Consider the following 57671-nt stretch of genomic DNA (forward strand, 5'->3'; position numbering starts at 1 on the left):
CTATTCGGCGGGGACGTCCTGGACCGGGCGCGGACTGTGCTCCGGCAGTCGGAGTATCTTTCCACCCGGTATCACGTCGTCGTCGCCAACCCCCCCTACATGGATGCCCGCAACATGACCGCAGGACTCGTCGACTTTCTGCAGCTGTATTTTCCGAGGGCAGCCTCGGGAATGGATATCGCGTTTCTTGGCCGGTCAATGCATTCAGTTGTTGCCGGAGGGCGTATTGCCCTTGTCACCATGGATAGCTGGCTGGGCAATGCTGAAGGTGCCGGGACCCGGGAGATGCTCCGTGCGGGGGCAAGGATACATGCCTGCCTCCACTTGGGGCCCCGGGCATTCCCGGAAATTGACGGTGAAGTAGTTCGAGTAGCCGCTGTCATCATTGAACCTGGGGAAAGGAACACCAGTGGTCCTTCCGTCTTCATCGATGCGACGGGCGGAGTGTCCGAGGTGGAAAAACAGGAAGTAGTCCGGCGAGGACTGAACCGATACATACGGAACCCAGATTGGTTCGATGCTTTTCCTAGCCGTGTCCTAACGGCTTATGGAGCCACAGCAGACGTTCGTCGGATGTATGTAAGCGGACGGCGGATGGCAGAAGTCGTCGATGTGAGAACTGGCCTCCAAACCGGAGACAACGAGCAATTCTTGCGACTTTGGACGGAGGTGTCAGCAGCAACCATCCGGAGAACGGCGTCTGGACAGGGAAGGTGGGTGCCATACGTCAAGAGCCGAATCCCGCGCCGATGGTATAGCGATAACGACTTTGTTGTGGACTGGCAGGATAACGGTACCCGCATCAGGCGGCACACCAGCGCAGTTCTCCGAAACGAAGCCTACTATGGGCGCCAGGGTATTTCATTTAACGGCCTTTCGAAAAAACTTGCAGCTCGTTTTGTGGATAAAGGAGCAATCTTTGACCAGAAAAATTCGATGGTTTTCGCTCCTTCCGATATTGATGATTACGTATTTCTCGCAATGCTCAACTCTAGTGCCGCAGAAGAATTAATCAACGCCATATCGCCATCGGGATTCGGAGTTGGGGCAATGCAGAAGATGCCGCTTCCTGACGTCGATGACTCTGTTCGTCAAGATATCCTTTCTGATGCCAAGCTTTTGGTTGAGATGGTCCAGGAAAGCAGTGCTGAGGAAGAAACTTCGCTGCGATTCGAAAGCCTGCCCCTAGCTACCCAGCAGTCGAATATGTCGCTCCGCGAGGCCGCCGGCGCGCTCTTCTTGGGCACTGCCAATGCCAAGAAAAAAATTGTAGAAACAGAGGTCCGGCTGGATAAGCGCTTTTCCGAGATTTTCGGTATCAGTGCCTTTGCCGACGAACCCCTTGGCCGGGAGGAAATGGCTGAGGAGGCTTCACAGGCGATTCGAGCGCTAGTGTCCTATTCTGTTGGTTGCATGTTTGGCCGTTACAGCCTCGATACTCCTGGTCTGGTGTTGGCGGATCAGGGTGACACGTTGGCGGAGTATTTGGCGAAGGTGCCGTCGCCGTCGTTCGTGCCGGATGAGGATAACGTGTTGCCGGTGCTGTCTGATGCCTGGTTTGAGGATGACATTGTCGAGCGGTTCCGCGAGTTCTTGAAGGTGTCTTTCGGGGTGGAGCATTTTGAGGGGAACCTTCGCTTCGTCGAGGAGTCTCTGGGCAAGGACATCCGGAGGTATTTTGTGCAGGACTTCTACAAAGACCACGTCCAGCGGTACAAGAAGCGTCCGATTTACTGGATGTTTTCCTCTCCGAAGGGTTCCTTCAATGCACTGATCTACATGCACCGGTACCGGCCGGACACGGCGAGTGTGGTACTCAACGACTATTTGCGTGAGTTCCAAGCGAAGCTGCGTGCACGCCGCGTGCACCTGGACCAGGTGTCGGCTTCGACTGTCTCTTCAGTGAAGGAGCAGACTAAAGCACGTAAAGAGTCGGAGTTAGTTGGGAGAACACTGCTCGAGTTGGAGGAGTGGGAGCAGAGCGTGCTTTACCCGCTGGCAACGGAACAGATCGAGATTGACCTGGACGACGGGGTCAAAACCAATTACCCCAAGTTCGGTGCAGCTCTAAACAACAAATACACGGGATTCTAAATGACGGCGCTTTCAGATGACGAACAGCGCGAGGATAAGGGCGACGCCATGGATGATCTTGATCAAAAGATCAACAACGTTTTTGCTGGTTCTGTTGTGCGCAAGGACCTGGTGAAGACCGTCAAAGGCAACGCAATCGTCCCGTCGTACGTTTTGGAGTACCTGCTCGGACAGTACTGTGCGACTGACGACGAGGCCACAATCCAGGCCGGAATCGATTCAGTCCGCCGAATTCTTGCTGACCACTACGTACACCGCAATGAGTCGGAGCTTGTTCGTTCGACGATCCGGGAACGCGGCCGTCACAAGGTCATCGACAAGATTAGCGTGACACTGAATGACAGGGACGACGTTTATGAAGCGTCGTTCGCCAACCTCGGGATATCTCGGGTGCTGGTTGACTCGTCCACCGTCAAGCAACATCCGAAGCTCCTAGTCAGTGGCGTCTGGTGTCTAGCTGACGTTGAGTACGACCATCCCCTGGATAGTAAACAAATTCCTTGGATCCTTGGTTCGTTGAAGCCGATCCAGCTGTCTAACTTCAACGTGAATCAGTACCTCGCGGCACGCGCTGAGTTCACCACGGAGGAGTGGGTGGACCTCTTGATACAGTCCATTGGCTTCAGCCCCGAGTTGTTCAATCGGCGCGCCAAGCTGACTCAGCTGGTGCGGCTCATCCCATATTGCGAACGTAACTACAACCTCGTGGAGCTGGGGCCGAAAGGCACCGGCAAGTCCCACATATACTCCGAATTTTCACCTCATGGCATGCTCATCTCGGGCGGTGAGATCACGGTGCCCAAGCTGTTCGTGAATAACGCCAACGGACGACTCGGCCTCGTTGGCTACTGGGACACCGTCGCGTTCGATGAGTTTGCCGGCAAGACAAAGAAGACGGACAAAGCGCTCGTCGACATCATGAAGAACTATATGGCCAACAAAACGTTCTCGCGAGGAGTTGAAACTCTTGGTGCTGAAGCATCCATGGTCTTTGTTGGGAACACTCAGCACACGGTCCCGCACATGCTCAAGCACGCTGACCTCTTTGACGAGCTGCCGCCGTCGTACCATGACGCCGCGTTTCTCGACAGGCTGCACCACTACATCCCTGGATGGGAAGTAGACATCATCCGCGGCGAGATGTTCTCCTCTGGCTATGGTTTCGTGGTCGATTACATTGCCGAAATCCTGAAGTCGCAGCGGGTGTATGACTATTCAGACCGGTATAAAGAGCACTTCGTGCTGTCGTCCGACATCTCGACACGGGACCGCGACGGGATCCACAAAACGTTCTCTGGTCTAATGAAAATTCTCTACCCCCATGGGCAGGCGACAGCAGAGGAGATTGAGGAGATCCTGCAGCTCGCCATAGAAGGCCGCAAACGGGTGAAAGACCAAATTCTCCGCATCGATAAGACGATGTCCCCCGTCAGGTTTGGATACGAGACGCTCGAAGGGGAGTGGCGTGATGTAGCCACGGCAGAAGAGCTGCTGTATCCAACAATCTACTACCGAGGGACTGACGGGCGAGCACCTGGAGGAAATGCCGCTGGGCAGGGCACGGACGCCGGTTCAAGCACTGAAACCCAGAATAAGCAGGGATTGGCTGGAGAACCGGCCCGGGAAGACGGGTCTCGAAACCCCGAGCTGGGAAAGATGCTGACGTTCCAAAATGGCCAAACCGGCGCGAGCTACGAGGCGATCTTCGGCCCTTATCTCGACGGCGCGACCAGCGTCGTTATTGAGGACCCGTACCTCAGAGCGAGTCATCAGATGCGGAACCTGATTGATTTCGTAGCAACATGGGCAAAAAGAATTCAGCCGGGCGACGAGGTGACTTTGTTAGTAAAGACTGTTCAAGATGGGGATCCAGGCTATGCGCAAAAACAACTTGGAGACCTCCTTCAAATCAAAGGGTCCGTCGAGGCTGCAGGCATCAAAATGGACGTCCAACTCGTTGAGGCGGCCGCTCTCCATGACCGTTGGGTGAGGATAGACACCGGCTGGGACATTTCTCTGGGCCGAGGACTTGACATCTTCGAGAAGCCGGAAAAGTCCTTTGAACTTGGACAGAGCGTCCAAGAGTTCCGCAAAGTTCGATCATTCAACGTGATCTATCAGCGCACTTCCGTTTCCAAGCGCACCAGCTAGCCGAGGAGATTCATGCCCATCTCTTATCGTTCCATCCTCGGGGTCGAGCCCACCGACTCACTCGTCGACGAGGTGGAGCGCGTTGTCAACGAGTGGCTCACGAGCAAAGGTCTGCCCGTAGTCACGGAAGCGGGAACGCTATTTAACAACGGCAGGGAGATTTCTCGCGCGGACTGGGTCAACGGTCACGTAATGAGTCGTCGGTGGCAGCTCCGGGAACACTGGGATGAGCCCAGGTGGTTTACCGGCGTGCGCGCAGAGAACAGGATTGCGGTGACTTCAATCACCGTAGTCCGTGGTGAGGATCAGGCTCGACTGTGGGTGGACATCGACAGTCCAACTTTGCGTTACACAAACCGGCACGGCGACGAGGTCCTCGAGACCCAGCAGTCTGGAACGCCCCGTGTCATCAAAGCTCTCATCGAGGCAGTGGAGACCAGTGATGGATCTGCATTACCTTTCTCCGATCCCCTGATCATCGCAAGCCGAACGCATCTGGAAGAATTACTGACCATCCTGCAGGATGAAAGGCGGATCGGCGCCGCGTTTGTCACCACCCCTCCGGACGGCGTCACATCTGCCGAGTGGGCACAATCCACAAAAGAAATGATTCACGGCACTGAAGGCATGGCAACGAGCTACATCCTGGACCCAGGACTGCTCTCCTCGTTCAACGCCGTTGCGAAGACGCATTGGCTCCGCGCTGGATCCCTGCGCACGTTTTTGCCAGCTGCAAAGCTTGGCGATCTGTCGGATGCATATCGCCACAAGTTCTTATCACAGCACCGCATCGTTACCGCTAACGCCCGCGGTCTGTCTCGAATGCTCCGCAACTCAGAGGTACGTCGCCTCTCACAGCTTCGGTTGCCGGCGACACTTCGGGAGGTTGACTACGGGCTGCTTCGCAGCCAGCGCTTCCAGCCGCTCGCCGACTTTCAGGAGCTGGAACGCGAAAACGAGAATGCTCAGGCCTCTGGAAATGTAGAAGATCTTATCGCGCTCAATGCAAAGCTGGCCGCGCAACTCCAAGGCCAACAACATGACGCTTTGGTGGCTTTGGAGGAAGCTGTCCGGCTAATGGAAGAAGTCGACGATCTAAAGGAAACCATCCAGGTGATGGAGCTCGAGTCGGCAGAACTGGCCGCCCGAGCAGAGACCTCTCAAGACCTGGTTGATGCTCTACGCCGCCGACTGATAAACCTGCAGGCGGTAGGGGACGCGTACGCGCCTCTGGATGAGTCGGAAAGGACGGCCTACCCCGATTCGTTCTATGACCTTTTGGAAAGGATTGGCGAGTTCGACCGCATTCGCTTCGTGGGCCGAAAGGATCCGGCCCTTGCTTTGGACGAGCATCCCAACATAGCCATTGCTGTCCATAAGGCCTGGGATGCCCTCGCTGCATTCCACGATTATGCAAACCTGACGGCCAATGGCACGTGGACTGGAGGAGGCCTTTATCAGTACATCAACGACGGCGGCCACCGCGGCCGTTCTCGCGTCTTAGGGTACAGGCCCACGGAAAGTGAAACCGTGCAGAGCAATCCCAGGATGATGGCCGAGAGGACCGTGAGTGTGCCTCCGGCTGCTTCGCCAAGCGGGACGATTGTTATGACGACGCATATCGCCTTACTAAACGGCCGTGCCGGCGCGCCGCGTATGTACCTCCATGACAGTGCCCAATCGGATGGCTATGTTTACATCGGATATATAGGTGAACATTTGACGACGGCTAGATACTGAGCCTGGAGTCCGATACGCGCACCTGACGACATTCGATCTGAGAGAGGCGCCATTGGAAATTCAGCCGGAGAAACAGAACCTTGACCAGACTTTCTCCAACACGGTGTACCACATCGATTTTTATCAGCGCAGCTACAAATGGGGCGAGGAACCGGTTCAGCGTCTTTTCGATGACATCTTGTATGAGTTCGAAGAGTCCTGGAAAAAGAACCCAGATCTTGACGCCAACCGGGCAAACATTGACTCGCACTACCCTTGGTACTACTTGAACACGTATGTGACCAACACCGTCGGTGGCCGGGTTTATGTAGTCGACGGGCAACAGCGGTTAACGACGCTGACGTTGACGCTTATCAAACTCGCGCATATGGCTCAGGAGTATGAGTCACAGACTCGACCGTGGCTCGAAAACCGGATTGCTGGGCACTCAGGCATGGAGCGATCCTTCTGGATGAATCACGAAGGACATGTCCAGGTAATGAGGGCACTGCTTGAAGGGGAAGAACTGTCCTCGATTGACGTGAGTTCAGGAGTGACTGCGGAGAACCTGGTCAATAACTACCAGACAATTTCCCAAATCTTGGATGCGAAAATCCAGGGCAAGCGCAAGTTTGAGGTCTTCGTCCACTACTTCTTGTTCCGGCTTGTGCTGATCAATCTTTCCGTCGACACGACGCACGTGCCCATGGTTTTCGAAGTCATCAACGATCGAGGTGTGCGGCTCAAACCTCACGAAATTCTCAAGGGAAAGTTGCTAGGACAGATAGACAAAGGCGAGCTAGCCACGGGGCGTTTTAATGAGCTTTGGGATGGGCAGGTAGAGAGCCTTAACCGCTTTGGCGCCGACACCATCGATAGCTTCTTCCGGTCATGGCTCAAAGCCAAGTTCGCTGACACCCGAGGACTGGGAGTCCGCTTTGACGGCGACTACCACCGGGAAATGTTCAAGAAGGACATGAACGATACGCTCCATCTGGATCACAATGCCTCGGCAGTCAAGGCATTCCTCAAAAGTGATTTCCAGTACTTTTCAAGCTTGTATCACCGTATTCGTGCTTTGGCGGAGACTGAGACGGGCGACTTCCCGGCGGTGTTCTTCAACGGCCGCCTTAACGATCTCGACTCACAGATGCAGTTAATCATGTCAGCTTGCACAGTTGATGATCCCGAGGAAGATGAAAAGATCTCTTTGGTCTCAGAGGGATTAGATCGAGCTTTCTCCTTGCTGAGGCTGCAGGGCCAATACGATTCAAACGAATTTGTCGGCCGTATCTACGAGATCAGTGCAGCCATCAGAAACCAGCCTGCGGATAAGATTCGGCACTTGATGGATCAGCAACTTTTGGCCGAGCTCGAGGAGCGTAGGAAGACCGGCACGACCGAGCTTTTCAGTTACCAGCTCTTCCGTTCGATAAGCGTAGACAGGTTGACAAGCCGGTTTGCTCGCTACTTCTTCGGCCGTGTGGAGCGGTACCTGGCTCAGGGTATGGGCCGGGGTATGAAGCATCCTATATACGACCTCGTTTCGAGGACAGGTGCCAAGAGCGGTTTTCACATCGAGCATGTGCTTTCACGCAACGATGCGAACGTCGCACTGTTCGGTGGGAACGAGGAGTTCTTCGAGGTGGAGCGAAACCGTCTGGGAGCCGTGCTCTTGCTTAGAGGGCGGGATAACATCTCAAGCAGTAACGAGCCTTACGATGACAAGCTCAGATCCTACGCCAACACGTTGTATTGGAATGAAACTCTCAGAGATGACACCTATAAGAGCAAACTCGACTTCCACGAGTTTATCCGCCGTGAAGGGCTAAAAGTTCGTCCCCTTGCCGGCTTCGGGCCTGATGAAGTCGAAGAGCGTCACAGGTTGCTTTTTGAGTTGTCTAGGCGCATCTGGGACGTTATGTAGGAAATTGCTGCCGTGGGGGAGCAGGGATTGCTATGCAAAGTGCTTGCTCCGTCCACGGTCATGGAACGGGCCATCGTAGGGCGTCAATTTGCGGGCCTTGCTGCTTCGGCCGGCAAGACCTGGTCAGTAATTGTCCGTGGCAAATATACGGGCACAAACATAAGGATCTGCATTGAAGCGGTACCAGATAACAAGGCTCGGACCGTGGTCATCGACTGGAAACGACGAAATGGTAGAGACTGATCTCTCTTGGCAGCAGGCATTGCAGTTTATGTCGGGTGGTGCCATGAACATCGATTACGCTCTAGCAAGTCTGGATCACTCGCACACGTACACATTTCATGACAAAAACGGCAGTCTGTGTTTGCTCAGGGAGTACACGGTGACCGAGCATGATGACGGGCCATGAACGGTGATGTGCTTCTAGCACCAGCAGGCGTGGACGCTGCGTTGCTGGCGGATCTTTCCCTGGCCGATCTGAAGGAATACGGAAGGACCGCGGACCGCGACGATCTGCTGAGGTGGCGGTGGCTCGCCTACGAGGTGGACCCGCAGCTGCAGTTCGACTATCCCGCTATGTCAGATACATCCCTTCCGGCCACTTCGGCCATGATCAGGGCCGTGCGCGCCGCCGACCACGAGAGACCGCACGTAACCCGGGCGAGTACAAGCTCGCGGTAGACAGGTTTTCCCAGGCCTTGGCGGCGGCGGGAACAGCAGCGGGAGTGGCTCGGAAGTCGGCGAAATCGTGGAGGGGCTGGAAGCTGGTGACAACATCGTCGTCGAACCCTAGTTTGTGGACGGCGACCGCGACTTGTGCCAGGCGGGCAACTACCACCTGTGCCGGCAGATGGGCTTCATCGGGCTGTCCGGCGGCGGGGGAGGGCTGAACGTTGTGGACGCGCGGTGAGTGCACCCCATCGGCGACATCCCGCTGGACGAGGCGGCGCTGATCGAACCGCTGTCCGTGGCGCACCACGCGGTAGAGATGTTCCTATAGACAACAGAGTGTCGAAAATCGTACTCAGTGGTCTGCAGGGGAAGATGGCTGTATGGAATTGCCGGTCACACGACGACATCGATCTCCCCAAGATCAACCAAATCCGGGGCAGATCACTACGAGAGAGGTCCGCGTCTGATGTCGATGGATGATCTGGTCTATCGAGGGCTGAAATCTGGGCTTGCTTGGCTGAAAGAGATCGGAGTCCAGCGGGTCCTCGTTCGAGGTGAACTAGCGAGGCTGGACGTCGAAGTGTTGGAGGCGCTCGATTCCGACGTTCGTCAGCTCCCGCCCGGATATTCCGGCGGCAATCTCTTCAACGGTTTGTACGGGGTCTACCGCAAGGGTCGATGGGAGGCCCTCGTCATTCGTGGAGAGGGCGAAGAAAGGCCGAATGCAACCGCCCGCCATCGATTCACTGCGGACGGAGGGATGCGTCACCTCGCGGAGGCTCGGGAGGACCTGGTTGAGCAGTGGGAGGACGGTCGGCCCTTCATCGGCACAAGTTCGTTTGCGCCCGAGGATGTCGTGAAGGTGCTCGGGTGCGATCGCATTGGTCGGGTGCGGCGGGTTACTCGCACGGTCGCTGGCTACGTGATCGAAGTGAGTGTCGACGGGGAGCTTCAGCACGTTGCGCCAGAGTCCCTCCAGAAGGTGGATGGAGACCCACGCGATCCAGCCTTCTGGGTAACCTCGGCACCCGCTTCGGCGCGAGAGATCGCAATGACTCTGACCTGTACGAAGTTGCGCGAGCCGCTCTCGAACACCTTGTACTCCTACCGAGCGACAAAAACGGTCTTTCGTGCCTACCAGTTCATTCCTGCGCTCAAGATCCTTAACTCTCCGACCGGGCGGCTACTTCTGGCGGACGAGGTGGGTCTCGGAAAGACGATAGAGGCGGGTCTGGTGTGGAGCGAGCTGGAGCAGAGGTCACCGCTTCGTCGCACGCTTGTGGTCACGCCTTCTTCCTTGACGCACAAATGGCGCATGGAGATGAGCCGGCGTTTCGACCGTGACCTCGAGGTTATCAAGCCCGGCAAGCTGGCTGACCTCGGCGAAGATCTCCTCGCCGGCCGAGACCCGGACATCCACGCGATCATTTCGGTGGAGTCCCTCCGCAGTGCGAGCGACGTGCTGGAGCAGCTGACCCGGATCCGACCGAGATTTGATCTGGTCATCGTCGACGAGGCCCATGTTTTGCGCAATACCGGCACTAGGTCGAACCTGCTAGGCGGGTTGCTGTCCGATTGGGCCGATCACTTGTTGTTCCTGTCGGCAACTCCCATCAACCTACGCTCTGACGACCTCTACAACCTGCTGACTCTGCTCGACGACGGTATGTACCAGGACTCCCAGATCTTCCATATGCAGCTCGAACCCAATCAGCACCTCAACGCGATCGAACGCGGCATTTCTCACGGCTCATCCGGCGCAGCACTGCGCCATCACCTGCGGTCGATCAAGACACTACCCTTCGGCCGCGCCGTCTCGAACCGCCCGGACTACGCGCGCCTAGAGGAGCTTCTTGACACCGCTGCACCCCTGGAAGCGGGCCAACGGGCAGAAGTCAAACGCCTCGTTTCCGAGCTGAACACCTTGAGTGGCGTGCTCTCGAGGACCCGGAAGGTGGATGTACCTGACGCCAAGGCAGTGCGCGAACCCCATCAGGTAGTCGTGAACTGGTCGCCGGATGAGAAGGGCTTCTACGACCGCGTCGTTGACCACTTCATGTCCCGGGCTCGCGCGCACGGAACGCCACCCGGCTTCGCCATGCAGATGCCGCTGCGACAGGTTGCGAGCTGCCTGCCGGCCATGCAGGCGCGACTCTCTGCCAACGCAGACCAGTTCGCGCGCTCAGTGGAGGATTACGACGAGGAGTACGACGAAGAGGACCTGGCGGACATGCGCGAGGACCGGACATCCTTCGAGTGGCATGGCGAGGACTCGAAGTTTGAAGCCCTGCTGGAGCAGCTCACGCACTTGCGCGAACAAGGCTTGCGTCAGGCACTGATCTTCTCCACCTTTCGCGGGACCATCGCGTACTTGGCAGAACGCCTGAGTTCAGACTTTCGGGTCCGGCAGCTCCACGGCGGTATCCACATGGTGGATCGCCAGCCCATCATCGATGCCTTTCGCGATGGGAAATTCGACTTCCTCATTGCGAGCGAGGTGGCATCGGAGGGTCTGGACTTCGAGTTCTGCAACGTACTGGTGAACTACGACCTGCCCTGGAACCCCATGCGAGTCGAGCAGCGAATCGGTCGTTTGGACCGATTCGGCCAAAAGCACGAGAAGGTCCTTATCCTCAACATGCATGTGCCGGGGACGATCGAGTCCGACATTTTGGAACGCCTATACACCCGAATCGGCGTATTTCAGAACTCTATTGGAGACCTCGAGCCCATCCTCAGGGACGACTTCCGTGACCTGGCTAACCAAATCCTTGATCCGCGACTGGACGACTCTCAGCGAAGGCAGCGAGCGGAAGAAATCGCAACGGCCATCGAGACAAGGGCAGCGAACCTTCGGCGACTGAATGAGGAGCGAGCCACTCTGTCCACGATTGACGAGATGCAAGTGGAAGGCCTCTCAGAATCAGGGCCAGTGGACGGGCGGTATGTCGGAACGACAGAAGTGCGCACCCTCATTGAGCACATGCTGCGAGCCACTGGGGGCAAGCTGGAGAAGTCGGAGCGTCCGGGCATCCTGCTATTGCGGGGAAGCAATGAGCTCTCCGACCTCATCTATCGCTTTCGAGGCACTCAGGGAGCGAGCCGTCGGTCAGCGATGCTGTTCCAAGGTCGTATCCGCAACGGAGAACCAATCGAAGTGACCTTCGACGCCGACCTGGCAAGCACGCGAGACGTGGAACTCCTATCTCTCCGACATCCCATCGTTGACGTGGCAGTGCACCAGCTGGAACAGGACAGGCTCGGGTTGCATCGTTATGGCATAGGCAGGCTTGCGACGCTGCCGTCCGGCACTCGCTATGCCGTCACGGTGGACTTGGTAGCGTCGACCGGCGTGAGGCCGACCAAGGAATTGTGGTCAACGGCGATCGATATCCAGACCGGGGCCGTTGCACCGGACATCGGCGTTCAGTTGCTGGAGGCCGTGGCGAACGGATCGCTGGAGGAAGCTACTGGTTCCACGCCAACGCCGATGGAGCCCTTCCTCATATCGCTTAAGGAGGTCAGCTGGGCTCGGCACCGTGCGGAGGAGTCACGCAGACGTTTGGACAATGAGGCGTTGGTAAGGGCCCGCCTCGACGCGCGCAAGGCGAGTCTTCAGGTCAAGATCCTTAAGGCGAGAGCCACGTTGGACGTCGTTATGGAGCGGGAACGCGATCCGAGGGTCATCCGGATGGCAGAAGGTCGCATCCGCAACCTCGGTCAAGACCTTGAGCAGCTTGAGGCCGAGCTGGAGGAGCAGCGGGCCTTCTCGATGAGCCGCAGGACGGTCGCAGTGATTGAGCTCGTCGGTCCGGCTACTTGACGTCCCACCAACGGCGCTCCATTGGCTGCCAGTCCGGCTCCTTGACAGGAAGCGCAAGGCGCGCAAACCCTCCCGTGAGCACTGGCCAGCGCGTGACGCGGAATGACTGACTCGTTCCCTGGCCGTCGGTGATGTTGATGCGCCCCTCGGTGGACAGGTCGAAGCGGACAGCACCATAGCCGAAGGCAACCTTTAATCCGGGCACATCGGTCTCCTTGTGCCGCAGATCGACCGGCGTCCCGTCCATCGCATAGACAGCGAGGCGGCCGTAGCCGGTTGATGGCAATGATCGAGCTGAATCGCGATTGACCGCGGTGGCACCGTCTGGCCACTCGTACCTGAGCCGGTCCCGGCTCAGTGCTTGCCACCATTCGTAAAGCTTCGTGTGTGCTCGGTAGAGCGGAACACGGGTCAGGTCCCCGTCTCCCGCTGAGAACTCGAGCACGAAGTCGAAGGCGGGACGATGCAGATTCACCTGCTCGTAGGAAGTGTTCTCGGCAAGCCCAGCAACGATCGCCTCCCGCGCACCGTTCCTGCCGGGGAAGGTGTGAATCTTGGCGGTGGGTAGCTTCCTGCTAAGGAACTTCTCCACCGCGGAGGCGCGGCTCATGCCCCCGGCAAGGAGAACGTGATGAACGTTTGAGGTGAGGCTCTCTTCCGAAATCTGGCGCAGGGCAGATGTGACCGCACCTTCGGCGCGGGTCAGGTATGATCCGCGCAGGGTCGAGAGGATAAGGGACCAGGCGCGTTCCAGTTGCGGACGCATGGCATCCTCCAGCTGCTCGCGGGTGTAGTGCAGGCTGGGCAGGTTGCCTGCCTGATAGCCGACATGCACCTGCGTCACCTGGTATGTCGAGAGGTCAACCTTCGCCTCAGCTGCTGCGCGCATCAGATAAGCTCTCGCTAGATCAACGTCGGGCAACGCCTCGAGCTCGATCCCCTGGTCGCGGAGAGCGATCTCCAAGTCAGCGACGATCGTTCCGTCGAGCACGTCGCCGGCCTCGTTGAGGCCGTCTGAGGCGAGGACGTAGATTTCGGGATCCCTGAGCGGGCCGGTCGTGACGTCAAGGACGGCGACGTCGAGCGTTCCTCCGCCCATGTCGAACACGAGCACGCGCTCTTCGTCGAAGTACTCCCTCTGTTGCGTTCGCTGGCCGATCCAGTTCAGTCCAGCGGCGATCGGCTCATCAATCAGAGTCGAGGGGCCGACGCTGAAGCCCGCCGTCTCGGCGAGGCCGAGCAACCGTTTACGCTGATCCGCATCCCACATTGCAGGGCAGCCGAGTCGCGTCACTCCTTTATCGGAGATGGGGAGCCGATCAGCGCGGGCACGGTTCGCGATCTCGCGAAGGACCGCGCCGATGACCTCGTCGGCGTTGCGTTCGACGGAACCGTCGGCGCTTCGCGCGACTACCGCGCGTCCGGTGATGCAGCGCTTGACCGAAGTGATCAGAGCGGAGGGATTGTGCGTGAGCGCGTCCTCGCCGACCACCAAGGCGTCACCGCTGACCGCAGCAGCGGAGGGCATCCACGATTCGGCGTGACCGATTGGGACCACCGTCGGCCTGCCCGCCGGCATGCTCTCCGCGATCAGTGTCGTGCTCGTGCCAAAGTCGACACCTAAAAACTGCTCTCGAGCCACTTCAAACTCCTAATAAGTTCGTTCGACGAGCGCGCGCACGAGAACGATCTCATCGGCACCCTCGCCCCATGTATATCCGATGCCGGTGACAGTCACGGGTGTGTCGGGCAGTGGCGGCTCCCCGATGACATCGTGACGCTGTGGGTCATAGGGCTCCGTCCGACCTGGTACACCCGACGGAGTCAGTCCCTCACGGGCGGCCATCCGCCGCACGCGCTCCCGGACGCGCTGAGCGGACTGACTGTCGGCAGCTCCGTCGACGTACGCGCAGAGCTCCGCAAAGGCGCGCATGACATCGATCCGGATCTGGCGCGACTGAGATTCGCGAAGTTCCTTGGTGCTCGCGGCGGCCTCGCCAAGTCGTGCCTCCATGCGGTGCAGCCGGTCATCACTCAACCGCGCGGCTTCCTGCGCCTTGCCGAGCAGCTCCGTCTTTTCCCTCGCCTGGCGAGTGAGGGTCTCTACTTGGTGAGCAAGCTCGGATATCCGTGTCTCATTCCTGAGGCGCACAAGCCACGCCCGGCCGACGTTGTCATCCCGTAGGACTCGGTCGAACGCCCGCTGAACGTCACTTTCATCCATGAGGCGAGCGAGTGCAGTGGGGGCAGCGAGCGACGTGAGCAGCTGACGCCTCGTCGTGGCTGACGTGAGCCTCTTGACCACCAAGGGCTTGACTACGGCGGATGCTATGGCATCGCTCTCGAGCGCGCTGGCCAGGGGCGTGGTGGCGACCGCAGCTAGATCGTCAAACTCCACGCCGCGCCACCACATGTCGTCGGCGAGATCTGCTGGATGATTGCGCCAGATCCACCCCAGCACGCGCGCCCTCGAGCCGGTCGCATTCAGCGGAACGGACGTGAGCCGCCGGGCCACCGCGGACCTATCTTGGAGCGCGAGATTCTTCCAAGAGTCCTGATCCATCGCGCCTATGACGGCCGCCAGAACTCCAGCGACCCACTCACCCTTCTTGCCAGCATCTTTCAGCGTTTCCATCTCGCGGGTGGCACGAAGGACAGTGCCCAGGCTGAGGAGACCAACCGAGGGCGAGCTCAACAGCCTCCGAACCAGGAAGTCCTTGGCGTGCCGTAACTCTTGCGCTCTGGCGGTCGCGGGCTCAAGACGGCGCAACTCGGCGTCTGCCGCATCCATCAGAGCGGCCGCAGCCTCGGGTCCCGCCAATTGCACCGGATCAATTGTCTTGACCGCCTTGCTGTCCCTCGGCAGGGCCTGCAGGATCAAAGCAGCTTGACCGAGCGCCGGAACGGCCGCTTGAAGCGCATCGTCGGACAGCGAGTCCACAGCGAGCCCAGCTGCCAAGGGATTCCGCAGGGCACTGCCCAGTAGCCGGGACCAGTTCTCAGGCCGTTGGCCTGAGACCGAAATGGCTTGGACGAGTTCGACAGCCGGGTGGATTTGCCCGCCCTCAGCACTGTGTGCGCTGCCTCGGTCCTCGTTCCGGGTTTCTGAGTCCATTGACCTGCCAACAGCACCATCGGCGACCTGCGGAACAGCGTCACCTCCTCGCTCGGCATTTCCGGCATCGAGTCCCGCCGTCACGGTGCTCTCATTCATGGCGGTCCGTCCGGGCACTTGGGCGGCTACGTCAGCCGAGACTGCATCAAGCGGAGCCTGCCCCACCCAGACGTACTTGAGGCTAGCCCCCTTACCCGATGCCTTGACATTCTTGTTCGTCTCGAAAGTCTGGCGAGCCCGCTTCCACAGGGCGCTGACATCCCCGGTAAAGACCTCCTCGACACGCGCGATGAGGTCTTTGCTCGACAACGGCTTCGATGAGTCGAGAAGGGCGAACGCGAAAGCCTGTGCCGGCGACGACCGCACGAGCTCTGAGGTGGCAACCGGGTCGACGTGCTTTCGGTGGCGTAACCCACCAGCCGCGGTGGCAAACCGTATGCGGTCCCCATCAACACCGAGTCGGACATCATCGGTTGACCCGTCACTCCAAAGAACTGTGACCTCAACACCCTTGCCGTCGACGAGGAGTCCCTCTCGAAGGACCACCCGAGATTTCTTATCGAGGTCCACGACCACCTGAGGCACTTTCACTCGCGTATTCTATCCACAGCACCGGCTTCGACCCGACCTGAAAATGATCAGTTCCACAAGCCTGTGCGCTGGACCGTTTCTCGTCGGGGAACGCGAACTGTGATCACCGGCCTTACCCGAGTCGGCATAGCCTGCTTGTCGAGAGACGCCGTCCGGCCGGGGGAATGGTGGTGAGCGTGGCCATCCGGGGCGCGCCCGTCACAGTGGACATGCAGAAGCTAGTGCTGAAGGAGATCGACCTGCGCGTGACCAGCAGTTCAGGATGATGCAGAAGGCAAGGTGGACCGCAAACCGTTCGTCACTGGCCGGATCGCACTGGAGGACCTGGTGGAGCAGGGCTTCGACACGCTGATCAGCCACAAGGACATGGCGGTGAAGGTGCTGGTGCACCCGTAGGTTCTGGTGGCCGGGCCGTGCCTGCCTGCCCAGGAAATCAGCCGGCCGTGTAAAAGGGCCCAGTTCCTTCTCAGCATTGGCGCAGGAACACAGAAGCATTGGATCAAGACCGGCTTTGCCCGTGAATTCGCGTGAGACGATTCACGTACTACGCGCACAATGCACGATTTGGGGGTCTCCAACAGTGAAGTACAAAAGGTTATTTATTGCCGGCGCTTGCTCTTATAGCGCCCACTGAAGTGGCCATCAGGCACGCGGAGCAACCCCGGCGCGCTCAGACGGGTGAAAGTCACAGCCGTGGAATCCGCATCGAACTCGAGGGACACTGATGACCTTCGACTTCCATTCAGATACTCCGGCCGGCAAGGACCCTGATTCCTTCAGCCCTTCCCTGCGGAAGTTCCACCAGCTGCTGTGGAGCAAGGAGTTGCCCACCGGCCAGCACTTCCACCTGTCTATGGCACCCCGTGCGTACCTTGTGCACCGATCCTCGTCCGGTGCTTTCTTCCTCGCCAGCGACGCCATAACCACCAGGCTGCGAAAGAAGGCTCGGAACGTCATCCGTGACATACCGGAAGACGACCTACCCGAGTACCTCGGTTACACCCCCGGAAGCACGCTCGTGTTTCCAGGCAACAGGATCGGCAGAAAGCCGACGATTAATGGTGCACGCGGACTCCATCCCAGGATCGCCGATCGCTTCGATCTGACTCTTGAGTGCATCCGCCGCCACTATCTTGGTGAGCCGAGCCCCCTCGCAGAGGTTCTGCGCAGATATGCGGAATTCTTCGCACTGTTTGGGGATTTCGCCGGGTACGTCAAATTCTTCTTACTGGAAGACCTCCTGGAGGATGACGGCCAGACCATCCGGTTCTTCCACCCGTTCGCCGACTTCAGCACATCAGCGGTTCCGAAGGACCGTGACGAATACCTCGAGTATTTATGGCTCAGCAACGCTTTCATCTCCGCGCGCAATCGTAGGATCGACGAAGAACTTCAAGGGCGGATCGCACGGTAAGCCGGAAGTCCACGCAGTCCCAGCCCCACCGGCCCTGCGGAACGGCGGCGTCCGCGGTCAAAGCTCGCTGCGTCGGCCGGACGGCTCTTTCTCCGTGTCCGTAGCCTCGGGAGGGCCGAAAGGGCCTCAAACGACGGGTTCAATTGGTCCGGGCCGTAACTTACCGGTTTTCCGAACCGCTGAGCGGCGCCAGAACCAGCAGACATGCAGGATTGTCAGGGCCGGATGCCATGATTGGATGCATAGATTGAATGACGGTGCTGATGCCGGTGCCGTAGATGGGGGAATCCGATGAGTCTGTCCAACCGCGAGTACGTGGGCCGGGCCCTTGAGGTCTTGGCGGTTGGCCTTGAGCCTTACATCACAGGAGTGCTCGCTGAGCTAGCCCCCGGCGTGCCCTGGACCAAGATCATTCAGCACAAGGACGAGAACGCCGGTCGGGCCGCGCAAACCTACGCCCCCACCGATCTCAGCCTGCAGCTGCGCATTATGACTGAATCCATGGGGTCACTCGGCTACCCCTTCAACCTCCCGCACGATGCGCGCAGCCACACCTCCGAGCTGCGCCAGGCACGCAACCTTTGGGCACACAATGAATCCTTTGACGACGCCGATACCTTCCGTGCCCTGGACACCGCCGGTCGGTTGGCAAAAGTGATCGGGCTGGACCAAACTCACAGCGAGTTGGCTGCGCTTCTCACCGAGTACCAGAACCGCTCTTCTCCGAACCCTGAACAGCCGGAAGAAGACCAGGAGGCTCTGCCGGCCGCCGTCGAGCAGTCCGACCACCCGGAGGAAAGCCTTCTAGGTGAGCCCTCGGCCCATGGACCGGCTGCATCCGCTGCCCACGTTGTGGTTGCGGTGACCACAGCAGATGCACTGAGCTACGCGATGGCGCACAACGGCTTCCGCTTCGTCAGGCAGGTCAAGATCACCAACAATGGCGCGGAAATCCGCGGTGCAGTGGTCCAGGTGGAGGCCTCCGCGCAGTCAGGCCGGATCTCCGGCGACTTCCAGCAGTATGTGGACCTTGCCGCAGGCCAAACCATCACGCTCGATGACCTCAACGTTCCTGTTCAGGCCGCCACCATGTATGAACTGGCTGACCGCCAGATGGGAAAGGTGCTGGTCACCGTCCACGCGGCGGGCGCCGATGCCGCCGTGGCGGAGCTGGGCCGCGCGGAGACGGACCTGACGCTCCTGCCCGCCCAGCTGTGGATCGCCGGCCGGGGACTCGTCTCCTACGAGTTCCTGGCCGCGTACGTGCAACCACACCATCCCAGCATCACCAAACTCATGTCGGAAGCCGCCGACATCCTGATGCAAACAACGGGCAGCGGCAGCTTCGACGGGTACCTGGAAGACGGGGACCGGGTTGACCAGATCGTGTTCGCCATCGCCCAGGCCATGAGCGCCCGTGACATCCGCTACAGCATGCCACCCGCCAGCTGGGGACTGGAAGGCCAGCAGATACGGACGCCGGCGCAAGTCCTTGACGATCGTTTGGGCACGTGCCTGGACACCACGCTGGTCCTGGCCGCCGCATTAGAATTCTGCGGCATCAGGCCTCTGCTCTGGCTAGTGGACGGCCACGCATTCCTCGGCTACTGGCGCGAGGAAGGCAGCCTCAGCACTGCGGCGTCCGACGACGTGCCAGAGCTGGTCAGCCTCGTACAGCGGGGCTTCGTCGGCCTCGTGGAAACCACTCTCCTCACGGGCAGTCAGCCGATCTCGGCGGCCGCACTCCGCAGCAGCCCGCTGAACCGCTATGTGGAAAGCGGCAATGACGAGATCAACGCGGTGACTGACATCAGGCGCGCCCGCCTCGATGGCATCTACCCGCTGCCGGCCCGGACCACGTCCGACGCCGGAACCTACACCGTGGTCAACTACGTCCCGGAAACCAAGACTTCGCCGGCTCTGCCCCAGAAGGCACCCTCGAGCGGAGGAGCCTCCCGGACCGCATCCGATGTTCCACCCCGGGTGCTCCAGTGGAAGAACGCCTTGCTGGACCTGAGCCTGCGGAACAGGCTCATCAACTTCACTGACACCGCCCGGTTCCCACTCGCAGTGCCCACCGCATGGATGGGCGCCTTCGAGGACCTCATCAGCAGGGGCACGCCCGTTAGTCTGCTTCCGTCCAACCAGATCAGTGCCATCCACCAGGAGCGCGGCGTCCGCTTCGGCCGGGACCTTCCCCAGGACGAACTCGCCGAGCTGCTCAGCTCCAAAAAGTCGGTGTTCGCCGAGGTCAGCGAAGACGGCTACAACGCCAAGATGCGGGGGCTCGCCTACAAGGCGAAGACCCAGCTGGAGGAAACGGGAGCCAACAACCTTTACCTGGCTATTGGCAGCCTGATGTGGGAACTGGACGGCCGGGCGCTTCGGTCCCCGCTGGTTCTGGTCCCGGTGAAGCTGAGTTCTGCAGGGAAAAACGGTCTGTACCGGGTCACACTCGATGAGACCGGCCAGTCCACGCCAAACTATTGCCTTCTCGAGAAGCTGGCCCAGTCTCACGATCTGCGCATCCCGGGCCTCGCCGAGCCGGTTGAAGACGGATTTGGAATCGATCTGGACGCCGCGTTCGCTGCAGTCCGTGCCGCCGTTTCGGCCAACGCCCTGGCTTTCCGCGTGGAAAACACCGTGGACCTGTCCATGTTGCAGTTCGCAAAGTTCCGCCTGTGGAAGGACCTTGACGAGAACTGGAAGGAATTTACCGCCAACAGCCTGGTCAATCACCTGATCAGCACCCCCACGGAACTCTATTCAGACAGTGTTGCCGTCACGCCCGACGTCGACCTGGACGCCTTGGCTGCCCAGTGTCCAATACCAGCGGACTCGTCGCAGTTGGAGGCAGTCGCGTCTGCGGTCGCCGGCCAGACGTTCGTCCTGGAAGGCCCTCCGGGCACCGGAAAGTCACAGACCATCACCAACCTCCTGACCCGCGCCATTGTTGACGGCAAAAGGGTTTTGTTTGTCGCGGAGAAACGGGCAGCACTCGATGTTGTTCAGAAGCGGCTCGACGACGTCGGGATGGGGCCGTTCTCCCTTGACCTGCATGACAAGGGCAGCAAGCCGGCGGTGGTCAGGGCGCAGATCAAACATGCCCTGGAGCTTCGCCTGTCTGCGAACAAGCAGCAGCTTGAGACTGCCTCCACCGATCTTGCCTCGGCCCGCCGTGGACTGGTCCGGTATGCCCACAACGTCCATGAGGAGAATGGCGCGCAGCTTTCCCTCTACAGCGCGCGGACCAAGGCGCTGACCTATGAACCTGACCATGCGACGGTTCCGCTCAGCCCGGAACTGACAGCGTCTCTGAATGACTCCACCCTGAACTCGATTCGGCAGGTGTTCCGGGAACTTCCGGAGTTCACCGACCCCGTCCGTCCTGGACCTGACCACCCATGGCGGTTCGTCTCTGTTGCGGCGGGCGACCAGCAGGAGCAGCAGCTGCTGGCTGTGGGTCGCCGCCTTAATGAGGCGCTGAACGCCTTGCGGCCAACCCCTGGGCTTCCGTCGGTTCTGGACGCAGCGCAGTCGCCGGCCGACGTCGGAACTCTCGCTAGTCTGCTGCAGGACCGGAACGTCCCACTGGGAACACTGGATGTGGTCCGCTCCGGCGACTGGTCTGTCAACGCTGAACAGCTGGAGAAACTGGTTACGGCCTTTGCGTCCGTCCAGCATCCGGGCCTTGAGCACGTAGCGCCGGGGGCCATGGACCTTCCCCTGCCAGAAATTCTCGGCCGTGCGCAGCAGGCCGCAGCTTCCGGGTTCTGGGGACGCAAGAAGCGGTTGCTGGCAGTGGCCGCCGAACTGTACCCCGTGCTTGTTTCCGGAGCTGAAGTCCGCCACAGGGAGCTTGTGCCGCTGCTGGAGAAACTGGTGGCCGTCCAGCACGAGGTCTCCGGCCTGCGGGCAACGAGGGGCTCGCTGCCGGGGCTTCCTGCGGATCAGCAATGGAACCCGCTGACACCGGACGCCCAAGCCGACCTGCGACACCGCATTTCCTGGCTGCGCTGGGCCGCGCAGGCGGTGCAGCCGTCTCCGGAGCCCGCCGTCGTGAGCTTCCAGAGCGAGCTCCGTACGTTCCTGAAGGACGCCCCGGACGTCCACCAGAACGTTGTCGGCTGGCTGCGGGAGCTTTCCCAGGCCTGGGAAGAATTCCTTCAGATCCAAGGTGTGGGTACCGCTGACCTGCGTACGTGGACCGGTGAGCGAGGCTTCCTGGCCCGCTGGTGGGAAACGTGCGTGGCGCGGCGACTGGATACGGCGGGGTCGGTGCCGCTGACGCGGTGGCTCGAGCTGGTCCGCCATGTCGAGCCGCTGCGTGCTGCGGGGCTAGTGGACGCCCGTAGTGCCATCCTCGACGGCGAGCTGGAGGCCGATGACGCCGCAGCAGCTTTTGAACGCGGTTTGGCTGAAGGGTCGCTGGCCGAACGGCGCATCGCTACCGGGTTGAGCGACTTTGACACCATCGTGCACGAGCGCACCATCGAGCGGTTCACCAGCCGAGCGGAAAGGGTACGCGAGTTGCTCAAAACCAACCTCGCCGCCGGGGTCCTCCGCTCCCGGACGGTCTCGTCGTCGTCGACCTCCGGACGCATGGGCGAGCTGCAGCGGCAACTGACCAGGCAGCGGGGCGGCATGTCCGTCCGCAAACTAATGGAACACTACGCAGACCTCATCACGGGGATCATGCCCTGCACACTGGTCAGCCCGGATTCGGTGGCGCGGTTCTTCCCTGCCAAGGCAGCTCTGTTCGACATCGTGGTGTTCGATGAAGCCTCGCAGATACGGGTGGCCGACGCAGTGGGTGCCATGGGCCGCGGTGCGTCAGTAGTGGTGGTGGGTGACAGCAAGCAGATGCCGCCGACGTCGTTCGCGGAGATTTCCTCCGACGCCGGCAGCGACGGGGACGCCGAGATCTCGGTGGTGGAGGACATGGAGTCGATCCTTTCCGAATGCGTGGAAGCGCGGGTGCCACGGCAGTGGCTGTCCTGGCACTACCGGAGCCAGGACGAATCGCTGATCGCTTTCAGTAACCAGCAGTACTACGACAGTAAGCTTTCCTCGTTCCCGGGCCCGTCCCACGGCGCTGCGAATGCCGGTGTCCGCGGACACGGCGTGAACTTTGTCCGGGTCGACGGCCAGTTCCACCGTTCGGGACCATCCAAGGTCCTTCGTACCAATCCTGTGGAGGCCGCGGCGGTGGTGGCCGAGATCCGCCGCAGGTTTGATGCTGATTCCGCGGGCACTCCCTCCATCGGTGTGGTGACGTTCAACCTGCAGCAACGCGCACTGATCGAAGGTCTGCTGCGCGACACGGAGGAGCCGCGCATCGTCGCTGCTCTTGACGACGACTCAGAAGGGCTGTTCGTCAAAAACCTTGAGAACGTCCAGGGTGATGAGCGGGACGTCATCCTGTTCTCGACCGGGTTTAGCAAGAATGACAAGGGATATCTGCCGCTGAACTTTGGTCCCCTGAACCGGTCCGGTGGTGAACGGCGGCTCAACGTGGCGGTGACCCGTGCACGCCGGCAGGTTGTTGTTTTCTCCAGCTTCAACCCGGCCGACCTGCGCTCCGAAGAAACCAGCTCCGTGGGCATCAAGCACCTGCGGTCGTACCTTGATCTGGCCGAGCAGGGGACCGCTGCCCTGCCTTACGATGGGCGCCGCGCCGCCAGCGTCGACCTGCACCGGGAAGAGATAGCCGACGCGCTGCGAGACCGCGGCTTTGTCATTTCAACAGACGTGGGGCTGTCCGACTTCAAAGTTGATATCAGCGTTGCCGTTCCCGACAACCCCAACCGCCCGTTGATGGCCGTCCTTCTGGACAGCCCCGCGTGGGCTGCCCGCCGGACGGCGGGCGACCGGGACGGGCTTCCCGGGGATGTTCTTACCCGCATGATGCGCTGGCCCTCAGTCCAGCGGGTCTGGCTGCCGGCCTGGCTGGCCGACCGGGACGCCGTGCTGGACAAGCTTGAAGCTGCTCTGGAGGAAGCGTACGAGGCGGCAGCTCCTGCTTCAGAACCTCAGGATGCGATGACTGGCGGAACTCCCGCGGCGACGAGCTCCGGACGACGGGCGGCAGAGGCGGCCGCACCTGAGCAGGAGTTCGTTCTGGTCGCCGGCAAGGACACTTCGCCGCTTGGCCAGGGAACCCTCCTGGAGGCCGTTCAAGCGAACCCTAGGCCAGCCACGCTTGTTACCGCATCCGCCCAGTCCAGCTACGAGCCTTGGACTGTCCGGCGCTTCGGCGGCCTTGAAGTACTGGACACGCTTCACTCCCGCAGCTCCGTAACAGCCGTACGCGAAGCTATCCAAGATGTGATCGCAGCAGAAGGACCTATCCACCAGGAGCGGCTCGCCAAGCTCGTCTGCGCTGCTTTTGAACTCAACAAGGTGAACTCGCAAAGGGCAAATTCCGTACTCGATGTTTTGGACGAATCACTCCACTACTGCGACGCCGACGGTTTTATCTGGGACGCCTCGGTTGACCGGGAGATGTGGGAGCAGTTCCGCCCGAACAGCGCTGACACCACCAGGAAGCCTGAGCACATCAGCGTTGTCGAAATTCGGAACGCGATGGTCGACATCGTGCGGCTCTCCGGTGGCATCGCAGTGGACGAGCTCCACCGAGAAACCATCAAAACTTTCGGGGGCAAGCGTTTGACGGCAGGTGTGACAGCCCGCCTGAACGAAGGACTGCAGTATGGCGTCGACACGAAGAGGCTTGAGCTTCGAGGTGCATTCGCGCAGCTGGCTAGCTAGGCGAATAAGGCATTTAGGCACTCATCGATTTTTCCCAGAAGCATAGCAAGCGGGCCTGCAGATGCCGTTAGCTAGCTGGCGCCCGCACCCAAAACAAATTGATTCAAATTTTGATCGGAGTTCCCATGTCCCAAGAACCCACACTGCTCTTTCTGCACGGCGTCGGAGACGGAAACAGAGACCGTGCCTGGCTGACTGGCCTTGAGGCGGCGTTATCGCGCCTGGGGTATCCGGGCATAAACCCTGAATGCATACTTGCACCCAGGTATGCCCACGCACTCAGGGACAGTGATGAATCCTTCCCTCTGCCGAAGATCAACGTCAAGCAGCCTGCGAGGGACAAGCTCCGCCAGAATCGCCGGGATTTTGAGCGACGCACAGCTGCGCTGGAGTTTCGGTTAGGAAGACATGACCACGGAAGCGGCTGGGGTGGCGCCGAACTAGTGGTTAACGGGGCGGCGAACCTTCCCGGTTTCGCGCAAGTCCGAAAGTACCTCGGTGACGCTGACGTCAGAGCACAGGTTCTGCGGCTCATCCTTAGCAAAGTGCCCGCAGCTGGCCGGATAGTAATCGTTGGTCATAGCCTAGGGTCAGTAATTGCTGCAGACCTGATTCAGCGGTTACCAAAAGAGCTCGAGGTGGTCGGCTTGGTCACCATCGGCAGCCCACTGGCGAGCGGCAGATTCAATGTCGACAAACTGCGCGAAAATATGCAGGAGCCACCCACCAACTTGGCTTGGTGGGCAAATTTTTGGAACGTGCTGGACCCAGTAGCGGCCCACAGGGGCCTGTCGTCGGTGTACAACTGGATGCTTGACTTCCGAATTGGAACTGGATTCAACCACCACGTACACGACGCCGAAACGTACCTTTCACACGATGCCGTCGCCGAAGCCGTGGGGTTTGGGCTCTTCGGATCCAAGTCCAAGGAAATCGTCCTCGCGGAACGAGGTCTCGATATTCCACTGGATGCGTCTGAACTGACTGCCTTGGTGGCACTGCGTTATGCCCATCTGCTCAAGGAACGGCTGGACGGCGAACAGGGTATTCGATTTGCTGGAGCGTTGCGGCAAGTGCAGGCCACAGTCGTCGACGAAATTCGTCAAAGGAATAAGGAAGCGGGGAGGCCGCTGCCCTCTCAAGTTGCAAGGCTGGCCTTCGACGCATCAGACTCGAATGCGAACGTCCCTAAGCCCCTGCCGAGCCGTCATCTCGCTAAGGAGGACGCGGTAACGCTACTGACAGTTCTGGCATCCGAAAATGTGATCAGGCCGTTTGATATCAATGTAGACCGCGGTAATTGGCTCGGCGCAATGCGGGAGCTTACCTCCGAGATGGGGTTGGGTAGCCAGTACGGTACTCACGTTTTTGAGGCTGCCAAAGAGGCCCAAGATGTGCTCAGTGGAGCGCTCGTAATTGATTGGAAGAAATGGGGAGCACTCGGCGCGGGTGCCGTTGCACTAGTCGTTGCTACCGGCGGTCTGGCCTTGGCTGCGGCACCTGGGGTAGTCGGGGCCGCAGTCATCACGAGTGCCCTGGCCGGATTCGGTCCTGGAGGAATGATTGGTGGACTTCTAACTGCGGGGACGCTGGTGGGTGCGGGTGGTGGTGGCATCGCCTTTAGCCTTGCCAGCCCCGGCACTTCAGCCGAAACCGTCGAAGCAGTGATTCAGCGCCGCTTGGCGGCCGCGATACTGCGCCAGCGGCAAAACCTTGAACCGGACTACACGCTGTGGAGCATCCTAACTTCAAATGAGATAACAGTCCGCCGCGAATATGAGCGGCTGGACGAGTTCTCCGATGAGTCCGCTCAGGCACTGAAAGAGCTGAAGAAGAAGCTTGAGACAATTGGAAGGGCAATGAAGTACTTGTCCGAGAACGGCCTTGAGCCGAAGCTGGTTGAAGATCTAGCGGAAGATGCAGAGGACCTGGCGGAGAGCCAGGACACTGCTGCGCGCCAGCCCTCACCACTTAGCTAGACGTACTGTTCACCGAGGTTGGGAACGCACGGGTCGCAGCCTTATGTCCAGGGCCGGTGGGCGCGTCATAGTCGCCCAGTTCTTGCTCTTGTATATGGTCTGAGGAAACCTGACTCGGCGATCCGCTGCGGCCGTCCAATACTGTGGAATTCCGAGAGGGTCTCGAGGACGAACAAAAATGGAGTCTCAACGATCATGAAGTTTTTGAAAGCAATAATGAATTTTTTCAAAGTCCGCGTTCTGCTTTGGCTTGTCCTGCTGGTCGTCGTGCTAGTTGTTGCAGGAACGGGCGTCGCATTTGCAACCGGGGGACTCAACGCGCTCGCACTCAGATCGCTATTCACCAGCAGCTCGCACGAACGTGATTCGCAGGTGGTTCAGTCTGTTACGCGCTTGCAAGAGGTCGCCCTGCTCAGCCTTCACATGGAGGGTATCTCGAGGCACGAAAGCAATGGAGAGGTTCTCGGTGTGGCCATACCCGCGAGCGAGAAAACGACCCTGATCCAGTATCAGTTCGACGCAAAATTAGGCATCGATGGGTCACAGGTAAAGATCGAACCCACCGGTCCAAAGTCCTTTCGGTTGACCATTCCTCAATTCATTGGCATCGGCTTCGACAAGCCCACGTTCGAGGACCCCCTCGAGAGCAACAACGCCCTTGGCTGGCTGGCAACGCCAGCAGTTGAAACTCGCATGGTCAACAACATCCTCAGTGACGAGAACAAGCAGAAATACATCTCCCAGAACGAAGTAGCGCTGAAGGAGCAGGCCAAGGTTTTCTACTCCGGACTCATCGAAAGTGTTGATTCCGAAATTACCGTCGACTTTGAATTTGCGGGGTAGACGCCGGCAGCGCTCCGTCCTCGCCGCATGAGCCCGAGAGTATGCTGCCGCAGTGACGCCTCCGGGTGCGCGCCCAAGGCCTTGGCGCCGCCGTTGTTGCTGGCAATGCCCCTGCTCTTTGGGGTTCGGCGGATCAACCACCGGCCGAGTCGGGCGCCGTTTCGACAAGATCGACCACCGCCAACTCCAACCGGAACACCCACAGCAGCACATCCTCACCCGGCACGTACCAATCGCGGGCCGGGACCCTCCGGAAGCCCAGGGATTCGTAAAGGGCATGCGCCCGTTCCATGAACGTCGCGCTCGTTATGCTGATTCGGCAACGACTCCGCGTGTTCGATGACCCGCCGGACACGGGGCACGCCCAACGCCGCCGCCTTGACGGCAGGATCAACCGCGAGCATCCGGAACTCGAGCTCATTTTCAATTGCGATCTCGCTGTACGGTTGCCCTGCGAAGGTGAGCGTCACTGCTGCCACGACTGCGCCCGATGATTCGGCGACCCACACCTCGGCATGCTTCGCCCGGTGTTCCGCGTCATCCAGCGCACTCATGTATGGGTGGTCGGCGGCTAGGTGCTGGCGTGGAGGTACGCCTCTCGCGTGATTCTCTGGACCTCTGATAGTCGGCGGCCGTTGCCAAGCTAAAAACCACAGTCACGGCGCAGCAACCCCGGCCCCAGCCACTCGCTCAACGTACTCCTCGAGTCGCGCCAGTGCCGGTTGCGACGAAGGATCACTCACCGCGTCCGCTCCGACGGCATTGGCCACCGCCAGGGCTTGCTCATAGGGGTGCCCGGCCCGAATCGAAAGCACCAGAGCCGCGCAGAACGCGTCGCCAGCCCCAATTGTGTTCGCCACCGTCACAGCAGCAGCTGGAGCCTCGGCCACCTTCCGCCCGTGCTCGAACATCGCCGAGCCGTCCTTCCCGTACGTCACCGCTACCAGCTTGGCCTCGGCCAGCGCCGGGATCAGCTCATATTCTGTCTCGTTTACGATCACCAGGTCGCACCGTTTCAGCAGCTCCGTCGGCAGGTCCATCGCCGGTGCGGCATTCAGCACGAAGAAACCGGAGGCGCACCGGGCTGCTTCCAGCACCACGGGCAGGCCCACCTCGAGCTGGCATAGCACCGTCTCTTGGGCAGAGAACTCCACGCCCGCCAAGGAGAAGCCCGCGTTCGCCCCAGGGCACACCACGATCTGGTTTTCGCCGTCGCGGTCCACCACGATCAGCGCGGTGCCGGTCGCATCGCCGTCGAGCACTGCCACGTCAGAAGTGTCCACGCCGGCGCCAGCAAGAGACTCCAGCATCAGACGGCCCTGGGCGTCGTCGCCCACGGCTCCGATCATCCTGGCGCTCCCGCCCAGACGCGCGGCGGCCACGGCCTGGTTGGCACCTTTGCCGCCGGGCTGCTGCTGCAGGACGCCGCCGCCGACGGTTTCCCCGGCGGTGGGCAGCCGATCGGTGGTGGCGATGATGTCGAGGTTGATGCTGCCGACGACGGTGACGGCAGGAAGTCGAGTGCTCATGGGAAGTCCTATCGGGTGAAGCCAAGGCGGCTGGATTAGGAAATAGTGTACGCCATGGTTGTACTTGTTCGTCATACATGGTTGTATAACAACTCGCATCCCAAAGGCAGGACCCCGCCTGCAGAACAAAGGAGTTTGATGTGAACAGCCCAACCCCGGTCACCACCTCGCCGCCAGCCGTCGTCGGTACCGAAGCAAACGCAGACCAGGCACAATTCGCCGGCCGCCGCGCCGCCCTCCTCATTTCCACCCTGCTGCTCGGCGTGCTGTCCTTCCAGCTCAACGCCAGCATGGTCACCCCTGCGCTGCCGCAGATCGCCGCCAGCTTCGGCCAGAGCGCCGACAGCGCCGCCCCCGTGCAGTCCATGTTCTTCCTCGCCGGTGCCATTTCCGGCCCGGTGATCGGACGGTGGAGCGACTTCATCGGACGCCGCGCCGCGCTGCTGCTGGTCCTGGCCATCATGGGCGCCGGGACGCTTCTCTGCATCGCTGCCCCCACGCTGCCCGTGCTCGTCGCCGGCAGGTTCCTGCAGGGCGTGTCCAGCGCCGTCTTCGCCCTTGCGTACATCGTCCTCAGCGAGAACCTGCAGGCCCGACTCTTCGGCACCTCCGTGGGGATCATCGCCGCCATCAACGGGGGAGTGGGCGGCGTGGACGGCTACGTTGGCGGCCTGATGGCCGAGACCCTCGGCTTCCGGTCCATCTTCGTCGTCGTGCTGGTGCTGACCGCCGTCGCCGCCGGCTGCATCCTCAAGATCGTCCCGAAGGGACGGCCCCAGGGAGTCCGCGGCGCCATGGACTGGTGGGGAGCGGGCTCGCTCTCGGTGTTCCTCGTCTTCATCACCTACTTCGTCTCCGGCGGATCGGCCGCCGGCTGGACCGCGCCCAGCACCGTGGCGCTGCTGGCCGGCACCGTCGCGTCCTTCGCCGCCTTCTGGATGATCGAGAAGAAGCGCAGCCACCCGCTCATCGCCGTCCACCACCTGCGCTCCCGTCAGGTCTGGCCCGTCATCGCCACCACCGTCCTGACCCTGGCCGGCATCTTCGCCGTCATCAACTTCACCGTGGTTCTGCTCAGCCAGGACATCCACCACGGCTTCGGATTGAGCGCGTCCGTTTCGGCTCTGCTATTCCTGACCCCGGCCGCGCTCATCGGCGTCTTCGCCGCACCGCTCGCCGGCTGGCTCGCCGACCGCCGCGGCTGGATCAAGACCCTCCGCGCCGGAACCGGGCTGAGCCTGGCCTGCGCCATCGCCGCGGCCACTTTCTCCGACAACCAGGTGGCCGTGATGATCGCCGTCGCAGCCCTCGGCATCTTCTACAACGGCTTCTTCCTCACCGCCATCAACGGACTCTCCGTCCTGCTCTCACCCAAGGAAGCCCCCGCCGCCCTGCCCGGCATCAACGGAGCGTCCTTCGGCATCGGCGCGAGCCTCGGCGTCGTCATCGTGGCGCCGTTCGCCGCGCAGGCCACCTCCGCCGGCTACGCAACAGCGCTCTGGATCTCGGTGGCCATCACGGCGGCGGCGTTCATCGTCAGCCTCTTCGTCGCCGCCCCCAAGGGCGAATCCCTCTAACACCCCTCTCCAAACCAAGCACCAACGAAACGAGTAACACTCCAATGACCACGCCCACCAGCCGCCCCTTCTACCTCGACTGCGACACCGGCATCGACGACGCCCTCGCCCTGGCCTACCTGCTCGCCTCCCCGCAGGCGGACGTGCGAGGGATCGGCACCGTCAGCGGCAACGTCAGTGCCGCCGTCGGCGCCCGGAACACCCTGGACCTGCTCCAGCTCGCCGGCCACGCGCACATCCCCGTCGCCGTCGGTGCCCACGACCCGCAGGGCGGCACGTTCCGCGGCGGGGCGCCGCACGTCCACGGCGCCAACGGCATCGGCGAGGTGTCGCTTTCGACGGCGGCGGTTGAGCTGGCGCCAGAGACCGCTGCGGAGATGCTGGTGCGGCTGGCCCACGAGCACCCCGGCACGCTGCGGGTCCTGGCCATCGGCCCGCTGACCAACATCGCCGAGGCCCTGCGGCTGGAACCGGAGCTTCCCCGGCTGGTGGAGGAGATCACCATCATGGGCGGCGCGGCGCTGGCCCCCGGCAACATCACGGCGGTGGCGGAGGCGAACATCGCCAACGACCCCGAGGCCGCCGCGGACGTCTTCGCCGCCGGCTGGAGCATCACCCTGGTGCCGCTGGACGTGACCATGGCCAACGTGCTGGAGGAAAGCCACCGGCAGGAGCTGCTCGCCGCTGGCCACCCGGTGCCGCAGGCGCTGGGGGAGATGCTCGGCTACTACTTCCGGTTCTACGAGGGCATCTTCGGCCGGGCCTGCTCCGCCATGCACGACCCCCTCGCCGCCGCGCTCGCGGTGGGCGGCGTCCAAGCCGCCGTCGCCCCGGCGGTGCGTGTCGCCGTCGACACCACCGACGGTCCCGGCCGCGGCCAGACCGTCTGCGACCTCCGCGGACTCTACCTGGACTACCCGGAGCAGGCCGGCGCCCGCTGCCGGGTGGTGCTCGCCCTCGACGGCGACTTCGCGCCGCGCCTGGTGGAGGTGCTGCTTTCGCTTTCTGAAGGCACGACGGCGGCGCTCGCCTCCGCGGTCACGTCACCGGCCTGAGCATGTCACCCTGATTCAGGACCACCTGCCGGTCCGCTGCAGGATCCTCCTGCTTTGGTATCAACGCTGACGCTCATGCCGGTGCGCCCACGAGGTGGCCGGCCGTGAGGGGCAGGCGCTGCCCGTTGATCTGTTCTGCCTCCAGGTCGAAGATCCGCTGTACAGCGTCGGCAAGGACACTGACATCGGTGAAGCCCGGAAATATCCGTTCCGGCTGGGCTGCGCGCATCCGGTCATCGACCAGAGCCTTGACGACGAAGACCAGGGCGGCTGAGTGCTGAGCGGAGAGGGGGCTTTCGTTTCCTCCCTGCAGGTGCCGGAATCCGTCGGCCACGGCCAGGGTCCATGCCTCGGCGGCGGACTTGACCGCGGCATAGGCGGCGCCGTCCGCCGTCGGCGAGGAAGCGGACTGTGCGGAAACGATGGCCAGGCGACCCACAGGGGAGGTAGCCAAGTCATCGTAAAAAGCGCGGCTGGTGTTCCTCAGCGTGGTGAGGACGCTGGTGTGCAGGAAGTCCCAGTCTTCATCCGCCTGGCCTTTGATGCCGGTTCCGCCTCGCCACCCTCCTACAAGATGGATAAGGCCGTCCACCGGACCCAGGTCGTTCCGGACGGACGTCGCCAGGTCCTCAACGGCCTGCAGGTCCGCGAGGTTGCAGACATAGCCCGTGACGTTGCCGTACGCTGCCGAGAGCTCCTGCACCCGGTCCTCAAGAATGTCCACGGCGGCCACGCGTGCCCCTGCTTGCGAGAGGGTGCGGACTACCGCGACGCCGGCAGCGCTTGTCGAACCGGCGACGACGACCGTACGCCCCGAGAGGTCCTGGCTCATGCGCCCGCCTCGCCTTCAGTCTTCACAGGGCTCTGACCGGTGATCCCGGCAGTTGATTCAATGACCGCGGACATCTTCTTCTCCAGTGCCTCGTAGAACATCGACAGGGGGAATTCGTCATCAAGGATCTGGTCCGTCAGACCCCGGGGAGGGCCTTCGAGCGGAAGGGCCTCCGGTCCCTTGGCCCACACGGAGGCCGGGTGGGGGGTGAGGGTTTCCGAGACGAGCTCGTAGGCAGCCAGCCAGTGTGCGGTCTTCGGCCGGTCGATTGAACGCCAGTAGAGTTCCTCGATGCGGAGACCCAGCTCGACGACCACGCCGGCGACGTCCTTCCAGTCGATGCTCAACTTTCCATCGGTCCAGTGCAGGACCCGGTGCTGGTGCATCCAGGCGAACAGCAACTGGCCGCCCACGGCGTCGTAGTTGCGGACCCGGTTCCCGGTTATCGCGAAGCGGAAAATCCGGTCGAAGATCACGGCGTACTGGACCAGCTTGGCGTGCTTGCGGGCGTCCTCGGATGCCGTTTCGTCCCGCTCGATGAGGACTGACTCGCGGAAGGCGGTCAGGTCACAGCGGAGCTCCTCCAGGGAGTACAGGAAATACGGCATCCGCTGCTTGATCATGAACGGATCAAAGGGCAGGTCACCGCGCATGTGGGTGCGGTCATGGATCAGGTCCCACATCACGAAGGTCTTCTCGGTGAGGTGCTGGTCATTGATGAGTTCCGCGGCGTCAGCCGGCAGGTCCAGGGACGTGATGTCGGCAGCGGCTTTGAGGACGCGGCGGAACCGGGCAGCTTCGCGGTCCGCGAAGATGCCTCCCCAGGTGAAGGAGGGGGTACTCCGGACCGCCACGCTCTCGGGGAAGAGAACTGCTGAGTTCGTGTCATACCCTGGCGTGAAATCGACGAAGCTGATGGGGACGAACAGCTTGTTGGAGTAGTTTGCTGCCTCCAGTTCAGCGACGAAGGAAGGCCAGATGACCTCGATGAGGACGGCCTCGAAGTAGCGGTTGGTGCTGCCGTTCTGCGTGTACATGGGGAACACCACCAGGTGCGGCAGCCCATCGATGCGCCAGTGCTCGGGGTGGAAAGCTACCAATGAGTCGAGGAAATCCGGCACGGCGAAGCCCTCGGACGCCCACCGCTGGAAGTCCTGCACGAGCAATTCAAGGTAGTCCGAGTCGTGGGGGAGGTGGAGGCGCAGGTGGTTGATTGAGCCCGTAATGATGCCGACATTCTGGCGGGCCTCGTCATGGTCAGCGGGTTCCGGAACGGATCCGTCCTGCACTTGAAGCTGCTGCAGTCCGATGACGGCTGCCTTCAGGGCCTGCCATGCCGGGAGCGCCTTGAGGTCTTGTGCCCGGGTGGTGGTCACTTCCGGGTTTGCGATTACAGACAATGCTCGTTCCTTCCGTTGAGGGGATTCCTGAAGAAGCTAGCAGTGCGTAAGCATCCGTGAAGGGTTATTTGCTTATGCGTAAGGAATACTTTTGCTAGAAACCGTCTCTTCACTGCTATGCCTGCGCTGGACCTTAAGGTCGGGGGCTCTAGGACATCCCAGGAACGGCGCATCTCGAGTGAACAAGCCAGGGGTCCCGGCGTTGTTCGGGCGGCTCGCGGACACCCCTGGCGTCATTCGCCTAACCCGGGCCGCCCGCCATAGCAGATCGTCAGAGCTGCTTACTCGCCGGGCACGATTAAATCAGCAACCCTTACGCTCAAATCGAGTAACCCATGCCCATGCGTAAGGACTTGACCCGTCGGGCGTGCAACATTCGCCACGCCAGAGGTCGCTCCCTTCACCTGTGTTAGCTTGATCACCATCCTTCCCGGCCCGGGGGCTCCGGAAGGCTCAAATCCACCGCAGCTACCTTTTCGGAGGCACCATGGGACTTGGCTCCCACACGCAAATAAGTGACCGGGCTATTGCTCCCGGCACCACCCCTGCAACCGCTCTTTGCTCCGGTTCAGGACTGATTCTTAGCTCGGGGTCCACCACCGCGCAGGCAGGACCACGCGGGAACGCTGTGGCCTACCTGCTCGACACCGCAGTCGCCGAAGCCTGCACCGGTCGAGCCGCTGGTGGCACCGGGAACCCGACCCCGCTCGCACGGATACCCCTTGGCGGTGTTGCATGACGCCAACGAGCGGAACTTCCGTAGACATCAAACCCGATGAAACAGCCCAACAGGTGTCCTCCCTTGCGATAGGCGCAGATCGCGCTTCCGGCGGAACCACCAACGAACTCAAGCGCGGGCTAAGCAGCCGGCACCTGCAGATGATCGCTATCGGCGGTGCGATCGGTACCGGGCTGTTCGTGGCCTCGGGCAGCACCATTTCCCAGGCGGGTCCCGGCGGTGCGTTGGTCGGCTACGCGCTGGTGGGGCTGATGGTATTCCTGTTGATGCAGTCACTGGGCGAGATGTCGGCCAAAATTCCGGTCGCCGGTTCTTTCCAGTCCTTTGCCACCCGTTTCGTTTCCCCGTCCTTTGGGTTCGCGATCGGCTGGAACTATTGGTTCAACTGGGCCATCACGGTGGCCGCCGAGCTGGTCGCGGCCGGAATCATCATGGACTTCTGGTTCCCGGGGGTCCCAGGATGGGTGTGGGCCGGGATCTTCCTGGTGGTGTTGACCGGGCTCAATGCCCTCTCGGCGAAGTCCTTTGGTGAGTCGGAGTTCTGGCTTTCCCTGATCAAGGTCAGCGCAGTGGTGCTCTTCCTGATCGCCGGCGTGCTGATGATTTTCGGCATCCTCGGGGATAACTCTCCGGGACTGAGCAACTGGGAAAACCGCGATGACGTGTTCCACGGGGGTTGGGTCTCGATCATCTCGGTCTTCATGGTTGCCGGGTTCTCCTTCCAAGGCACCGAGCTCGTGGGAGTCGCCGCAGGCGAAGCCAAGAACCCGCGTCGCGAAGTACCGAAGGCCATCCGCACTGTCTTCTGGCGCATCATGCTCTTCTACATTGGTGCCATCTTTATCATCGGCTGCCTGATCCCGTTCACCGATCCGAGCCTGCTGGCCTCCGGCGAGTCCGATATTGCAGCGTCACCGTTTTCCCTGGTCTTCTCGCGCGCCGGAATCGCCTTCGCAGCGGCCTTGATGAACGCCGTGATCCTGACCGCAATCCTGTCGGCGGGCAACTCCGGACTGTATGCCTCCACCCGGATGCTCTACGCCATGGCCCATGACGGCATGGCCCCGAAGGTCTTCGGCCGAACCAATGCGCGAGGTGTGCCGATCCCGGCGTTGCTGGCGACCGCGGCCGTGGGACTCTTCGGGTTCCTCTCCGCGATCGTCGGTCAGGGTGCAGCCTACGCCTGGCTGCTGAACATGTCAGGCCTATGCGGCTTCATCGTCTGGGCGGGAATCGCGGTCTCCCACTACCGTTTCAGGCGCGGCTTCCTGGCCCAGGGAAACAAAGTCAGCGACCTGCCATACAAAGCATCGCTGTTCCCCATTGGCCCACTGCTGGCCTTCGCCCTGCTGATACTGGTAATCGCGGGACAGAACTACGAGGCTGTGATTGCCGGACGGACCATTGAGGTGCTTACCTCCTACATCGGGTTGCCAGTCTTCATCGTTCTATGGCTGGCTCACCGCTTCATCACCAAGTCCAAAGTGGTGCCGCTGCTCGAGATGGATCTCTCGGCACCCAAGGACCTCGAGGACGAACCTAGGGACCGGTAACCATGCGCGGGCTACCCCACGAATTGCGGGGCCCGCGGTAGCCGAGGGCCAGAAGGTCTAGAACGGGGGATCGAGACCAGAAAGGGGGAAGCCGGGTGAGAATTGCTGTGAAGTTTGCCGGTAAATGGCGGTGTTCTGTGATCGCTATATGTCGCATGACTGGATCGCGAGTTGTCTTGTATCGCTGATGTTATGAGGCACTAAGGATACTAGACGTGTCTAGCCGATCGCTGGGTGTCCTGTCACTCGTCTGTGTGCGGCCCGCAGCGGAAGGCCCGCCCTCGGTGAAGGAGGGCGGGCCCGGTCGGGTTGAGACAGTGGTGGGGCCCGCTTCAGCGGACCGTGTACCAGGTTGAAATTCGGGAAGGTGCAAGTTCCGCGGACCAAACAGGAAGACCTTTATGACCCCCCGGGTTCGACCTTGGATAAGGAGATCAAACCCGGGGAGCTTAACGTTATTTTCGGTGCCGGGCTCAAGGTCCTTCCCATTTACCAGGACAACGCCCGCCTGCTCTCCGATTTCACCTACTCACAGGGTTACCAGCATGCAGTGAGGGCACACCAGCTAGCGGCCAGCTATGGATTCAACCGTGGCACTGTAATCTACTTCGCAGTCGACTACGATGCCACCCAGGAGGACATCGACGCGGCGATCATCCCCTACTTTCAGGGAGTCCAAGCTGGGCTGGCATCAAACGGAAAGAAGTATGTCCACGGAGTCTACGGTTCGCGCAACGTCTGCTTGAATGTCACGGCCAAGACCTTTGCCCGTTATTCCTTTGTCTCTGGCATGTCTTGGGGTTTCTCTGGGAATCTGGGGTTCCCGCTGCCCGCTAACTGGTCCTTTAACCAGATCAAGGAGTTCACCGTAACCAACGGCGCAGACGCCTTCGATCTTGACAACGATGTGTGGCTGGATTGCAGGCGGGGCCTTTCCTAGGGCATCAGCAGGATCGAGATCCCGCGGTTCGATACGGTCCATGGCGTGCTAATGGTACGGAGCGTAGTAGAGGTTCTGAGGGCGCCGGGTGCGCACGCCGTCGCTATGCGCTCCGCTGACGACGTCACCTTCATGGGTTAGAAGTTGTGAAAAGCGACGTGTGCTGTGAACAATGCCGCCCCGAACGACTAACTGCTCGATCACTTTCCACCCTTCAGCGACGCCGTCGGACTTGTAATCACCCCCGAAAGTCCACCACCCCAGGTGGTCACTGTCGATGACGAGGAGGTAACCGTTGATGTGGACCTTGAGCGGCATTGCCCCGGAACGCCATGGCCGCACTGTTAGGCTCCGGTCAAACTCAGGCTGATCCGTTGCCACATCCACCTCACCATCGCTGCCCACCAGTGCTCTAAGTCGGGCCGCGAAAATATCCCCGGCACTGGGGGCCAGCAAGAACCTGCCCTGATAACTCTCGAGCACAGCAATCGCCTCATCAAGATCGGAGTCCCAGTCAAACTCCCACCGCCGAGCGTAAACAAACGGATAGGAGCCAGGTGAGATCGCGACCACGAGCCACTGCTCAGCGATCACCGACAGGTCGCCGACCCGGAAGCTGGGTAGTCGATGTGTATCCGGGGCGATCAGTTCCTCCGTAACGGCATCACCGAAGAGTTGCCGTGCCCGGAGCATCAGGCTATTGAATGCTGCAAGGTGGGCATCAGGAATGGGAGCACACGCCCATTCTTACCGACGCCCTGAGTATCTACATCGGAACGCTCTCCTCGTTCGCCACTGTGCATGTAAGCCGATCCTCTGCCGGACGCTACTTACGGTCCTGCACCAATTGCTTAGGGATCGGGTGTTGGATTTGAGAGACACCGTTCATTGAGGAGTTTTAGGCTTGCTTGGCTGGCGGCCAGTTGGAGTGTGGTGTTGTCTGATCTGATCGTCATCACGCGTCCTCCGGGAAAAACAGTCCAGGGGGCCTTAGCAGGCTCCCCGATGACCGTGGGAAATGAGTAGATTTCCAGTGGCCCGGCAAGAGGTCCGTTTTCGCTTGCCCCCAGCTGGAAGATCAGTCGGTTTGGCTCTGCTTTTGCATAACCTCGGGCCCATCTACCCCGAAGTCCCGATCCGGGCTCGCGGTGGGCACATTCGAAAAGGCCTCTTTCCGTGTCCCGAACTGCTCGCTTCTTGCGCAGGGGAGCAATGACAATGAGCTCGATGACAGTGATTAGGACAATGCCAGTCGCAACAACGACGACCAAAGTAGGCCACCAGCCCAAGACGGACTGCAAAGGAACGAAGAGGACGCCGGCCAAGACGACCAGCGGCCAGGAACCGAAGGCGTCGTATGCCCGTTCCAGCCGGCTCCTGGGTGTTGGTTCCAAGTCTGGTTCGCGCATATGTAACCTGCTTCCTGTGATGGGAGTCTAATCAACAGGACGGTCTTTAGACATGGCTCATCGTGACGGGAAGCCGGCATAGTCGACGGACCCAGTCCTGCACGTAAGCCGATCGGTCTGAGGGCAGCAGTGGTCGAGTATGGAAGACTCCCAATGTGACCACTCCTCGCACCGGATCCCTGCACCATATCGAGGTATGGGTCCCTGACATCGATCGCGCCAAGCAGGAATGGGGTTGGATTCTGCCCCGGTTGGGATACTCCACTTACCAAAGCTGGGACTCAGGGATCAGCTGGCGACTTGGCCAGACCTACATCGTGGCTGAACAGTCACCAGCTTTGAGCGGCCGGAAACACGAGCGCACAGCGCCCGGCCTCAACCACCTGGCGTTCCACGCCGGAAGCCAAAAAGAGGTGGATGCGCTTGTCGTGGAAAGCGCTCGTCACGGATGGATGCAGCTGTTCCAGGACAAGTACCCGCACGCTGGCGGCCCTGGTCATTACGCCGCTTACCTCTTCAACTCGGACGGCTTCGAGATCGAGCTCGTAGCCGCCGGGTAAACAGAAAGTGGTGTCCGGTGGAGGATCCCTGCTGCCCGTTGTCTGGGTAGGGCTGGTGTCGGATGCAACTGCTAAGGTCCGTCTAAACCGAGCAGGGAGTGTCGATGTCGGCAAGTGAATAGCCGTTTCCAGTTGCCGTGTCCCAACTGGTCGCTCATGACTCCCGTGAAGCGCAGGCTGCCCGCGCGGTCGCGTGGCTCTCGCAACAACCTGGTGGCCCAATTGCCGTTGTAACGCCGCAGCGACGGTTCGAGGGCGAAACCCTAAAGCGGTTGGTGGGAAGACCTGTTACGGTGCACCTCACCTGGCGCGGTTTCTCTGCCGGGTCCCTTACCCACCGGCGTGTCGTCTACGCATGGCCCGATCGGCGACATTTGAACGATCTGTGGCGCTCACAAGCTGACGCTATCGTCGTCATCGAGTGGGGAACTGCCGAAACAGCCACTTGGCTGGAAGTCGCTCAGCCGGTACGACTCCTTCCGGGACAGACTCCGCAGCCTGCGTCAGGACCACAAGCCGCCCTGGCAGCCGTCGGCGAGCCCCTACCGGAAGACGTGATCCGGATCCTCAAGAGCCTTGCACAGTGGGCGGCTGGATACGACTCCGGACTCAAATGGAATGAAGAAGACAAGCTCAAGGCCGACATGATGAACCGCCCCGAGCGGTGGACCTCGGTCACGGTCGAGCAAGTCAGAGGCAAGTGCCGTGAACTGAAGATGCGGCCAAACGACATCGAGACGATCGTTGGGTTCTTGGAACGCAGGAAGCAGAGCCGGCGGTTCAACGTGAGGAGCACCTATCGCGATTTCCGGTTCTGATCGCGGTTCCATCGCGTTATCTGGTGGCCCAACGGGCGCTCCTGTGTTCGATAGCGGATCTTGCACTGGGACAGCTACGTCACCAGGGCGTGCCCCGAAGATCTATGTCACCGTCCGGCCATTCGCTCGCATCGCGTCTGGCGGAGCAGATGAGGTTTGGCCCACCCTGAGACACGATGACCGATGTCTGGTCTGTGCGGGACAAGCATCGTTCCGTGGCGTGTACCTGAACCCAGCCCGCCGACTCATAGAAGGAGACCACTTCCTTCCGGCATCCGAGGAAACCGAAGTCGGCTTCGGCTTCATCGCGCATCGCCTTTTGACCGTGTCTCATCGCTCGGCCGCCGAGACCAGTACCGCGAAAGCGTTGATCGACCAGCACGCCTCCCGTGCCAGCCACAAGGACGTCGTCGCTACCTACCGAGATCACGCGACGCTGAAAGCCCACATGCGCAGCCAGCACAGACCCTTGGAACGCCAGTACATGGAAATCCGCCGGTGAGTAGCCGTACGGCGCGTCTGGATTCCACCGGCCGTAATCGCTGAGATATTCACTGTTGAAAAGCTGTTCCAGTGCGGCAAGTTCCATCATGTTGAGGTCTTCATGCCGCTGCAGCCTCAGGGCTTCATTCATCTTTCGAGCCTATGCGTTCATACCGAGAACCTGGACACTCGGGCGCGCCCGTAAGTCGGTCGATCACCGTGCCGCGGAAGCCGGCCGACACGCTCCTCGCCGTTGCTGACCCAGACCATGTACGTAAGACCCGCACGATGAAATGCACGATGACGGGAGGATTACTGCAACCATGTTCGTTATGACTGGAATGAAGTGTGACTTTCTACGATAAATGGCGGCGTTTTCACGGCAGTATTTGGCGCCTGGTGCACGCCCCCGAGGGTGTTCATGGGCAGGCGTTTAGATTCCACGTCCGCCAGGCCGGCATCGATGCCGGTCTCCATGAGGGTTTCGCTGAGTTACCGCTCTTCATCCGATGAGGCCATGGCTTCGCCCATGCCCTGGACGGTGGTTGAACATCCAGAACCAACCACACACCTTCCTCAAGCCCTCACGTTCCCGCGGGTGGATCATGCCTGGAGTCTACTGCTGCCGCGTCATCAATCAGCTCGGTTGGATGCGGCGGGCGGCAGCGATTGAATCTCGAAAAAGTTCGGTGTTCATATACGCCATCGGCCCCCGAAGGTAGCTCGCCAGGACCCGTTCGCCGGAGGCGGTGAGCTCGTAGATCTTGCGTTTGGCGCCGGTACCCGCCACTGATTCCTGGCTATGGGTAATGAGGTTTAGTCCTTCCACCCGCCGCAGGGCCCGGTGCAGGCTCTGCTCGTCCACCGCTAAATGCGCTTCGCTGAGGTCAGTGATGAAGTCGCGGATCTGTCCGGACCACCGCGCTTCTTGGGATAAGGCCAGCAAGATGAAGAGCATCAGTGTGCTCTTTTTATGGGTGTCAGTCCACGCGGCGAGGACCTTGCGCTCATAGTCAGAGAGTTCAAAGTCGGGTCCGGCGGCGGCTGCCGGCTCAGACTTCGACATGCTCATAGCCCCTGCTGAGCATGGCGCCGATGGTGTGCACGAGAAGCCCGGCACCCCACAGTACGCTCATCGACATCAGGGGACCGGACCACCCCTGCTGCAACGTCTCATCGCGCCCATTAAGCACTAGGATCCAGGCGTGCAACCAGAAACTGCCGTTGATGATCAAATAGGCGACAGCGTGTGCGAAGTAGGTTCCGTACGCACGTTGGCGCAGTGCGGTTCCATTCCTCACCGTGAACACCACCATATAGAGCGCCACCGCGGCGAGCAGCAGAGCCGTTCCCGCTGTAACTCGTCCTTGCGCCACGTAGGCGGTGTATCCCTGGACAACCAGTACCCCGACAAACAGGGTGCCGGTGTATCGAGCGAGTCCTTGATTAGTGATCGGAGTGACGCCATCCGGCCTGATACCCATAAATAAGCTCCTTAGTAGACTGTTGGTATAGTACCTACGGCTGCTATATCCGTCCAGAGTTGTAGTTCTCAGTTTTTCGCGGCCCGTTGGCCTTGGACGTTCAACGGAAACTCAGCCAACAGTCGGATTCCTACTTATGGAACAAACCTGGCGTTGGACCGCAGCTGACTTTGGATCAAGAGGAGTCCGGGGCATCCTCTGCCGAGGTCGTAACGCACGAAGGTCACCACTCGTTCTGGACGATAACCTTTTGGTTTGACCAAGAGATCACCGGATCCGCCTTATCCATGACTTTCCGACGAGCAGGGTATTGAGTGCGCCTTTGCGGTTGAGCGTGAAGACATCGGCGCAGCATTGGGAGAGGCCACAGAGCTATGGAGCCCGGATCCCGAAGGATACTTCTCCCAATGAGTACCCAGCTCTTTGGTTCGTCCTGAAGCTTCGGTGAGGGTTCCACAGTTGATACGCCCCTTGCTCAGGCGCGGCTGGCTACCACGGACACAAAGTCCGAACTTCACTCGCGTTCGAAGAGCCGTCTATATCCGAAGAGGAATCCAGCCCTGAGCGGGCGAGGACGACGGTCCACCAAGTCAGCTCCCCAACCGTCGTACTCACCGCCGTTTCGATCAACTGCGGCGAAGACAGTTTTGATGAATTGCTCCACAATGTCAGGATCGAGGGCCGTCGTCTTGTCGGCTTCAAGTAGGAACTGGTCGTTGACGGCCGATACTACGGTGCGATATCCCTCGGCCATCAATTCCTTGCCCGCTTCTAGAGCCGCCTCCTTTGTCGGGAAGACACCGTCATGCGCTACCTCGCGAGGTACGTCGAGATGGTCACCCAGTTTCCTGCGCTGCCTCAACTGTTCTACCGAGGAAGAAAGATGGCTGGCTAGCCGGTCAGAAGCACTGGTCATGGGCAAATGTATTGGAAGAATCCGTCGTTACTGCTTCTGGAGCGTGTAGCGGTGGTAGGGCAGTCCCTGCGGCAGCTCAGACCAGTAAAAGGATCACGGCTCGAAAGGCGCGATGAGCGATCCCTTAGCGGGTCATACCGGCTTCGGCCCGCTCCAATGGTTTCGACCTAAGCGCCACTCGAAGCCGTCTGACTCAATGACCAATTTGCGGACAACGCCACGGCCCAGGAGGCTGCGCCGCTCGCTGATACGCCCTCCTCCTTCGAGATACGCATGCATGACGCGGCAAATCCTTTTCAACTCTCCCTCCTTGTAGGCCACTATCGCGTCCTCGTCATCGTCGTCTTCTTCGCCGTCGTCCACCAGAATGCTCGTTTGAACATTCAGTTCCGGAATGAAGGCGTCCATCCACACGTGGCCGGCTCGTATGATCACTGTCCGGTCCTCGTGGTAGCGGCTGCTCACCTGGACACTATGCGACCCGTGGGCTTCGTCAGAGCTGACGCGCATAGTGACGAAGTCTTCGTTGAACACCTCGGTGATGACGCGATCGAGCATGGCCTTGTTGTCGGTGGTCATAATGAAAGTATTTCAAGATTGAGGTGGGCAGGATATGTGCAGCATCGGCGCGACGCGGCGAAAGTCGAGAGAAGTCGCTCGTAGTACCAACCGAGGATCGCCCCCGGTATAGCCGTGGCGGCCCGAAACATCGGGGCGCTTGCGCTGCTCGTGCCGATTGGAATCCCCTCTTCTTGGTCTTCGCCGCCGCCATCCGGGTGATGCTCAGGACGAGGAATCGGCAGTTGAAGGGAAATCCTAAGTCCTCCTTTCGGGAGACCGGGAAAGGTTCCCCGAAGGGAGCGAAGCGCCGGGTTGACCAGCCACTGCTTTGCCCATTGCCTCAGGAGTAGACTCCGCTTACTTACACCTCGTCTTCGTGCACGTCAAAGAAGATGGTAACCAATGAATCCCCGGAACCAAGCAATCCTCATACTCTCGGGAGGCTTTCTATTCCTCGTCTTGGGGATTTGTGGCTTACTATCCCACACCTACAAAGAGGCGCCTATGCCTGGCTGATAGGCGGCGCGGTTTTTGTTATCGGTGGTTTGGCGAAGCTACAGCGAAGCAGCCGGAGATGACCGGATAGGGCGGTGCGTCACAGAACCTCGTCATGTGCCCATCTGCGTCCGTTCCGGGTTCCTCAAAAAACGTGCACCAAAGGGTGCGGTGATCGACCGTTTAACGGGCGGTTCGCAACCTGGGGCCCGGCCCACCGATGTCATTTTCCGAAGTCGTCTGCACGGAACGTCAGGAGTCCTCTGCACTACAGGAACAGCTCATCTGGGGCGGGGCGGGTCGAGCAAGGATCCCGCGGGCCCGCCTGATTGGTGGTGCGGTTTGGCTAATTCGTTGGTGAGGCGTGCATGCCACAATGAGGCCCATGACTCGAATCCTCATGATCGGCATCCACGCGCGAGCCCTCGACTATAGCAAGCTGCCTCCTGGCCTCGACGAGGCCACGATGACCGAACGGATCGAAGCGGGGTTCGGGGCCACCACGGCAGCCGGCTTCGACGCCGTCAACTGCCTGATCGGCACCTCCCCGGACGAGGCCGAAGCAGAGATTCGCTCGGCGTTCGGTCGTGATCGTTTCGGCCTCGTGATGATCGGGGGCGGCATCAGGATGATCCCGGAGTACACCGAGCTCTTCGAACGGATCATCAACGTGTGCAATGCGGAATCGCCTGGAATCACCTTCTGCTTCAACACATCGCCCGAGACGACTCTGGACGCGTTGGAGCGTCACGCCCAGCTGTGAACGTCTGCGACGCGATCCGGTGCGTCGACTAGCCTCGGCGTTTCGTGTCGGCGGTCATGAGATGCGCCTCTGCTCACGTGCGGCTGCCATGTATTGGGAATAGGTGCCCGCCTTACGGGCACTGTTGCGACATGGAGCGACCAAAAAACACCGCCACAGAGCGACCAACTCCACAGAGAATTGCACCCGGCTTCGCTCTTCCCCAGGTCAATAACGACCGTTTCTGACCCGTCCGCGGCTAGCCTCCAAAAATGTCTGTGTGAATTGCAGAGCTATTTGGCGTGGTTTTGGCAGCGCTTTTTGGCGTGCGCCCGAGGTGCTGCGGCTATGACGGGGCGAGGGTGTTGTTGAATTCGGGCGGGCTAGTGCTTGGGCCGACGTGTACGGGATCGCTCGATGATGCTGGTGGTCGCAGCAGCTGCTGTGAGAGCTGTCGCCAGTAGAAGGGGTGCCCAAACCGTGTGTTCGATGGTTGCCCCCGCGATAGCTGTCCCGGCTGATCCTGCAGCGATCTTGAGTGCGCCTACCCAGATGAAGACTTGACCGCGAGCTTCGATGGGTGCGTATTCACTTCGCGCCGCGAGTGTTGCCGCGAAGAACATCGCGTTCGCGACCCCTGCCAGGCAGAAGGCAATGAGGGACGTGGGGAGTGTCGGAGTAAGCATCACCAGTATCAGCGTTGCCGCAACGAGTGCAGCAAGGGAGCTCATGAGAGGGTCTGCGTCGCGGCGAAGCGGCCGAAGCATGAGCCCTGCTGATCCGAGAAGATTCCCTATCCCGTAAGCTGCGACCATTGTTCCGGCGGCTGAGGCACCGCCGAACGCGTGAGCTGTTGCAACGGCGTAGATCGGTAAGGCGGCGACAGAGAATGCGACGGTGACGGTGAGCCCGAGTGTGCGGCGAAGCGGACCACGTTCCCATATCAGGTTGAGTGTTCGCCTGGGCGATGGCACGTCTACTGCCTTGTCGGGTGGCTCCTGCTTGGGGAGTGCGAGGACGGCGCCCGCACCAGCCACGGCGGCTCCGGCCAGAACCAGTGTCGCGGTAAGTGCGTCGGATCCTGCCGCGATCCACGCGACTGCTGCCGGGCCGAGGGTGCCGCTCAGCCCGTAGCTTGCGACGTCCCAGCTTTGTGCTCTGCGTTGGCTGCGCTGCTCGGGGCCGGCTATGGACGGCAAACGGCTGCTGATGCCGCCGGTAAGCATCGGCCCGAAGATGCCGGAGACAAAGAGCAGCATGGCTGGCCAGATCGCCACTGTGACCGGCAGGAGCAGCGCTGCGGCGCCGAGCAGCACCCCGTGGAGGACAGCGGAGAATGCAATCACTTTGCGCCCGTCACGGGCTGTATCGAGGTGTCGAGCGATGAGAGGGCCGAGCAGGTGGGGTGCGGTGATTGATGCTCCCAGGAGTCCGGCCAACCAGCCCGGCATCCCGCTGGCGTGCGCGAGCAGCACGATAGCGACTACTGCGCCTCCGTCTGCGCTGCGAACCAGGGTAGCGGCGAAGACGTAGCGGGCCAGCGGCCCGGCCCTGCGGTCCTTCCTGCGTGGAGCGCCGAGGCCGGCGCTACGGGTTGAGCCCGAGCTCATCGACAATCCTGCCAACATGGGCACGCTGCATCTCGGTCAATCCTTGGAGGGGAAGCGGCAGGCACGATGTAGATGCCAGTCCTAGCTGTTCTGCTATTGCCGCAACGACCCGGATACTCCCGCCAAACTCGGCAAATGACTGCCACAACGGTGCAAGCCGTTCGGACTCGGCCAATGCATCCGGGATTCGCCCTTCCAGGGCGGCCCGGGTGATCCGCATCGCCAGGGCGGGCAGGGTGCCGCCGATGACCGAGTACCAGGCATCGCATCCGGCAGCCAGGCCGGCGGCGGCCTTGGCGTCGCCGGAAACTCCGATGGTCACGTGTTTGGGAACAAGCGCCCGGATTTCTTCGACCCGGTCCCGCGCCTGCTGCGGGTCCGCTGGCACCCCTGGGATTTTGATGGAGGCGATGCCTGGCAGTTCGGCGATGCGTCCGTACAGCTCGGTGCTGAAGGTGAAGTGCGTGGTGCCTGGATTGTCATAGACGACGACGGGCAGTGACGAGTGCGCTGTGACCGTACGGAAGAGTTCGAACACATCATCATCAGTGAGGGGCTGATAAGTCATCGGCGCCAGCAGCAGACCAGAAGCTCCGGCCTGCTCGGCGTTCTCGGCGTTCGTCAGGACGTGTGAGGTCCGCAGCGCCCCGATCCCGATAAACACCGGTGTTTCGCCGGCGTTCTCGACAGCTAGGTGGGCAACACGGCTTCGCTCATCACTGCTCAGGTAGGCGTAGGAACCGGTGGAGCCGAGCGCCGTAATGGAGTCGACCTTGGCCTCGCTGAGCCTTTGTACCAAGCGGACAAACGAGGCCTCGTCTACCGCATCGTGTGCCAGCGGGGTGATGGGAAAAGCGCTCAAGCCAGTGAACATCGTTCTAACTCCTTTATTAGATTCCGAAATGAAAGCAGTGTGTGTGGACGCAGGTCGCCGCGCCCTCTGTGAGCGTGCGCGGGCCGGAACCGGCAGGTCGTTCGAGGAGGTAAGTTGCGCTGCGGGCCGTTAGCCGACGAAGTCGAGATCCGCAGGGCTGGGGTTCTGCTTCGGGTGTGCCGGGCGCCGTCGTCCGCCCCGCTGCGCCGCGGCGCCGGCGAGGACGACGAGCAGGATGCCCAGGATTTGGATGGCCGAAGGCTGCTGGTGCAGGATGAGCAGTCCGAGGAGGACCCCGAGGGCTGGCTCCAGGGCCATCAGGGTGCCGAACGCTGTGGGCGTCATCCTGCGCAGGGCCAGCATTTCCAGCGCGAACGGCAGCACGGGCAGCAGGATGGCGAGCCCGGCCGCTGTGGCCAGGATCCCGAACGTCAGGTGGCCGGCGGCCTGCGGAATGCCGACGACGGCCGCCGTGGCCGCAGCGATCGGCACAGTCATTGAGAGCGCCCCGATTCCGGTGAATCGGTCTCCGATTCTCTGGGTGAGCAGGATGTAGGCGGCCCACCCGATCGCTGCCAGCGCGGCGAAGGTGACGCCGGTCAGGTTGAAGTCGCCCTGCCATGGTTGGGTCAGAAGTACGACGCCGAGCAGTGCCACAGCCGGCCAGATGAGCGCATTTCTGTTGTGGCTGCGTACCGCGGCCACCGTCAGGGGTCCCAGGAACTCGATCGCGACGGCGGTGCCCAGCGGGATGTGCTCGATCGCGGCGAGGAACCCGATAGTCACCAGCCCGGTGGTGATGCCCAGACGGAGCAGCGGCAGCACGTCGCCGCGGCGGACGGAGCGCAGCGGCGGGCGGGCAATCAACAGGAGAATGATGGCTCCCATGCTGAGCCTGAGCCAGGCTGTTCCGGCCGGGCCCACGGCCTCAATCAGATCCACCGACAGGGCAGACCCCAACTGAACTGACAGGATCGCCGTCACGGCCAGCCCCCACGGCGGGACCGGGACGTTCAAAGCGTTTCGCAGGCCCATATCACTTCCCTTCATGGATGGAAGGGGCTGCGGCTATCCGACGGCGGGCAGCCCTGACGTCCGGACCAAGCCCCGTTAATCGTGCCGCCAGGTCGTCGGCGGCGCCGTCGAGTGCCTCATCGGTCATGGGCTGGAGGGCGTCGAGGATGAACAGAGCCGTTGTGGTGTCTTCGCGGAGTTGGGTCCTCCGGCCCTGGCGCCAGTTCCAGCGCCGGCAGGTAACGCCGGCGTCATCGCACCACACCACCTCGCCCGGATCCGGGTGCTCGATCACCTCAATGCCTCCCGCGACGGTGTCAAACGCCTCAGTGCCGGCGGCCCGGACAAGCCGGGGCGCACCGGCATAGCCGGTCAGGTCCTCTCCACCCAGCGGCACCTGATGCAGCACCGAGACGGCGTTGTAGAGGTCGGTAAGCCGGTTCACCCGGGGCAGGCCGGACGCCGCGCGGCGCAGCAAGGCCTCCAGGCTGTTGCGGGTGCGCTGCGGCTTGGCGCCGAACGATTTGTAAGCCTCGCGCCACGCAGCCACGTGGGGCAGATCCTCCACAAGCCGGGCGCTCAGTGTTTCGCGGGCCGAAGCCTCCGCTGCTTGGAGCAGCGTGTCACTGGCCTGATCGCTTGGCCCCGGGACAAGCCCGTCGACGGCCAGCAGGACGGAGCGGTAGTCCGGCCGCAGCGAGAACACTGCGGCATCCACCCCGGCGCCTTTCAGAAACTCCTGAAGCGTTTCCAGATCACGCATCGGTCGCCTCCGGCCGGTGTCCTGATCCCACGCCCGGTTCAAAGACCGCCAGGGAGAACCGGGCCGGTTCCTTGCCCACGGCGCCATACGAGTGCTCCACGTCGCCGGGAAAGGACACAGCGTCTCCGGCCTCGAGGATGAACGCCTCACCGGCAACCACAACGGAGATGGATCCCTCCTGGACCTGCAACAGCTCCTTGGTCCCCGGTGAATGCGCTTCGCTCCCGTGGGTATCCCCGGGAACCATCTTCCAGTCCCAGAGTTCAACCACATCAGGCGTCTCTGTCCCGGCCACCAGCACGCCGCGGCCACCGGCATCCGAACTCCACAAGGCAGCACCCTCACCGCGGCGGGTGACCGTCACTGGCCTGGGGCGCGGGAGTTCAACCAACGCGGGCAGTCCGATCCCAAGAGCGTCACTGATTCTCAGGAGCGTCCCCACGCTGGGATTCGTGGCGCCCTGCTCGACGTTGACCAGCATGCGGCGGCTCACACCCGTGGCCTGCGCCAATTGATCAAGCGTCCACCCCCGCGACTGCCGTTCCTGCCGCACCCGGCTGCCAATTGCTACCGCGAGGGCAGATGTACTCTTATCCATGAGTGCATCATAGTGCACTCGGAGTGCACTATGCACTCCGATGCAAGCCGAAAGGGCAGAGGGCCAGACCTGAAGATGCAAGTTAGCCAACGGCTAACGCATCTCTTTCCGAAAGGAAGTAAAGCAGTTGCCGGTGACCTAGGAACAGCACCTCCCACCACTAGCCTCTGAGTCGGGCCCGCCGAGAGGAAAACTGCCAGTTCAATATCTGTGGGTTCTCTGACTTCCACAGGCATTATCGCCGGCGTCGGTATTCCACCGGACGTGTAATTTGCCGACAGGCACTATCTAGCCAGTGCAGATTGAAGCAAGATGCTCTTTATGAAAAAAGTCGTTCTAGCGAGCTTCGCCGCGGTAGCCATGGCGCTTGGCGCAATCACCCTCGCGGCCCCGAGCGGCGCGGCGCCTCAGACATCCGGCACGGGCCAAATCATCGTCAAATTCCGCGACACCGTTGCTGCATCTGGCGTACTGCGTCAGCATGGCGTCAGCGAGGGCGCCGGAATCGGCAGCACTGGCGCTCGTCTGATTAAGGTGCCGGCCGGTAAGGAATCTCAACTCATCGAAGCCTTAAGCCGGAACCCTGCTGTTGAGTACGCCGAGCCGGACGAGCTGGTTACTGCCACTACTGCTGACCAGTATTTTCCTCGCCAGTACGCTCTGCAAAACAATGGGCAGTCATTCACCAACACCGCCAGCACGCTGACTGTAGCCGGGGGCAAAGCGGATGCTGATGTCGACGCCGTCGAAGCGTGGAGCGTCACGACAGGCAGCGGCATCAGAGTTGCTGTTCTAGATTCGGGTGTCGCAACTGACAACCCGGACATCAGCCCGAAGGTTGTGCTACGGGCCAATTTCAGTAGTTCGGCGACCGATGAAGACAACTACGGCCACGGCACCCATGTGGCCGGTATCGTCGCCGCCACACACAATACTTCCGGTGTAGCCGGCGTATGCCCCGGCTGCACGATCCTGGCTGGCAAGGTCCTCAATGACAGCGGGGTTGGATCTAGCTCAGGCCTTGCGAACGGCATCAACTGGGCGGTTAACAATGGCGCGAAGGTTATCAACATGAGCATCGGAGTGCAGGCGTCCCGCACTCTCGAAACTGCCGTCAAAAACGCCTGGAGTAAGGGTGTCGTGCTGGTTGCAGCAGCGGGCAACGGCGGGAATCAGGCCAAGATCTACCCGGGCGCATACTCAAACGTCATCGCCGTTGCCGCTACCGACAACACCGACGCCAAAGCATCGTTCTCAACGTACGGAGCGAGCTGGGTGGACGTCGCAGCACCCGGGGCCAACGTCTATTCGACCTTCCCGAACCACACGTTCGTCATCGGGACACAGAACAAGCGGTCTTTCGGTTATGACGTCGGCAACGGGACTTCGATGTCCTCACCGATCGTGGCTGCAACGGCCGCGCTTGCCTTCAGCTCCCACCCGGGCGCCACGAACACGTCAGTCCGCGCAAACATCGAATCAACCGCCGACAAGATTCCTGGCACGGGCACCTACTGGACACATGGCCGCGTGAACGCAGACAAAGCCGTCCGGTAGTCATAGCCCCGGCCGGCACCGCACGACCGGCCTGCGCCCGCATGAACGGCCGGGGCCAGGAGCGGTCATGCGGGGAGGGCCGCCCAAGCTGAGCTGGACCAGTCGGCCTAGGACTGAAGGGACTGCATCACCGAGAGGTGGCCCGCCCGGTCCGAAATGAGGCATTTGGCCAGGTAGAAGGGCCGGTTCGCGTGCCTGACGTACTGCGTCAGCACGAGGACCGGATCCGATGCCCGCAGGTCCAGGAGCTTGGCGCGGCTGGGTCCCACCTGGCTCAGGCCGATCTGGCATTCGCCCGGGCCCAATACCCGGCCGCCGCGTTTGTAGAGGGCCGCGAGCAGCGTGGTGCCGCCGTCGTCGTCGAGCTCCAGCGGGGCGGCGGCAGCGGAACCGCTGCCGATGCTGACCGGCCCGGCGGAGATGTTCTCCTGCAGGTGGGCGATGGCCTCGCCGTCGCGGATCAGGACGGATTCCCAGAGCCAGCAGTCGGCGCCGGGTTCGACGCCAATGCCGGGCGCGACGAACTCGGAGGCGGGCTGCCGTTCCCGCTGGACGCGTTTGATCTCGATGTGCTGCCCCGGGCCGCCGAGGACTTCCTCGAAGGGCCGGATCCGCTCGATGCCGATGCGGGGGAGGGTGTCGGAGACGAACCGGCCGACGCCGCGACGGGCGCGGATGAGGCCGTCCTCCTCGAGCAGCATCAGCGCCTCGCGGACCACGGTGCGGCTGACCTTCATGTCCGTGCCGAGCTCGGTTTCGGTGGGAAGCATGGAGCCGGGCGTCAGCATGTTGTTGCGGATGGCTTCGGCGATCCGGGAGTAGACGGCAACCCGGAGCGGTGAGCCGGGCTGGGCCTCCACCGGCTGGGCCAGGAACCGGACGGCGTCCTCGTGCACGTTTGCCTCGCTTGCGTTGTTCGGGAATTCCAGCCTAACAAGTGCTACGTGTTTGTTGGACAAGTCTTACCCGCGCTACGGAGGTGCATACTCGAGCCGTCGTTCGCGCTGAACACCTTTAATTCAAGAACCGGCGGGCCGGGAGTCGCAGGATCAGTGCTGCGCGCCGAGGACTGTATGGGCGATCAGCATATCGAGACGCCGCACATCCACCTTCTTGCCCACCTTGATCTTGATGTGGCCCGCGCGGGTCCACAGTTCCAGCTCAGCATCGAGATCAAATGTTCCGGCGTTCTCCGAGGACCACATGTTGATGGCCGAGTAGGGCAGCGAGTAAACCTCCACCTTCTTTCCAGTAATTCCCTGGGCGTCGCGGACGATCAATCGCTTGGTCGTAAAAATAGCGCTATCGCGAAATGTCTTGTACGCGGCCATCGGCTGCTCGCCTGGGACCATCAGCTCCCCAACATCATTTGGGATCGGACATTCGGCGACGAACATCCACGTGGTTACTGCTGCTGCCTCCAAGGAAGCTCCTTTGATTAGTGCGGGCTTGGGCTACCGCTTAGTCTCTCAAACCCGTACTCGTCGTCTTGACCTCCACAGGGTGTGTCGTATGGTGGTCCCGTTTTGGAAAGGACAGGGCTGTCCACTGGGCGCCAAAGTCCTCGGCGAAATTCGAGTTGGAATGCGGAAGTGGATGGCCGTGACCCTAGGTGCCCGAGGAATTGAAGCCCGGGTCAGTTATGGCGGTTTCGAGGAGTCGGTCGAAGCTGCTGATTCCGTAGTCGGGTGGGGTGGCCGCCAGAACGATTCGCGTCGTGGTCACCGCATCACTGTTCGGCCTAACGTTCTGCTTCGGCTGCGGTGAGGGCTCCGGGAGGACCTGCAAGTGCAAGCCGGACACTCCGTTCACAAGCAGTGGCAGGCTCCCGCCGTCGACGAGCAGTGAGCGGAACTCGTCAACGGAAAGTTGCTTCGCCTTATCCGCGGTGAGCTCAAGAATTACGTCGTTGACGGTTGCAGTCAGCCGCTGCAGGACCGCCCTCTCGCCCGAACTCTCACCCAGGATGCCCACCGCCGTGCAGACGGTGGCAAAGGACGCGACGAACAGCATCGTGGCGCCCACGTCCCTGAGCCAAGGCAAGCCGAGCATCAGGACAAGGCATACGACGAAACCGATGACCGAGAACCTGCCGAAAATGGCCCCCGCGCCGTCGGCAGGCCTGCCGGTCCATTCCTGGGAAGTGAAGCTGCAGATTACCCGGTGCTCAACCCTCGGACTTTGCATGTTCAGTTTCCTTTCACTTCCAGCAGCGCCTCGGCCAGGATGATGGCTTCCCGTGCCTCCCGGAGGCTTTCCCGAAGTCCGGGGTCGGGGAACCCATGGCTGATGTCCTCCGCGGGGACCGAAAGATCCGCGGCGATTTTGCTGAGGTTCTCCCGCTCCTGCGCGAGCATCTTGGATGACGTCAGCTTGACCTTGGACTTCTCCAGGTCAAAAAGTGAGGCGTTGATCTGGTCCCGGCGCGCCCGGATCACGCTGCACACATGCTGCACGCGCTGCGTACGGCTGCTGAACATCCGCTCCATCTTGACGGCGACATCATGAAGCTCACGCAGGGTGGCGTACGCCCGCACATCCTGGCTTCTGGAGTGCCGGTCGAGAAGTTGCCTGATTCGAGACAGCCGCTGTCCCCAAAGCTCGAGCCCTGCACGGTTCTGGTTGAAGAGCAGCTCGGCTGCGGCAAGGGACGTGTTCAGGGCGTCCCGCCTGGGGGTGAGCTTCCCGGCCGCTGCGTCCAGCCGTCCGATGAACTCGGCGTAGTTGTCGAGCGGCGGCACCGACGTTTCGTCCCTGCTCGCCACCTGCATGGCGGGCCCGGCGGAGGGCTCATTTGCCGACGTCGGTTGTTCCTTCGCTGTTCCGATCCGCGGCGGTTTGGCAGGCTTCCGTGGTGGGACGGCGCGGGGTTCTGGACTATCGTCACGTGCCCCGTTGCTCATGATCAGCCATCCCCATTCATGACCCGTCCAGGACAGCTTCATACTGCCCACAAACGGAGCAGGAGCGTCGACGCACCTGCGTGAGAATGCCCATTCTAAAGGTCGGAACGGGCGTTGTCTGCGGGGCGGCGTCAGCGGAGTCCTTGGCTTCCGGTGTCACGGGCGCGTTGCCGGCGACCGGGCACACAGCCCCGGCCGGGCCGGAGCTGCCGCCGACAAGCCTTCGCCGATCTTGCCGGAAACTTTCGCGGATCTTGAATGAACGGGGTGAGCATAAATTCATAGCCGAAAGGAGTGAACATCATGGCTGACGACAACGATGTGCTGGACTGGGTTTCCCCGCGCAAACAGCGCGAAATAGACAACCAGGCGGCATTTCTGCGGTATCTGCTGGAGCGTGAAGAGGCACAAGGCGGTGGGAAATGATGAACGATTACGTTCCCCGTCCCCGTGAACCTTATGATGCGCGTGGGGTCATCAAACGCGACCTGGCGAACATCATCGCCAAATACACCGATAAGGGCGACCAAGAAACCGCCGCTGTCTACATGGAAGCACTTGCCCGTTACAACGGCGACTGACACCGGCAACGCCTACCCGTTTCTTGACGAGGCGACCTGTCTGAACGGCGTCTGGCTGACTCCACCGCCCTGTTCAGCCCCTTATGGAAGTGTCTGTGGGTCCTAAACCTGATGGGGCCGCCGCGGATCCCGCTCCATCTCGGCGTCGATGCCGCGGCGTTGGCGCTGCAGTTCAGCAAGCCGCACTTCGGGATCCGTCTGCGACTGCTGCACCAGCTGTTTGGGGCCGGCGAAGATGCTGGTGAGCCGGGACTGGGTGGCCACGAAGTCCCGGCCGCGCAGGCTCTCCACCCCGCGCACCACGTCCTCCGCCGCGGCCGTCAGGTCGTAGCGGGGCTCGTCCTGGCCGGGAACGTAGTACTTCCGGAGCCACGCTTTTTCCGGGGCGGCACAGTCGTCCAGATACTCCGACGCCTCCTGCGGGAACTTGTCCTCACCTTATGTGTCCCTCAGGCCGAACAGGACGTCGTCCAGGCTGTCGATGAGCTGCTGGCGCCCCAGGTTGCGCTGGTTCGGGCCGGTGAAGGCCACCATGAAAAACGAGACTGCGAGAGGGGCGTTCAGGGTGCGAAGCAGCGACCATCCCGCGTGGTTCTCACGCTTGGGGTGTGCCGAGTCACGTCCTCTCAGTTCACTCTAAGGGCGCCGCTGACATTCTGTGGAGGAAGAGTCGGTGTAATGGCCAACGTCCGACGAAAGGGGCGCAAGACGGCGGGAAGCGGGTTGTTCCTCGAGGCTATTCAGGTTCAGGACCGACTACACTACGTTTCTCCTATGGCCATGGGCAAGCAACGGTGCTCTGACCCCCTATAGGAATTTCTACTCAAAAGGAGTGGGAAAGGTCATGAATCCACGAACCAAAATCTTTTTTGGTGTCATCGTCCTGTTGTTGGTTGTTGGCGGGGCGACATTATTTGTCTTCGACAACAGCAGACGGAGTAGGGCAGCGGAATACAACCCGCAGGTCAACCCCGCCGATTTCAGCACTCAAATCACCAATAAATACTTCGCCCTCCCTGTTGGCAAAAAACTGACGTACGAGACTACCCAGCAAGGAAGAGTCACCGAGAGGATCGAAATCGAAATCCTGCCGGAGACCAAGAACATAGAAGGCGTTGAAACGGTGGTCTATCTGGATAAGGAGTTCAAGAACGGGCAGCTGGTAGAGGAAACCCGGGACTACCTGGCGCAACACAAAAACGGCGATGTGTGGTACTTCGGCGAGGACGTGAACAACTACTGGAATGGGATGTTGATGAACCATTCCGGCAGCTTTCTCCATGGAAAAGACGGGGCAAAAGCCGGTATTTGGATGAAGGCCGAGCAGCGCGTTGGCGACTCCTATAAGCAGGAGTTTTACGTTGGTAATGCGGAAGACATCCGGGACACTCTCGCTACCGGCGAGACCGTCACCACGAAATCCGGCACCTACACCGACTGCGTCAAGGTCTACGACTGGACGCCGCTAGAAAAGAATGCACGGGAGCATAAGTATCACTGCCCCGAGGTCGGTGCCCTGGTGCTTACCGAGGACCTGGAGACAGGCAGCCGGTCAGAACTCGTGAATGTTGTTCAGCCCTAGGCTTTCCACAACACATCTCCTGCCGCCGGCTGACCGCCGAGACGTCAATGTTCGCGATTCTTCACGCGGCCGGTGAAGGCCGCCATGAAAAACGAGACTGCGGTCAGTCGTGGCTTGGAGCTGGCCGCGTCGGAGGGGAGCTTACATCCGCGCGAATTTTGCCTTCACCATCAGGTAGAGACCGTAACAGATCAGACCGGCGCCGACGGCGGTCAGCATGTACACCCCGTACGGCTGCTCGCGCAGCGCCTTCAGCCCGCCATCCAGGCCGGTGGACTCCTGAGGGTTGGCGTTAACGGTGGAAATGATGAACAGCAATCCCACCAGAAACAGTGCGACGCCCTCCGCTATGTAGCCGACCACTCCCAGCCCCGTCACGACAGACCGCGCGGTGCCCGAGGGTGGCAACCGCAGCTCCTTCTTGAACGATCCTTTGACTCCGAGGACCACGAAGACAAGGCCGGCGATGGCGATGGCGGCCCCAATGGCGATCAGCAGGAACGCACCCCCGGGCGCTGCGATGATGGAGACCGTGAAATCGCTGGTGGACTGTCCACCGGTCTGGCTGTTTCCGCTGGCGGAGGCGGCGAACGTCAGGGCGATGACGGCGAACACCACCGCCTTGCCGGCTGCGGAAAGCTTCTTTGCCACTTTCTTCCGGGCCTCCAGCTGACCGTAATCGAACACGGCGTTGCTGGTTTGCCAGAGTGCCAGAGCAACGCAGGCGGCAAATCCGGCCCACAGCAGCAGCAGCCCCTGCGGTTGGGAGGCGAGTTGGGCGACGGCACCGGCCTGATCCGCCGGTCCTGCCGGTCCTGCCTTGACTAATGCCAGCTGGATGGCGACGGATCCGATCAGAAGGTGCAACAAGCCGCTGACGGCAAAACCTGCCCTGGCCGCAATGACAAGAGCCTTGGAGTTCGATGCATCCTCGACCGCATTAGCGGCGTCCTTCAACTCTTTCTTCATTGCCGATCCTCAGTGCAAGCGCATGCGCAGTTGCGGCGGTGCAACACGTCTATTTTGTCACGCTAGTCCGCGCTCTTACAGGCGTGGTCGAAGTCAGCGGACGCGGGCATGCCGGAGTGCCGGCGCTGATGTGAGCGTGGCAGATCAGCTGTTTCCGGGATCGACGAGGCTGTGCTCGTTCTCGTCCTGTGCAGGGGCATCCTTGAGTCCCAGAGGTGAAAGATCCATGTCCTCCACCGCGGCGCCAGTTTCGTTCCCCTCGGCGTCCTTGTCCGCAGCCCCACTTTCCGGTGCCGCTCCCTTATTCATTGCCCGTGACTCGGACGCTCCATGTGTGTCAGCGCCGGGATTTACAGACTTGCCAATGGTTTCTTCTTCACCGGCAGTTGTATCGGGGGTTTCTGCGGCGGGGACGGGATTCTGTGTCATGAAGTGTCCTTATCTTTCCGGGTAGTAAAGATCTAGTGGTGATACGCCACCCCGACCAGACTTACCCTTAGCCCGCCCATTCTGCGCCTGCCAATTCCCCGTATCATCACTGTTCTTCCGTCGTGGGGTGGACAAACAAATTGAAGTAGGGCCAAGGCATCCGAGGAGCCCAAAGCTCCTTCTCATTCTATTCTTCGGAGGGCCGTCGCGGCCGCCGTCGCGGGCGATGGTTTTGGCCAAAACCTTCTCATCTCCGCGTCAGGCCGACGATGAACAAGCCAAGAAAGGCGATGGTGGTCAGAACGTCGTCGAACATGTGCCCCCCAGGATCTCAGTAGATGCGCTTCGGTTCGAGCGTTGACCGGCGGCTACTTCTTGGTCCGTGGCTTGGAGGCCTTCGGCTCCTTCGGCGGCAGCCCGGCGACGTAGTTGTAGGCCTTGGTCACCCATGCCTTTTCTCGCGCTTCGTCACCGGCGCCTTCGGAGTTCCAGATCTCCGGCAATCCCGTGTATCCGCCCATGGGCCGCTCCTCCGGTCCAAAGGGGACAGTCCGTTCAGACGCCTCCAGTTCTGCCCGGTCGGTATCCGACAGCCGGAC

At 61.1% G+C, this 57671-nt stretch carries 45 protein-coding genes and 2 pseudogenes (1 of these 47 only partly in view); 22 read left to right on the forward strand and 25 right to left on the reverse strand.

Annotated elements, in window-relative coordinates:
* The 7 genes and pseudogenes from pglX to CXQ90_RS09955 form a co-directional block, all read left to right on the forward strand.
* A partial coding sequence (gene pglX / locus CXQ90_RS09920; RefSeq protein ID WP_146068882.1) for a BREX-1 system adenine-specific DNA-methyltransferase PglX occupies positions 1 to 2094 on the forward strand: 2094 nt, incomplete at its 5' end.
* Positions 2095 to 4245 carry a BREX system Lon protease-like protein BrxL gene (gene brxL, locus CXQ90_RS09925; protein ID WP_219816653.1) on the forward strand — a complete coding sequence of 717 codons (2151 nt, stop codon included), beginning with the start codon at positions 2095 to 2097 and terminating at the stop codon, positions 4243 to 4245.
* Positions 4246 to 4257: 12 nt separating this feature from the next.
* The gene (locus tag CXQ90_RS09930) at positions 4258 to 5985 is read left to right on the forward strand and encodes a hypothetical protein (protein ID WP_104138815.1); all 1728 of its coding nucleotides are present in this window, start codon (positions 4258 to 4260) and stop codon (positions 5983 to 5985) included.
* A gap of 52 nt (positions 5986 to 6037) precedes the next feature.
* The gene (locus tag CXQ90_RS09935; RefSeq protein ID WP_104138816.1) at positions 6038 to 7891 is read left to right on the forward strand and encodes a DUF262 domain-containing protein; all 1854 of its coding nucleotides are present in this window, start codon (positions 6038 to 6040) and stop codon (positions 7889 to 7891) included.
* Positions 7892 to 8308: 417 nt separating this feature from the next.
* Entirely contained in the window at positions 8309 to 8572 is a 264-nt protein-coding gene (locus tag CXQ90_RS09945) for a hypothetical protein (protein WP_146068879.1), read from the forward strand.
* 37 nt (positions 8573 to 8609) lie between these two features.
* Positions 8610 to 8876: pseudogene (locus CXQ90_RS09950) on the forward strand (alcohol dehydrogenase catalytic domain-containing protein); the annotation flags it as partial.
* 153 nt (positions 8877 to 9029) lie between these two features.
* On the forward strand, positions 9030 to 12386 hold the full coding sequence (locus CXQ90_RS09955; RefSeq protein WP_104138820.1) for a helicase-related protein: 3357 nt from the start codon (positions 9030 to 9032) through the stop codon (positions 12384 to 12386).
* Here CXQ90_RS09955 and CXQ90_RS09960 read toward each other — a convergent pair.
* Both CXQ90_RS09960 and CXQ90_RS09965 read right to left on the reverse strand, forming a co-directional pair.
* Positions 12379 to 14028 (reverse strand): Hsp70 family protein, encoded by a 1650-nt coding sequence (locus tag CXQ90_RS09960; RefSeq protein WP_104138822.1) that lies wholly within the window; start codon positions 14026 to 14028, stop codon positions 12379 to 12381. The genes CXQ90_RS09955 and CXQ90_RS09960 overlap by 8 nt on opposite strands.
* 9 nt (positions 14029 to 14037) lie before the next feature.
* Positions 14038 to 16092, reverse strand: a complete 2055-nt coding sequence (locus tag CXQ90_RS09965; protein WP_104138823.1) for a hypothetical protein — start codon at positions 16090 to 16092, stop codon at positions 14038 to 14040.
* Between the two features lie 724 nt (positions 16093 to 16816).
* Between CXQ90_RS09965 and CXQ90_RS09975 the strand changes: the two genes are divergently transcribed.
* The 4 genes from CXQ90_RS09975 to CXQ90_RS09990 all read left to right on the forward strand — a co-directional run bounded on the left by CXQ90_RS09975 (position 16817) and on the right by CXQ90_RS09990 (position 27099).
* Positions 16817 to 17506, forward strand: a complete 690-nt coding sequence (locus CXQ90_RS09975) for a hypothetical protein (protein ID WP_104138825.1) — start codon at positions 16817 to 16819, stop codon at positions 17504 to 17506.
* A 291-nt stretch (positions 17507 to 17797) separates the two neighbouring features.
* The gene (locus tag CXQ90_RS09980) at positions 17798 to 24277 is read left to right on the forward strand and encodes a DUF3320 domain-containing protein (RefSeq protein ID WP_104138826.1); all 6480 of its coding nucleotides are present in this window, start codon (positions 17798 to 17800) and stop codon (positions 24275 to 24277) included.
* 647 nt (positions 24278 to 24924) lie between these two features.
* Complete coding sequence (locus tag CXQ90_RS09985) at positions 24925 to 26256, forward strand: hypothetical protein (protein ID WP_181038509.1); 1332 nt, start codon at positions 24925 to 24927, stop codon at positions 26254 to 26256.
* Between the two features lie 195 nt (positions 26257 to 26451).
* Positions 26452 to 27099: a hypothetical protein gene (locus CXQ90_RS09990; RefSeq protein ID WP_078027660.1), complete on the forward strand. Its 648-nt coding sequence runs from the start codon at positions 26452 to 26454 to the stop codon at positions 27097 to 27099.
* A gap of 215 nt (positions 27100 to 27314) precedes the next feature.
* On the opposite strand, the gene CXQ90_RS23160 is transcribed toward CXQ90_RS09990, so the two are convergent.
* Complete coding sequence (locus CXQ90_RS23160; RefSeq protein WP_308470550.1) at positions 27315 to 27653, reverse strand: hypothetical protein; 339 nt, start codon at positions 27651 to 27653, stop codon at positions 27315 to 27317.
* A gap of 102 nt (positions 27654 to 27755) precedes the next feature.
* Positions 27756 to 28628 (reverse strand): ribokinase, encoded by an 873-nt coding sequence (locus tag CXQ90_RS10000; protein WP_104138829.1) that lies wholly within the window; start codon positions 28626 to 28628, stop codon positions 27756 to 27758.
* Between the two features lie 140 nt (positions 28629 to 28768).
* Here CXQ90_RS10000 and CXQ90_RS10005 point away from each other — a divergent pair, with 140 nt between their 5' ends.
* Both CXQ90_RS10005 and CXQ90_RS10010 read left to right on the forward strand, forming a co-directional pair.
* Positions 28769 to 30205, forward strand: a complete 1437-nt coding sequence (locus tag CXQ90_RS10005; protein WP_104138831.1) for an MFS transporter — start codon at positions 28769 to 28771, stop codon at positions 30203 to 30205.
* 44 nt (positions 30206 to 30249) lie between these two features.
* Positions 30250 to 31260: a nucleoside hydrolase gene (locus tag CXQ90_RS10010; RefSeq protein ID WP_104138833.1), complete on the forward strand. Its 1011-nt coding sequence runs from the start codon at positions 30250 to 30252 to the stop codon at positions 31258 to 31260.
* A gap of 73 nt (positions 31261 to 31333) precedes the next feature.
* Here the strand turns inward: CXQ90_RS10010 and CXQ90_RS10015 are convergent, their stop codons facing one another.
* Both CXQ90_RS10015 and CXQ90_RS10020 read right to left on the reverse strand, forming a co-directional pair.
* Positions 31334 to 32092: an SDR family NAD(P)-dependent oxidoreductase gene (locus tag CXQ90_RS10015; RefSeq protein ID WP_104138834.1), complete on the reverse strand. Its 759-nt coding sequence runs from the start codon at positions 32090 to 32092 to the stop codon at positions 31334 to 31336.
* On the reverse strand, positions 32089 to 33468 hold the full coding sequence (locus tag CXQ90_RS10020; RefSeq protein ID WP_258064468.1) for a DUF6421 family protein: 1380 nt from the start codon (positions 33466 to 33468) through the stop codon (positions 32089 to 32091). Before CXQ90_RS10020 ends, CXQ90_RS10015 begins: the two co-directional genes overlap by 4 nt.
* Before the next feature lie 759 nt (positions 33469 to 34227).
* Here CXQ90_RS10020 and CXQ90_RS10025 point away from each other — a divergent pair.
* Both CXQ90_RS10025 and CXQ90_RS10030 read left to right on the forward strand, forming a co-directional pair.
* Entirely contained in the window at positions 34228 to 35784 is a 1557-nt protein-coding gene (locus CXQ90_RS10025; RefSeq protein ID WP_104138837.1) for an amino acid permease, read from the forward strand.
* A gap of 421 nt (positions 35785 to 36205) precedes the next feature.
* Positions 36206 to 36724, forward strand: a complete 519-nt coding sequence (locus CXQ90_RS10030; RefSeq protein ID WP_219816654.1) for a glycoside hydrolase domain-containing protein — start codon at positions 36206 to 36208, stop codon at positions 36722 to 36724.
* Between the two features lie 48 nt (positions 36725 to 36772).
* Here the strand turns inward: CXQ90_RS10030 and CXQ90_RS10035 are convergent, their stop codons facing one another.
* On the reverse strand, positions 36773 to 37417 hold the full coding sequence (locus CXQ90_RS10035) for a hypothetical protein (protein WP_104138839.1): 645 nt from the start codon (positions 37415 to 37417) through the stop codon (positions 36773 to 36775).
* Positions 37418 to 38288: 871 nt separating this feature from the next.
* Here CXQ90_RS10035 and CXQ90_RS10040 point away from each other — a divergent pair.
* Both CXQ90_RS10040 and CXQ90_RS10045 read left to right on the forward strand, forming a co-directional pair.
* Positions 38289 to 38693 (forward strand): VOC family protein, encoded by a 405-nt coding sequence (locus CXQ90_RS10040; RefSeq protein WP_104138840.1) that lies wholly within the window; start codon positions 38289 to 38291, stop codon positions 38691 to 38693.
* Positions 38694 to 38830: 137 nt separating this feature from the next.
* Positions 38831 to 39511: a hypothetical protein gene (locus CXQ90_RS10045; protein WP_219816655.1), complete on the forward strand. Its 681-nt coding sequence runs from the start codon at positions 38831 to 38833 to the stop codon at positions 39509 to 39511.
* Between the two features lie 79 nt (positions 39512 to 39590).
* Here the strand turns inward: CXQ90_RS10045 and CXQ90_RS10050 are convergent, their stop codons facing one another.
* The 5 genes from CXQ90_RS10050 to CXQ90_RS10070 all read right to left on the reverse strand — a co-directional run bounded on the left by CXQ90_RS10050 (position 39591) and on the right by CXQ90_RS10070 (position 42973).
* On the reverse strand, positions 39591 to 40145 hold the full coding sequence (locus CXQ90_RS10050; RefSeq protein ID WP_104138842.1) for a GNAT family N-acetyltransferase: 555 nt from the start codon (positions 40143 to 40145) through the stop codon (positions 39591 to 39593).
* A gap of 486 nt (positions 40146 to 40631) precedes the next feature.
* Complete coding sequence (locus CXQ90_RS10055) at positions 40632 to 41066, reverse strand: PadR family transcriptional regulator (RefSeq protein WP_104138843.1); 435 nt, start codon at positions 41064 to 41066, stop codon at positions 40632 to 40634.
* Positions 41047 to 41478, reverse strand: a complete 432-nt coding sequence (locus CXQ90_RS10060) for a hypothetical protein (protein WP_104138845.1) — start codon at positions 41476 to 41478, stop codon at positions 41047 to 41049. The genes CXQ90_RS10055 and CXQ90_RS10060 overlap by 20 nt, the downstream gene beginning before the upstream one ends.
* 514 nt (positions 41479 to 41992) lie before the next feature.
* Positions 41993 to 42394: a ribonuclease E inhibitor RraB gene (locus CXQ90_RS10065; RefSeq protein ID WP_104138846.1), complete on the reverse strand. Its 402-nt coding sequence runs from the start codon at positions 42392 to 42394 to the stop codon at positions 41993 to 41995.
* Between the two features lie 132 nt (positions 42395 to 42526).
* The gene (locus CXQ90_RS10070; protein WP_104138848.1) at positions 42527 to 42973 is read right to left on the reverse strand and encodes a hypothetical protein; all 447 of its coding nucleotides are present in this window, start codon (positions 42971 to 42973) and stop codon (positions 42527 to 42529) included.
* 862 nt (positions 42974 to 43835) lie between these two features.
* Here CXQ90_RS10070 and CXQ90_RS10075 point away from each other — a divergent pair.
* Positions 43836 to 44213, forward strand: a complete 378-nt coding sequence (locus CXQ90_RS10075; protein ID WP_104138850.1) for a hypothetical protein — start codon at positions 43836 to 43838, stop codon at positions 44211 to 44213.
* A 362-nt stretch (positions 44214 to 44575) separates the two neighbouring features.
* On the opposite strand, the gene CXQ90_RS10080 is transcribed toward CXQ90_RS10075, so the two are convergent.
* The 5 genes from CXQ90_RS10080 to CXQ90_RS10100 all read right to left on the reverse strand — a co-directional run bounded on the left by CXQ90_RS10080 (position 44576) and on the right by CXQ90_RS10100 (position 49051).
* Positions 44576 to 45802: an MFS transporter gene (locus tag CXQ90_RS10080; RefSeq protein ID WP_104138851.1), complete on the reverse strand. Its 1227-nt coding sequence runs from the start codon at positions 45800 to 45802 to the stop codon at positions 44576 to 44578.
* A complete protein-coding gene (locus CXQ90_RS10085) occupies positions 45780 to 46676 on the reverse strand; it encodes a dihydrodipicolinate synthase family protein (protein ID WP_104138853.1) in 897 nt (298 codons plus the stop codon). The genes CXQ90_RS10080 and CXQ90_RS10085 overlap by 23 nt, the downstream gene beginning before the upstream one ends.
* A gap of 129 nt (positions 46677 to 46805) precedes the next feature.
* On the reverse strand, positions 46806 to 47711 hold the full coding sequence (locus CXQ90_RS10090; protein WP_104138854.1) for a DMT family transporter: 906 nt from the start codon (positions 47709 to 47711) through the stop codon (positions 46806 to 46808).
* Between the two features lies 1 nt (position 47712).
* Positions 47713 to 48453, reverse strand: a complete 741-nt coding sequence (locus CXQ90_RS10095; RefSeq protein WP_104138856.1) for a B3/4 domain-containing protein — start codon at positions 48451 to 48453, stop codon at positions 47713 to 47715.
* On the reverse strand, positions 48446 to 49051 hold the full coding sequence (locus CXQ90_RS10100) for a helix-turn-helix domain-containing protein (protein ID WP_104138857.1): 606 nt from the start codon (positions 49049 to 49051) through the stop codon (positions 48446 to 48448). The genes CXQ90_RS10095 and CXQ90_RS10100 overlap by 8 nt, the downstream gene beginning before the upstream one ends.
* Before the next feature lie 321 nt (positions 49052 to 49372).
* Between CXQ90_RS10100 and CXQ90_RS10105 the strand changes: the two genes are divergently transcribed.
* Entirely contained in the window at positions 49373 to 50608 is a 1236-nt protein-coding gene (locus CXQ90_RS10105) for a S8 family serine peptidase (RefSeq protein ID WP_104138929.1), read from the forward strand.
* A 107-nt stretch (positions 50609 to 50715) separates the two neighbouring features.
* On the opposite strand, the gene CXQ90_RS10110 is transcribed toward CXQ90_RS10105, so the two are convergent.
* From CXQ90_RS10110 to CXQ90_RS10125, 4 genes are all read right to left on the reverse strand, one after another.
* The gene (locus CXQ90_RS10110; RefSeq protein ID WP_104138859.1) at positions 50716 to 51504 is read right to left on the reverse strand and encodes a GntR family transcriptional regulator; all 789 of its coding nucleotides are present in this window, start codon (positions 51502 to 51504) and stop codon (positions 50716 to 50718) included.
* Positions 51505 to 51657: 153 nt separating this feature from the next.
* Positions 51658 to 52032 (reverse strand): PH domain-containing protein, encoded by a 375-nt coding sequence (locus CXQ90_RS10115; RefSeq protein WP_104138860.1) that lies wholly within the window; start codon positions 52030 to 52032, stop codon positions 51658 to 51660.
* A gap of 184 nt (positions 52033 to 52216) precedes the next feature.
* On the reverse strand, positions 52217 to 52795 hold the full coding sequence (locus CXQ90_RS10120; RefSeq protein WP_104138862.1) for a hypothetical protein: 579 nt from the start codon (positions 52793 to 52795) through the stop codon (positions 52217 to 52219).
* 2 nt (positions 52796 to 52797) lie between these two features.
* On the reverse strand, positions 52798 to 53511 hold the full coding sequence (locus CXQ90_RS10125) for a hypothetical protein (RefSeq protein WP_146068880.1): 714 nt from the start codon (positions 53509 to 53511) through the stop codon (positions 52798 to 52800).
* Between the two features lie 303 nt (positions 53512 to 53814).
* Between CXQ90_RS10125 and CXQ90_RS22875 the strand changes: the two genes are divergently transcribed.
* Positions 53815 to 53937, forward strand: a complete 123-nt coding sequence (locus CXQ90_RS22875; RefSeq protein ID WP_258064463.1) for a hypothetical protein — start codon at positions 53815 to 53817, stop codon at positions 53935 to 53937.
* On the forward strand, positions 53934 to 54092 hold the full coding sequence (locus CXQ90_RS22360) for a hypothetical protein (RefSeq protein ID WP_181038510.1): 159 nt from the start codon (positions 53934 to 53936) through the stop codon (positions 54090 to 54092). The genes CXQ90_RS22875 and CXQ90_RS22360 overlap by 4 nt, the downstream gene beginning before the upstream one ends.
* Positions 54093 to 54194: 102 nt before the next feature.
* Here CXQ90_RS22360 and CXQ90_RS22880 read toward each other — a convergent pair.
* Positions 54195 to 54722: pseudogene (locus CXQ90_RS22880) on the reverse strand (DUF3375 family protein).
* Positions 54723 to 54936: 214 nt separating this feature from the next.
* On the opposite strand from CXQ90_RS22880, the gene CXQ90_RS10135 reads away from it, so the two are divergent.
* Complete coding sequence (locus tag CXQ90_RS10135; protein ID WP_104138866.1) at positions 54937 to 55674, forward strand: hypothetical protein; 738 nt, start codon at positions 54937 to 54939, stop codon at positions 55672 to 55674.
* A 141-nt stretch (positions 55675 to 55815) separates the two neighbouring features.
* Here the strand turns inward: CXQ90_RS10135 and CXQ90_RS10140 are convergent, their stop codons facing one another.
* The 3 genes from CXQ90_RS10140 to CXQ90_RS10150 form a co-directional block, all read right to left on the reverse strand.
* The gene (locus CXQ90_RS10140) at positions 55816 to 56643 is read right to left on the reverse strand and encodes a DUF1206 domain-containing protein (protein WP_104138868.1); all 828 of its coding nucleotides are present in this window, start codon (positions 56641 to 56643) and stop codon (positions 55816 to 55818) included.
* Positions 56644 to 56787: 144 nt separating this feature from the next.
* Positions 56788 to 57072, reverse strand: coding sequence for a hypothetical protein (locus tag CXQ90_RS10145; RefSeq protein ID WP_104138869.1), 285 nt, complete (start codon positions 57070 to 57072; stop codon positions 56788 to 56790).
* Between the two features lie 368 nt (positions 57073 to 57440).
* Positions 57441 to 57671, reverse strand: the 3' portion of a protein-coding gene (locus CXQ90_RS10150) for a TfoX/Sxy family protein (RefSeq protein ID WP_104138930.1). 153 nt of this gene lie beyond the right edge of the window; the window shows 231 of its 384 coding nt (coding positions 154-384); its start codon lies off the right edge, out of view; its stop codon occupies positions 57441 to 57443.

Origin of the sequence: Arthrobacter sp. ZGTC131 (genome assembly GCF_002929275.1) — a bacterium.
Classification (GTDB): Bacteria; Actinomycetota; Actinomycetes; order Actinomycetales; family Micrococcaceae; genus Arthrobacter.

What these genes read in the sequence shown, in the direction of transcription:
- CXQ90_RS10090 (WP_104138854.1), bottom strand. Translation starts at nt 47,711, where the DNA reads ATGGGCCTGCGAAACGCTTTGAACGTCCCGGTCCCGCCGTGGGGGCTG.
- CXQ90_RS10065 (WP_104138846.1), bottom strand. Translation starts at nt 42,394, where the DNA reads ATGACCAGTGCTTCTGACCGGCTAGCCAGCCATCTTTCTTCCTCGGTA.
- CXQ90_RS09980 (WP_104138826.1), top strand. Translation starts at nt 17,798, where the DNA reads ATGAGTCTGTCCAACCGCGAGTACGTGGGCCGGGCCCTTGAGGTCTTG.
- CXQ90_RS10125 (WP_146068880.1), bottom strand. Translation starts at nt 53,511, where the DNA reads ATGAGCAACGGGGCACGTGACGATAGTCCAGAACCCCGCGCCGTCCCA.
- CXQ90_RS09990 (WP_078027660.1), top strand. Translation starts at nt 26,452, where the DNA reads ATGAAGTTTTTGAAAGCAATAATGAATTTTTTCAAAGTCCGCGTTCTG.
- CXQ90_RS10050 (WP_104138842.1), bottom strand. Translation starts at nt 40,145, where the DNA reads ATGAATGAAGCCCTGAGGCTGCAGCGGCATGAAGACCTCAACATGATG.
- CXQ90_RS10060 (WP_104138845.1), bottom strand. Translation starts at nt 41,478, where the DNA reads ATGGGTATCAGGCCGGATGGCGTCACTCCGATCACTAATCAAGGACTC.
- CXQ90_RS10120 (WP_104138862.1), bottom strand. Translation starts at nt 52,795, where the DNA reads ATGCAAAGTCCGAGGGTTGAGCACCGGGTAATCTGCAGCTTCACTTCC.
- CXQ90_RS10135 (WP_104138866.1), top strand. Translation starts at nt 54,937, where the DNA reads ATGAATCCACGAACCAAAATCTTTTTTGGTGTCATCGTCCTGTTGTTG.
- CXQ90_RS23160 (WP_308470550.1), bottom strand. Translation starts at nt 27,653, where the DNA reads ATGAGTGCGCTGGATGACGCGGAACACCGGGCGAAGCATGCCGAGGTG.
- CXQ90_RS10145 (WP_104138869.1), bottom strand. Translation starts at nt 57,072, where the DNA reads ATGACACAGAATCCCGTCCCCGCCGCAGAAACCCCCGATACAACTGCC.
- CXQ90_RS10055 (WP_104138843.1), bottom strand. Translation starts at nt 41,066, where the DNA reads ATGAGCATGTCGAAGTCTGAGCCGGCAGCCGCCGCCGGACCCGACTTT.
- CXQ90_RS09975 (WP_104138825.1), top strand. Translation starts at nt 16,817, where the DNA reads ATGACCTTCGACTTCCATTCAGATACTCCGGCCGGCAAGGACCCTGAT.
- CXQ90_RS22360 (WP_181038510.1), top strand. Translation starts at nt 53,934, where the DNA reads ATGATGAACGATTACGTTCCCCGTCCCCGTGAACCTTATGATGCGCGT.
- CXQ90_RS10010 (WP_104138833.1), top strand. Translation starts at nt 30,250, where the DNA reads ATGACCACGCCCACCAGCCGCCCCTTCTACCTCGACTGCGACACCGGC.
- brxL (WP_219816653.1), top strand. Translation starts at nt 2,095, where the DNA reads ATGACGGCGCTTTCAGATGACGAACAGCGCGAGGATAAGGGCGACGCC.
- CXQ90_RS10105 (WP_104138929.1), top strand. Translation starts at nt 49,373, where the DNA reads ATGAAAAAAGTCGTTCTAGCGAGCTTCGCCGCGGTAGCCATGGCGCTT.
- CXQ90_RS10085 (WP_104138853.1), bottom strand. Translation starts at nt 46,676, where the DNA reads ATGTTCACTGGCTTGAGCGCTTTTCCCATCACCCCGCTGGCACACGAT.
- CXQ90_RS22875 (WP_258064463.1), top strand. Translation starts at nt 53,815, where the DNA reads ATGGCTGACGACAACGATGTGCTGGACTGGGTTTCCCCGCGCAAACAG.
- CXQ90_RS10070 (WP_104138848.1), bottom strand. Translation starts at nt 42,973, where the DNA reads ATGACCACCGACAACAAGGCCATGCTCGATCGCGTCATCACCGAGGTG.
- CXQ90_RS10140 (WP_104138868.1), bottom strand. Translation starts at nt 56,643, where the DNA reads ATGAAGAAAGAGTTGAAGGACGCCGCTAATGCGGTCGAGGATGCATCG.
- CXQ90_RS10100 (WP_104138857.1), bottom strand. Translation starts at nt 49,051, where the DNA reads ATGGATAAGAGTACATCTGCCCTCGCGGTAGCAATTGGCAGCCGGGTG.
- CXQ90_RS10075 (WP_104138850.1), top strand. Translation starts at nt 43,836, where the DNA reads ATGACTCGAATCCTCATGATCGGCATCCACGCGCGAGCCCTCGACTAT.
- CXQ90_RS10095 (WP_104138856.1), bottom strand. Translation starts at nt 48,453, where the DNA reads ATGCGTGATCTGGAAACGCTTCAGGAGTTTCTGAAAGGCGCCGGGGTG.
- CXQ90_RS10035 (WP_104138839.1), bottom strand. Translation starts at nt 37,417, where the DNA reads ATGCTCCGGGCACGGCAACTCTTCGGTGATGCCGTTACGGAGGAACTG.
- CXQ90_RS10000 (WP_104138829.1), bottom strand. Translation starts at nt 28,628, where the DNA reads ATGAGCACTCGACTTCCTGCCGTCACCGTCGTCGGCAGCATCAACCTC.
- CXQ90_RS10080 (WP_104138851.1), bottom strand. Translation starts at nt 45,802, where the DNA reads ATGAGCTCGGGCTCAACCCGTAGCGCCGGCCTCGGCGCTCCACGCAGG.
- CXQ90_RS10015 (WP_104138834.1), bottom strand. Translation starts at nt 32,092, where the DNA reads ATGAGCCAGGACCTCTCGGGGCGTACGGTCGTCGTCGCCGGTTCGACA.
- CXQ90_RS09930 (WP_104138815.1), top strand. Translation starts at nt 4,258, where the DNA reads ATGCCCATCTCTTATCGTTCCATCCTCGGGGTCGAGCCCACCGACTCA.
- CXQ90_RS10025 (WP_104138837.1), top strand. Translation starts at nt 34,228, where the DNA reads ATGACGCCAACGAGCGGAACTTCCGTAGACATCAAACCCGATGAAACA.
- CXQ90_RS09955 (WP_104138820.1), top strand. Translation starts at nt 9,030, where the DNA reads ATGTCGATGGATGATCTGGTCTATCGAGGGCTGAAATCTGGGCTTGCT.